This window comes from Streptomyces sp. NPDC058864, from assembly GCF_042742985.1.
Lineage (GTDB): Bacteria > Actinomycetota > Actinomycetes > Streptomycetales > Streptomycetaceae > Actinacidiphila.
In genome coordinates this window covers 1-46866 of record NZ_JBHYMQ010000068.1, presented here as the reverse complement: position 1 = coordinate 46866, position 46866 = coordinate 1, and the positions used below count along the sequence as shown (strand labels likewise).

The following is a 46866-nucleotide window of genomic DNA, read 5'->3' as shown; positions in this document are numbered from 1 at the left end:
AGGCAATCCAGGGTCACCCCGGATTGCCTCATCACCCCCCACCGGGCGTTGGTCGCTCGCGATGCGGAGGGGGTGGGGTCGTAGGGGTGGGCGTTCTGGACGCTGACGTGTATTTGTTGTGCGGCAGAGCGCCGCCTATTCGGATTGCCCGCCATGCACATAAATATGCGGTACAGAATGCCCACCCTGGAGGCCCCGCCCCCGGCCCACCCATGAAACCGGGCGCAGACCCGCACCAACCGTCCCGGGGCCACGGGCGGGCGGGCGGGAAAAAGACCCAAACCGCAACCACAACGCACCCGCACGCAAACAAACGGCTCGCGCCGCAGGCTCACCCCGGGGAGCGGCGCAGCCGTGAGGCGCGGGCCCTCCCCCCTGGCGGCCCGCGCCGCACGATCCCCCCTCACCCCTCCCTATCCACCCCGCAAGATCGATTCACTCCAACGGGCAGGCGCTCGGAGTGAAGAGAGGGAGCGCTGGGGGGCGCTTTCGACATGGGATCTGTTGTGTCGATCAACGGACGTCTACGGTCGAAACGGGCACTGTGGCGGGGAGGTGCGCAGATGGCGGTGCTGCCCGCCGATGTGGACAGGGCGTTGGTGCGCGTTCGTGACCTGGCCGGACGGCCGCGGGGGACGGGGTTCCTCGTCGAGGCGCGGGACGGGCGGGGGACGCTCGTGACGAGCCATGAGGCCGTGGACGGCCTCGTGCGGCTCGTGCTGCACGCGCACGGGGAACAGACGACGCTCGTCGAGGCGCACGCGATCACGCCGCTGCCGGAGCTGGGGCTCGCGCTCGTGGCGACGGAGGGGCTGGACGTGCCGCCGTTGCCCGTGGCCGGGTTCGCGCGGACCGCGGGGCCCGGGCGGGCGGTGCGGGTGCGTGGTGCGACGTGGGTGGAGGCCGCGATCGCCGGGACGGCGCCGGTGACGTACACCGCGACGGACCGCTTCCATCTGCTCGACGCGGCGTACGAGCTGGCCGGTGCGCGCGGGGACGACGAGCCGTTGCGCGCGGTCGCCTCGGGCGAGCCGGTGATCGACGCGGAGACCGGTGCCGTCCACGGCGTCGTCGTTACGGCGCTGCACGCGGGGCGGCGCGCGGGCGGACTCGCGGTGCCGCTGCGGGCGCCCGCGGAAGGCGGGGTGCTCGGGGACGCGCTGGCGCGCAACGCGGCGACCGTGCCCGCGTACGGGCCGCACCTGAACATCGCCGGTGCGCTGCAGCTGACCGCGACGTCGGTCGGTTCCGCGGCCCGGCCGCGGGCCTGGCGCGAGGCCGTCGTACGCCCGGACACGGAGTCGGAGCTGGCGCGCTTCACGGGGGAGGGGTGCGCCCCGGTGCTCGGGTTGGTCGGCGCCCCCGGCAGCGGCCGTACGACCGAACTGGAGGCGTTGGCCGCCCGGCGTGCCGCGGGTCCGGACCCGGCGCCCACGGTGTGGCTGCGGGGGGCCGAACTGCGCGCGGGGGACGCCGGGTTGAGGGAGGCCGTGGAACGGGCGCTGGCCGCCGCGGGGCGCATCGTGCACGCCGGGACGGCGCCGGAGCGCGCGCCGGACGACGCGTCGCCCGATGCCGTCGCCCGCCTGGCGCGTGCCGTGGGGCGGCCGCTGCTCGTCGTGCTGGACGCTCCCGAGGAGATGGCGCCGCCGCTCGCCCACGCGCTGCCCGAGTGGACGGCGGAGACCGCGCGTTGGCTGCGGTCGGCGGGGGTGCGGCTGATCGTGGCCTGCCGCCCCGAGTACTGGGAGCAGGCCGGTGCGCTCTTCCCGCCGGGCGCGCTCCACGACGCGGGCACCCCGCCGGGTGCCCGTGCGCTGCCCGCGTGCCTCCGCCTCGGCGCGCTGCCGGAGGAGCCGGCGCGGCTCGTCCGCGAGCGCCACGGGCTGCCCGCCGGCGCCCTCGCCGAGCAGGACGCGGCGCATCCGCTGGCGCTGCGGCTGCTGTCGGAGGTACGGGCCGCCGGCGGCGGCCTCACCGGACGGCCCGGCCGGACGGAGGTCTTCTCGGCCCACCTGGATCTGCTGTGCCTGCGGATCGCGGGCCGCATCGCGGCCGCCACGGGTCCCGCGCCGGCCACGCAGGTACGGCGGCTGGCGGCCCGCGTCGCCGGGCAGGCGCACGAGGCGGCCCGGCGCTGCCTGGGCTCCGGGCCGGGCGAGCTGGACCGGGCGTCGTTCGAGGAGTTGTTCCCGTGGCGCTCCGGGTGGGCGGCGGCGGTGCTCACGGAGGGGCTCGTGGTACCGGCCGGCGCCGGGTACCGCTTCGCGCACGAGGAGTTGGGCGACTGGCTGCAGGGCTGCCGACTCGACCTGGACGAGGCGCTGTACGCGCTCGTCCACCGCTGGTCGTCCGGGGACCGGGACGGCTGTGCCGAGGCCCCCGTGCGGCTGCCGGCCCGGGCCGGGGCGCAGCCGCGGCACAGCGCCGTGCCGCCGGTGCCGCCCGCGCCGTCGCTCGCCCCGCCCTCCGCGCCGCGCTGCCTGCCTGTGCCGCGGCACCGCATCGGCCCCGTCGTGCAGGCGCTGCTGCTCACCGCGCGCCGCTCGGGGCCGGAGCCGCTCGCGCGGCGGCTGCGGCAACTGGTCCTCGTGCTCGACCGCGACGCCGCCGCGACCGTCCTGCTGGACGGGGTGCCACGGCCGCGCGGCGAGGGCGAGGACGCCGGGCGGGCGGCGGCCCGGCGCGCGGACGCGGTGTGGTGGGCCGCGCACCTGCTGGGGGAGACCCTGCTCGCGGTGCCGGACGCCACGCCGTACCGGGAGGTGCTGCGGCTGCTGGCGGAACGCCTCACCGCCCGCTCGATCGAGACCGGGGGCTTCCACGAGGGCCCGGGGCTGGGGGAGTTCGGGCCGTGGTTCTGGCGGCGGCTGCGGCTCTCCCCGGAGGAGCGCCTGGCGCTGCTGCGGCTGCTGCTGCCCGCCGACGGCCCGCCGCGCGCCGTGGACGGCACCCGGGAGCGGTTCCTGACGGCGGCCGGCGAGGTGCTGACCGGGGCGCCGCGGCCCTCGCTGCCCGCGGTGTGCGACTGGTTCAGCGACGAACGGCTGCTGCAGTCCGCGCCCTCCGGCCTCCGGCCGACGGTCGCCACCGCGGCGCAGGCGCTGCTCCACACGCACCGGCGGCAGGCCGTGGACGACCTCACCGAGGCACTGGCCGCCACGGACCACCCCCGCGCCCGGGAACTGCTGGCGGCCCTCGCCGAGGACGAACCCTCCGCCGTGTGCCGCGCCGTCGACCGATGGGCGCACGAGGACCGGCCGGAGCGGCACACCGCCGCGGCCACGTACGGTCTGCTGGCCGCCCCGCACGCCGTGCTCGCCGCCGACCGCGAGCTGCTGCGCTACGCGGCCCTGGCGATCCTGGCCAGACCCGCCGACCGTGCCCTGCACGGTGCCGCGCTCGGCCTCCTGGTACGGGACCCGGCGACCCGTTCCCTCCATCTGCGCGCCGCCCTGGACGGCTTCGCCGCGGGTGATCCGCTGCTGCCGGCCGCGGCGCTCGCCGCCGCCCTCCCCACCCACCCCGAGCAGGTGCTCGCCGCCTTCCACGCCCGGTTGCGCGAACCCGGCCCCGGTGCCGCCGAGGTGCTGCGGGAACTGGCCGAGGTCTCCACGCCGGCGCTGGCCCGCCGGGCCGCCGCCCTGGTCTGGGACCACCTCGGCCACCGTCCCGAGGACGCCCGCCACGCGGCGGCCTACCTCGACCGCCGCCTGGAGCACGGCCCGGCCGTCCGTGCCGTGCTCCTCCCGCTCGTCACCGGACTGCTGCGGGAGCACCCGCCGCAGGTGCGCAGCGTGCTGGCGCCCGTGCTGGCCGCGCCGGGCAGCCGCGCCTCCCGCCCGCTGCGCCGGGAGCTGCTGGACGTCCTCCTGGAGCAGGAACGCGACCCGGCCGTGCTGGACGCCCTCCTCACCGCGGCCGCCGACGGGTGCGCCCGGCGGCCGGCTCCGGCGACGCGTGACCTGGTGCACCGGGTCGGCCTCCTGCTCTGCCGTACGCCCGAGGGGGCGGCCCTCTTCGACCGGCGGCTGGTGCAGCTCGTCAGCGGCTCGCCCGGATTCGGCCGGCAGGTGCGCGGATGGCTGGCGGCCGACTGCCCCGAGGGCGCCGGCCCCGGGGCGTGGGACGCGGTCATCGGCCCCAGCGCCCGGCGCATGTGCGACCAGCTCGCCCCCGCGCAGGCGGTGGGCCTGTGAGGGGAAGGGCTCCGGGGGTGGGGGGGGCGGCCGCCGAGGGGTGCTTCCGCCGGTCGGTGGCCGCTTCTCCGGTGCGGGCGGTCCGCCGGGAAGGACCTCGGGCCGGATCCGGAACGGCCACGTCACCGGGGGCGCCGCGCCGGTGGGCCCACCGGCATGGCAGGCTTGGACCTGCACATCGGAGAACCATCGGCGGTCGAGGAGCGGTCACTGTGCAGCGCTGGCGAGGCTTGGAGGACGTCCCCGAGGACTGGGGACGCAGCGTCGTCACCATCGGCTCGTACGACGGGGTCCACCGTGGGCACCAGCTGATCATCGGCAGGGCCGTGGAACGGGCCCGCGAGCTGGGCGTCGCCTCCGTCGTCGTCACCTTCGACCCGCACCCCAGCGAGGTCGTCCGCCCCGGCAGCCACCCGCCGCTGCTCGCGGCCCATCACCGGCGCGCCGAGCTGATGGCGGAGCTGGGCGTCGACGCCCTGCTGATCCTGCCGTTCACGACCGAGTTCTCCCAGCTCTCGCCGGGCGACTTCATCCGCACCGTGCTGGTCGACGCGCTCCACGCGCGGGCCGTCGTCGAGGGCCCGAACTTCCGCTTCGGGCACAAGGCCGCCGGCGACGTGGAGTTCCTGTCCGCGATGGGGCTGAAGTACGACTACGAGGTGGACGTCGTCGACCTCTACCTGACGGGCGAGGCGGGCGGTGGCCAGCCGTTCTCCTCCACCATGACCCGCCGCCTGATCGCCGAGGGCGACGTGGCGGGCGCCGCCGAGATCCTCGGCCGGCCGCACCGCGTCGAGGGCGTCGTCGTCCGCGGCGCCCAGCGCGGCCGCGACCTCGGCTACCCGACGGCGAACGTCGAGACCCTGCCGCACACCGCGATCCCCGCCGACGGGGTCTACGCGGGCTGGCTGCACGTGGCGGGCGAGGCCATGCCCGCCGCGATCTCCGTCGGCACCAACCCCACCTTCGACGGGACCGCGCGCACCGTCGAGGCGTACGCCATCGACCGCGTCGGGCTGGACCTGTACGGGCTGCACGTCGCCGTCGACTTCCTCGCCTACCTGCGGGGCATGGAGAAGTTCGACACGATCGACGCGCTGCTGGAGCGGATGGCCGACGACGTCAAGCGCGCCCGGGAGCTGGTCGACGCCCACGGCGCCGAGTGACACGGCGGCCGGAGCGCCGCCGACCGACAGACGGGAAGGGCCCGTCCCGCCACGACGGCGGGGCGGGCCCTTCCGGTCACTCCTGCTGGGTCCAGCCGGGCGGGACCTGACCCGGAGCCGGGGGCTGCTGCCCGGGCCGGGCCTCCTGCGGCGGCGGGGGCGGCTGCTGGGTCCAGCCCTGGGGCATCCCGCCCTGCCCCGGCGGGGGCGGCGGCGCGGGCTGACCGTACGGCGGCTGCTGCGGGTAGCCGTACGCCTGCTGCTGCGGCGGGTAGGGCTGCTGCCCCTGCTGGGGCGGGTAGCCGCCCTGCTGCTGCGGCATCTGCTGGTGGGGCGGGTAGACGCCCTGCGCCTGCTGGGCGCGGACGAAGTCCTCGGCGACCAGTGACGCCAGGTGGAAGTACGCCTCCCGGGTCTTCGGCCGCATCATGTCGAGGTCGACCTCGGCGCCCGCGGCGAGGTGTTCGTCGAAGGGCACCACGACGACGCCGCGGCAGCGGGTCTCGAAGTGCGCGACGATGTCGTCCACCTTGATCATCTTGCCGGTCTCGCGGACCCCCGAGATCACCGTGAGGCTGCGCTGCACGAGGTCGGCGTAGCCGTGCGCACCGAGCCAGTCGAGGGTCGTGCTGGCGCTGCTGGCACCGTCCACCGACGGGGTGGAGATGATGATCAGCTGGTCGGCCAGGTCGAGCACGCCGCGCATGGCGCTGTAGAGCAGGCCGGTTCCGGAGTCGGTCAGGATGATCGGGTACTGCTGGCCGAGCAGGGCCAGCGCGCGGCGGTAGTCCTGGTCGTTGAAGGTCGTGGAGACGGCCGGGTCCACGTCGTTGGCGATGATCTCCAGACCGGAGGGCGCCTGCGAGGTGAAGCGGCGGATGTCCATGTAGCTGTTGAGCTGCGGCAGCGCCTGGACCAGGTCGCGGATCGTCGCGCCGGTCTCCCGGCGCACCCGGCGGCCGAGCGTGCCGGCGTCGGGGTTGGCGTCGATGGCGAGGATCTTGTCCTGGCGCTCGGACGCGAGCGTGGACCCCAGGGCGGTGGTCGTCGTCGTCTTGCCGACACCGCCCTTGAGGCTGATCACCGCGATCCGGTAGCAGGACAGCACCGGGGTGCGGATCAGGTCCAGCTTGCGCTGGCGCTCCTGCTCCTCCTTCTTGGCGCCGATCTTGAAGCGTGACGGCTGGTTGTTGTTCTTGCGCGCCTTCGGCTGCTGGCGCAGCAGCCGGTCCGAGGACAGCTCGACGGCCGCGTTGTAGCCGAGCGGGGCGCCGTGCATCACGCGCTGCTGCTGCTCCTGGCCGGGACCGGGGCCGCCCCACCCGGCTGCCGTGCGCGGGTCCACGGGCGGGGTGGGCTGCTGCTGTTGCTGGGGCGGGACCGGCGGCTGCGCGTGGGGCTGGGGCTGCGGCTGCACCGGCGGCTGCGGCTGCACCGGCGGCTGGGGCTGGGGCTGGGGCCCGGGCTGCGGATAGCCGTAACCGTGCGGCGGCGCCGGGGGGTTGGCGCCGTCGGCGTACGGCGGCATCGGCTGCTGCCCCTGCTGCGGGAACGGAGCGGGACCGGGTGCGGGAGCCGGGGGCTGCTGCGGGCCCGGCTGCCCGTACGGCGGCATGGGCTGCTGCTGCGGCGGGACCGGCGGCTGGGGCTGGGCGTACGGGCCGGGTGCGGGCAGCGGATAGCCGTACCCCTGCTGCGGGTACGGCGGTTGGGGCTGCGGCTGGGGAGGCTGCTGCGCGTTCGGGTCGGCCCAGGGCGCGCCCTGGTTCGGCGGCTGCGGGTAGCCGTAGCCGTGCGGCGGCCGGGCCTGCTGGGGGTAGCCGTAGCCGTACGGCTGCTGTGGCGCGGGGGTGTTGGGGTCGCCCCATGGCGCGCCCTGGTGCGGCGGCTGCGGGGGGCCGTACCCCTCCTGCGGCGCCTCCCGCGGGGTCGCCGGCTGGTACTCCGGCGGCAGCGGCGGCACCTGGGACTGCGGGGCCGGGGCGGGCGGCGGGGTGAGGGGCGGCTGGGCCTGCGGCTCGGGCTGCGTCTCAGGGGCGGCCGGGGCCTCCTCCTCGGGCGCCTCGGCGGCGATCGTCGCGGGGTCCGGCTGCGCGGGAGCGGGCGTCACCTCGGCGGCGACCGGCGCGGGCTCCTGCACCGGCTGCGGTTCCGCCTGCCGTGGTTCCTCCGGCAGGGCGGGCTCCGGGTCGGCGAAGACCGCCGCCGCGGCGGCCTCGCGGGCGCCGTCGGGGACCTCGGGCTGCTGAGGCCGCGGTTCAGCGGGTGCCGGCGCAGGGGCCGACGGCTGCACGGCCTGCGGTTGCGGCGGCTGCTGCGGCTGCTGGGGGTGCTGCGGCTCCCGCGGGGACGCCGCCTCGGGCGCGGCCACCACCGGCGGACCCACCGGGGGCCCGACGGGCGGGTTCTGCGGGGCGGCGACCGGGGGCCCGACGGGCGGCGGCGGACTCACCGGGGGGCCCGGGGGCGGGGGAGGAGGCGTGGCCGCGCCTCCCCCCGCCTGCTGCGTGTACCAGGACGGCGGCGCGTAGTCGATCTGGAACTCGCCCGTGAGGTCCGCGTCGGACTGATCCCCGTCCGGGACGGCTCCGCCCGTGCGGATGTCGTCCTGATCGCTGCTCACTGTGCCTCCTGGTCAACTGATGTACGCGCCCGGACCGTCGGAGCGGACGCGTTTCCCCCGTCTCGGAGTTCCCGCGGCACAGCCGCCGCGGCTCACCGGAAGAGCCTAATCACCCGGCCCGCGGGTAGGGCAAGCGCCGTGGGCGTCACGACCGGCACGCCGCCGTGATGCCCCGATTGCCCCGCACGGGGCCCGAGCCGTCGCCGAGTTGACGCGACCGCTGCGGATTCCGGGACCCCTGTGCCCCATGCCCCGTGCCGCGGCCCGGAAACCGCCGCGGCACGAGAGCGTCCGGAACGTCCGAGGGGGCAACCCAGGGTCAGTCCACGCGCCGGGCGGGGCCGAGGAGGCCGGACTCCGCGTCGGTGGGCTGCGTCATCACGAACTGCCGGTGCCTGCGCGTGCACCACATCGTCACGTTGTCGCCGAGCGTCGGCAGCGCCGTTACGTCGGCCTCCGACAGGCCCATCAACCGGCCGATGACCTCGGCCTCCTGGGGCGAGACCCGTTGCAGTCCCACCACGTCGGCAGCGGCGAGCAGCCGCGGGGCCGTCGGCCCGAGGTACGGCAGCAGGGTCACCACAGACTGCCAGGACTGCGCCGCCACCCGGCTGCGCGGCGGACGGGCGCCGCAGTCACGGACGATGACGACGGGGCTGTGCACCGAGGGACCCTGCGGAGCGATCCGCCCCACCTCGTGCACGGTCACGCACTGCTGGCCGCCGCCCGCCGCCTGCGCCATCGGCGCCCACGACTGGGGGCGGGCGGTCTCCACCGCGACCCGCGCACCGGTCGCCGCGGCACGCAGCGAGAGCACCTGTGCCAGCCACATGCTGCCGACCAGCACCACGTCCAGCCGGGCCGGGCGGCTCAGCGCCAGCACTGCGGGCTGGTTGGCGGCGTCGATGCCGATGACGACACCGTCGTCACCGATCGGCAGGGACAGCCCGGAGAGCTGCGCGGGACCCAGGGTGTGCCGCTCCCGGCGCGGCCCGAGCAGCCCGAACGCGGCGCGCAGCGTGCGCCGTCCGGCGTCGGCGAGCGAGGAGCCGCGCGGGTCGGAGCCCTGCGGCAGGTGTGAGGGGCGGGGCTCGGCGCCACCGGGGAAGCCGGAGCCCCCGCCGGGACGCTGTCCGCCGAAGGCGGGAACGGTCGGAGCCGGCATCAGCGGGTACCTCCCAGGGGCAGCGTGGCGAGGATGCCGGGCACCTGCTCGCGGTCCAGCCGCATCAGGCCCAGCCGGGACGCGGTGGCCCGCTGCTCCAACTGGCGTCGTGCCTCGACGAGTTCGTTCTCGCTGCGGCCGGTCAGCCGAACGTAGCCGGACAGCAGTGCCGCCCGGCTGCCGCCCGGCGCCAGGACCAGGGAGAAGGTGCTGGCCAGCGCGGGCGAGGAGGTCAGCAGACCGACCAGGTCGGGCAGCGCGGTGGCGCCGGGGCCCAACTGCGGCCAGCGGCCCACCCAGTACGTGGTGTGCCAGCGGTCGTCACAGCGCCACGCGCGTACGCTCTCCGAGGTACGGCGCGCCTGGCGGCTGCCGTCGAGGGCGGCGCCGCCCGTCGTGGCGAGCGGGTTCACGCAACTCGACGTCGCCACGGCGGCGATGATCTCCGGCTCGGTCAGCACCCGGGCCTCCAGGCCGGTGCCCACCAGCCGGCTCACCAGATGGTCCGCGGCCCGCAGCAGGGCGCGCCTCGCCCCGGCCATGCCGCCGCCGCGCGCCTGCACCGCCTCGGGGCACAGTTCGGGGTCGAGCTTGATCGCGATCCAGGTCAGCCGCAGCCCCGGTGTCCCGCTCTGCGCCTGCAGCGGCGCGTAGGAGCGCGCGGCCACCGCCTGCGGGGGCAGATGCGGGGCGGGGGCGGGCTGGGTGTGCTGGACGACCTGCACCGACGCGAGCCGGATGTCGTCCACCGTCAGCAGGTCGTTCAGCAGGTCGAGGGGGAGGGAGCGGACGCCGCGGGCCGGGCGCAGCGGCTCGTCGACCGCCTGCACCTGGACGACGGCCGTCAGGAAGGTCCCGTCGCCGACCATGCCGATCTCGCGCTGCCCGCGCTCGTCGGTGTACCCGTAGGTGCGCAACGCCGGGTCGCACTCCACGACCGGTGCGAAACCGGGGTCGGTGCCCTGCGGGACGGCGACGGCGTTGCGCCGCTGACGGGCCTTCAGCGTGCGGGCGGTGGCCATCCACTCCGCCATGGGGCGGCCGCGCCGCCTCAGCAGTCCGAACAGCACGAGCGGCACGCCGACGACCGCGGCCACGACGGGCCCCGCCACCTTGTGGATCAGCCAGCCGCCCAGCAGCAGTGCGAGCGCCAGCTCGATCAGCACGAGCTGCTGCACCCGCACGGGGCCTATGCTCCCGGCTCTGCGGGTCATCGCCGGCGCCGCGGCCCGTGCCGCGGGGGCGCCGTCCGGGCCGCCCCCGGGTGGTCCGGCGTACTGCTGCGATGGCTCGTCGCCCGGACTGCGCCGGGCCCTGGTCGCGGTGCTCATCCCCCGTACAACCCTTCTGCTTCTGCCGGTACCTGTGCCGCGCGGGCGGCGTGCGGCGTCGTCCAGCGCTCGCTCGCGTCCGCTTCGCCGTGCCGGCGTGGGACGCTCCGGGTGCCGCTGGCGGGCCGATCGCGCCACCCCGTACCGTACGGTGCGATCGTCACACGGCATAGTAGGGGTCCCCCTCACCACAGCCGTCACCGCGCGGACCGACGGGACCGGGGAACGCCACAACGAAGCAGCGACATACGGGGAGTTGACGCAGGGATGGCGACACGCAGGGATGAGCTGAACGCCTACTCGTTCGCACGCAGGCGCACGGTGGCCGCGTTCCTCCAGCCCTCCCCGCACGGTTCCGAGGAGGCCGCGCCGCGTCCGCTGAAGACCGTCGCCCCGAGTCTCGTCGTGGGTCTGCTGGTCGTCGTCGGCTTCGGATTCTGGGGCATATTGAAGCCCGCCGCGCCCAAGGGCTGGGACACCCCCGCCCAGAAGGTCATCGTCGGCGACGAGTCCACCACCCGTTACGTCGTACTGAAGACCAACGGCGAGGCCCAGCTCCACCCCGTGCTCAACCTCGCCTCCGCCCGACTGCTGCTCGACCCCGAGAAGTTCGAGGTCATCAAGGTCAAGGAGTCGGTGCTCGACAACAGCGGCATGACGCTGGGCACCACCATCGGCATCCCCTACGCCCCCGACCGGCTGCCGAGCCAGGACGACGCGGGCAAGCCCAAGACGTGGGCGCTGTGCGAGACCCCGGGCGGCGGCACGGACCGGTCGGCGCAGCGGGCGGTCCTCGTCATCAACCAGCAGAAGCCCAAGGAGGCGGCCCTCGTCGGGGGCGGGAACCGGCTCCGCGACGACGAGGCCATGTACATCGAGGTGCCGGGTGGCGCCCAGTACCTGGTGACCGACCGGGGCTTCCCCTATCTGCTCGGCGGGCCCGACTGGAAGGAGCACCCGGAGCTGGTCAACACCCTGCGCCAGGTCATCTTCGGCGCCTCCGCCCAGCCCCAGAAGGTCGACACCGACTTCCTGGCCACCCTCAACACCGTGCCGGGCGCCGGGATCTCCTTCCCCCAGGTCGACGGCATGGGCGAGCCGTCCACCGCCCCGGGCCTGAGCCCCGAGCACGCCAAGGTCGGCCTGGTGCTGAAGGCCAACGACGACCAGTACGTGGTGCAGCGCGACCGTGTCGTGCGCGTCACCGACTTCATGGCGAAGCTGCTGCTGAACAGCGGTCAGGCGAGGTCGCTGTACGAGGGGTCGCCGGAGGCGGTCTCCGTCAACGTCGGTGAGGTCACCTCGGCGCGGGCGAGCGAGACGTTCATGGACGAGCTCGGCTGGCCCGAGAAGGCGGTCACGCAGGCCAACACCCAGGACGAGAAGGACGGCCGCAAGGTCGCCTGCAGCGTGTACGGCGGTGTCGACGACAAGCTGACCGAGAGGCCGGCGATGACCATGTGGGCCGGGAAGAAGTTCCCCCGGGACGTGGCGCAGAGCGGTACGAACACCTACGTCTCGCCCGGTAGCGGCCTCTTCTACCGGGCGTACGACGGCACCGACAAGCGCATCGGGTCCATCTTCCTGGTCACCGACACCGGACTGCGCTACTCGGTGCCGACGACCGGCGACAGCGACAGCGGCGGCGCCGCGAAGCAGGACGACGAGGTCGGCGTCGTGCAGACCAAACTCGGCTACGCGAAGAACTTCCCGGTGTCCGTACCGCGCATCTGGTCCGACCTCCTCGCGAGCGGACCGACGCTCGAAGTGAACGCGGCAAAGCAGGCCCAGGGCTCCTGAACTGGCATTTCCACCAGCTTTCACGGGTATTGATTGAGTATTTGACAAACCATTGGCCAAGCCATCAACACCCGTGCCACCGTGAGGGTTTGGTGAGGAAGGTCAGGATCCCGATACGGATCCGGGTACCTGTTCGCCTTGTCACTGCTATTGGCTAGAGTTGAAGACCGACGCCATCTTCCGATGAGCGTCGAATCCGATCTTCTACGTCTCATGGGGGACGCGACACATGGCTGGACAGCAGTTCACCATGACCGAGGAGGAGATGGTTGCGTTCAGCAACCGCATCTCCACGGTCAACTCCTCGATCCAGGGCGAGATCCGCCGCCTCCAGACCGTGATCGACACGATCACCTCCGGGTGGAAGGGCTCCGCCGCCACGGCGTACAACAACCTGCAGTCGCAGGTGAACGAGGACGCCAACAAGATCAACCAGATCCTGGGCGACATCAAGGAAGCCGTGGACGCGAGCACCAAGAACTACTCCGCCTCCGAGGAGGAGCAGCGCGCGTCCATCCAGAGCATCTCGGCGCAGGGTGGCAACCCGTTCGGATGACCGTCCCCGCGCGGTGAACCGATGCCGCGCCGGCCGGATCACGCGTCCGAATCCAACATCTGAGGAGACATCACATGTCCGGGCAGATCCTGGTCAATTTCCAGACCATCTCCCAGGCCGCGACCGACGTGCGTACGACGGCCAACAACATCAAGCGCCAGCTGGACGACCTCGAGGCCGGCGTGAAGAAGATCGCGACCACGTGGGAGGGCTCCGCGCAGGAGGCCTACCGCGCCAAGCAGACCGAGTGGGACCAGCGCGCCGCGTCCATGCACCAGACGCTGGAGGCCATCGCCCGTGCCCTCGACACGGCCGCGCAGAACTACCAGGCCACCGAGAACAAGAACCGGCAGATCTGGGGCTGATCGCGCGGCCGGCCGCGTGATGCGTGATGAGGGCGGGCGTGTACGGAGACGTACGTGCTCGCCCTCGTCGGCGGTTTGACCACGAACCGCACACAACGGGAGGAATGAACAGCAGTGGGATCGCACGCCGTGAGGCGCACCGCCGTAACCGCCGCAGCAGCGGCGCTCGCCGCCCTCGGCCTGCCCGCCTCCGGCGTCGCCCCGGCGCCGTCCGTCGGTGACGTACGCACCGTCCTCGCCGACGACGGCGGCAGCGAGCGCTTCCAGATCGACGACACCCAGTGCTCGTTCCCGTCCGACGTGATCAAGGGCACGCCCTGGTCGCTGCAGCGCATCGTCCTGGACCAGCTGTGGAAGGACACCCAGGGCCTCGGGGTGCTCGTCGCCGTCATCGACACCGGCGTCGACAAGGGCAACAGGCAGCTCGCCACCGCCATCAAGTTCGGGGCCGGCGAGGACCTGATCGAGCCGGGCAAGAAGAAGGACGGCACCAGGAACGACGGCACCAACGACCAGGTCGGCCACGGCACCAAGGTCGCCGGCATCATCGCCGCCCGGCCCTCCAGGGAGACGGGTTTCGTCGGCATCGCCCCGCGGGCGTCGATCCTCGCCATCCGGCAGAACGACAACCAGGGCGGCGGCACGGTCCGGACCATGGTCCAGGCGATCAGGCACGCCGTGGACAAGGGCGCCAAGGTCATCAACATCTCGCAGGACACCGCCACGGCGATGCCGCCCGACTCCGCGTTGGAACAGGCCGTCGAGTACGCCCAGAGCCACGACGTGCTGATCGTCGCCTCGGCCGGCAACGACGGCGCGAGCGGCCAGGTCAAGCGGACCTACCCCGCCTCCTACGACGGCGTCCTCGCGGTCGGCGCCTCCGACCGGGACAACGCCCGCGCCAACTTCTCGCAGCCCGGCCCCTTCGTGGGCATCGCCGCTCCCGGCGTCGACATGGTCTCCACCGTCCCCTTCGGCGGCCACTGCATCGACCAGGGCACCAGCTTCTCCGCGCCGTACGTCTCCGGCGTGGCCGCCCTCATCCGGGCCAAGCACCCCGACTGGACCTACCGCCAGGTCATCACCCAGATCGAGCAGACCGCGGACCGCGGCAAGCCGGGGCGCGACTACTTCGTCGGCTGGGGCGTCATCGACCCCGTGGCGGCCGTCAACGACGACGCCACCACCCCGCGCGAGGCCCCGACGCCGGACCCCGTCGTCGACGCCGGGGCCCACGAGAAGATCGAGGCGGCGACCGTCATCCTCGGCGAGAGCCCCCAGGAACGCACCGAGCGCTACGCCGTCTACACGGTCGGCGGCGCCGTCGGCGGTGTCGCGCTGCTGGTCGGCGGCGGCGTGGTGCTGGGCGACTGGCGTCGCAAGCGAGGGATCAACACATGAGTAGGAACGGGGAAGCGACACGATGAGTGACCAGTACAAGGTCGATCTGAGTGAGCTCGAGGACACGATCACCAAGCTCAACGGCGTGCTCAGCAGCATGGGAAGCGCGAAGTCGACCGCCGTGAACCAGACGTACCTGCCCCCTGGCGCACTGGGCACCGGCTTCGTGGAGGCCACGGACCTGACCCAGGCCCACGACTCCATGAAGACCTACCTCGAGGACATCATCCATGTCGTGCACGAGGTCATGGATCAATTCGGCAAGAACACCAAGAAGGCGCACGGCCATTACTCGAACGCCGAATACGACACCCAGACCGGCATGTCCGGCGGCTGAGCGGCGGGTGTCCCGATGAACGAAATGCGGATCCGCGAGGGGGTTGTGAACCATGGGTGACGAGCTGTCCTACGAGTACCGCGAGGCGGAGAAGATGTGCTTCGCCGGCGAGGTGAAGACGCCCTTCGCCACCGGCAAGAACATGGACGAGATGAAGGCCATGCTCGCCAACGCCAGCCCGGACACGGTGGAGAGCGTGGCCCACGCCTGGGGACGCGTCCACGACATGCTCGTGAAGGGCGACGGCAGCGTCAAGGCGGTCTTCGACAAGGCCGTCGACCACATCCTCCAGCACTGGGAGGGAGCCGCCGCCGAGGGCTTCGCGACCAGGGCGAAGAAGATCAGCACGCAGATCGACAACACGGCGACCTACGCCCACTACACCTCCACCGCGATGCAGAGCGCCGCGAACGTGCTGCGCCCTGTGAAGTCGGAGGTCGACAGCATGGAGAAGCCGAGCAGGCTGTCGAGCATGGGCGACGCGCTCACGGACGGGTTCGACCGCAGCGAGGACTGGCAGAAGGACATCCAGAACAACCGGGGCGCGCAGAGCGCCCTGGACAACAACGAGGGCAGCCTCTCGGCTGGCAAGGAAGCCCAGTTGCAGATGGCGGCCAAGATGGAGACGCTGGCCCTCGCCTACACCTCGCAGTCCAAGACCATGGGTTCGTGGACCAGGCGGACCGACGACCCGGAGGACTACCCCCCGGCGCCCATCGGCAACCCCCCGGTCCCCGTCGTCGTTCCCACCACTCCGTCCCGGTCGGTCGACCGTCCGAAGACGACCTCCCGCACCAGCGTGACCGGGAGCACCGGCGGGACGACCAAACCCACGACGAACGTGAAGTCCCCGCGTGACACGGGCATCACCGGCGGGGTCCCGAAGCCCGCCGGCAGCACGAAGCCTCAGGTCGGTACGGCGATCGACGGGATCGCGGCTCCTCCCGGCACGACGCCGGGCGCCGGCGGCGGGACGGCCGGAGCCGGTGGCGGTGTGGGAGCCGGAGGCACGGTCGGTGGCGGCGCGGGCGGCGCGACCGGCGGTCTTCCCGGCGGTGGCATCGGCGGCGCCGGTCTCGGCGCCAGGGGTGGTGCGGGAGCCCGTGGTGGAGCCGCCGCTGCCGGCGGGCGCGCCGGTGCGGCGGGGCGCGGCGGCATGCCGGGTGCGGGTGGCGCGGGCGCGGGTGCCGGCGGCAGGGGCGCGGCCGGCGCCGGTCGCGGGGGCAGCCTGGCCCGCCGGGGCGGCGGCGTCGTCGGTGCCGCCAAGGGCACCGGGTCGGGCACCCGTGGTACGCCGGGGGGCTCGGGCCTGCACAGGAGCCGTGGCGCGGCGGGTGCCGGCAGCGGCAGCAACGTCGGCAAGGGCGCGAACCGCATGATGGGCCGCGGCCAGACCGACCGGACGGAGGAGGAAGAGCGGCGCGAGGGCGAGCGTCCGGACTACCTGGTCGAGGACGAGGAGACCTGGACGCCCGAGCGCAACAACGCTCCGCGAGTCATCGAATAGCGATTCGATCAGCCGCTGGATGTAGAAAGTGGGGGACGTGGCCGAGCCGCGTCCCCTGCTGCCCGAGGAAGGACACGGATGAGCCTCACACGAACGCTGCGCCTGGTCGGCGGAGCCGTACTCGCCGGCGCCCTGGTGCTGACCGCGGCGCCGGTGGCCGCAGCGGACCAGGTGAGAGACGACCAGTGGCCGCTCAAGGCGTTCGATGCCGAAGCCATCTGGAAGATCTCCAAGGGCAAGGGGGTCACCGTCGCGGTCATCGACGAGGGCGTCGACTCCGATCACGCCGACCTCAAGGGGAACGTGATCCAGGGCAGGGACTTCATCGATGACGACGACTCCTCCCTGCCGGAGAACGGTGACGCCCACGGAACGGCGATGGCTTCCATCATCGCCGGTCACGGACACGGCCCGGGGAGCGGCGATGGAGTGATGGGTCTCGCCCCGGAAGTGAAGATCCTCTCCATCCGCGACACGGGCGACAACCAGAAGGGCTTCGGACCGTCGATTCGGTACGCCGTCGATCACGGGGCCTCGGTCATCAACATCTCCCAGGCGACCTCCAGTTCGTCGACCGATGAAGAGGAAGCGGTCGCCTATGCCCTGAAGAAGGACGTCCTTGTGGTGTCGGGCACCGGCAACGACGGCAAGGGGCACGAGGCCTGGAACTATCCCGTGAGCAACTCCGGTGTACTGCCAGTCGGTGCCGTCGACAACTCCGGTGAGGTCTGGGACAAGTCCAACTTCGGGCAGGGCATCCTGCTGACCGCACCGGGGACGCACATCGTGTCCGCCGGCGGCGGCAGCGCGTCCTTCCCGTACCGATCCGCCAACGGAACGTCGGACGCGACCGCCTTCACATCGGCCGCGGTGGCGCTGCTGCGAGCGAAGTTCCCCGACCTGACCGTCGGGCAGCTCGTCGACCGCCTCACGAAGACCGCCGGGCTTCCCGCGTCCGCGAAGGGCACCGCCCTCCCCGACGACCACTACGGTTACGGCTTCATCCAGCCGCTGGCGGCCCTCCAGCGGGACATCCCCGCGGGCGCGAAGTACGGCCCGCTCTCCGTCCCCGAGTCGCTGAAGGAAGGTGCTCCGGGAACGACGGAGTCCAAGGGGAGCCCAGCCGCGAGCGATGACGCCGCGACCTCGTCCTCCTCGGCCAACGGGCTGGTCCTCGCGGTCGTCGGCCTGGTCGGGCTGGTCGTGGTGGTCCTCGTCATCCTGCTGATCGTCAAGATCGCACGGCGTGGCAGGCGCAACGACGGCGGCCCGGGTGGACCCGGCGGCCCCGGAGCGCCCGCCGGCTGGGGCGGCGGCGGACAGCCTCAGTACGGGCAGCCGCCGCACCAGCCGCAGTACCAGCAGCGCGGCAACCCGTACCAGCAGCCGCAGCAGCAGAGCCCCGGACCGTGGTCGAACCACTAGCACCCGGCAGCCGTCACCTCGCCGTGCGCGCTCGCGGCGCGGCCCGGGTCGTCCCGGGCCGCGCGCAGCGCGCCTGCGACGGTCAGATCACCTCTCGGGCGCCACCCGGAGGCGTCGGTCCTCACGACCCGCCGCCCTGCCTGCCCGCTCCCGCGCAGCCGAGTACGTCCTGGGCGGCGTGACGCGCCGCGGCGATCGTGAGGTCGCGGAAGGCGTCCCGCTGCGATCCCGCCACGTCGTCGTCGGCCTGCACGTACCCCGCTGTCACCCACGCGACGGCGTCACGGTCGCCGTCGTGCGGGCACGGCACGAACAGTGCTCCGCTGCGGTCCCCGACGTACCCTTCGGCCCCGTCCGCCGTCAGGGGGGACCGGCCCTTGGCCGCGGCCTGCTTCTCGATGGTCGCCCGGGTGAACGTGCCGCCCGCGCTCAGGTCGTACTTGACCTCGACGGAGACACCGCCGGCCCGCAGGAAGCAGTAACCGGACTCCGCGCCGCGCTTGCCGAAGTCCTGGGTGTCCTCCGTGTAGGCGGCGCCCTCGGAAGGGAGCACCGCCGCAGCCAGGGACCCGGGGAGCGAACCGTCGCACACCGTGGACGGAATCGCCACGGCGTCCTCTCCGGTGCCGCGGACCGCCCACCAGCCGATCCCGGCGGCCAGGAGTGCGACGGCTGCGGCCGCTGCCCACCACCGTCCGCGACGACCGGAAGCGCGGTCCACGGCCGCGGTGCCGTCCAGCGTGTCAGTCATCGTGTGAACCTCTGCATCTCTCGACCCGGGGCCGCGGTCGCGTCCCGGGAAGTGGCGGAAGACAGGATCTACAGGCCCCTCGCGCGGTTCCGGCCGTCGCCGTAGTCCAGGTTGGCCTGGTGGTACACCGCGTCGCCGAGATCGGTGATCTGCCGTTCCGTGAGGCCGGCCTCACGGCCGGCGGTCGCGGTCGCGTCCTTGATCGCCTGGGCCCCGGTCTCGCGCTTGGACTCCAGTTCGTGGCGCGCCTCGTCGCCCGCCTCGTCGCTGGAGTCGCGCGTGTAGTGGTCGACGACCGCCTCCTGGATGTCCTCCACCACCCAGCCGACCGCGTCCCCCGCGACGGGGATCTTGCTCGTGCCCATCCCCACGACCCGGCCGACCCACTTGTCCCCGGTCTCCAGGCCCTTGTTGAAGTCCTCGTCGGAGGCGATCCTGTCGTCGTAGACCGCCTGGGACCGGGATTCCTCCATGATCCCGCTGATCAAGGCGCCGGGGGCCACCAGGTCCTTGATCTTGTCGGTCGGGACCTCTTCCCCGGAGCGGCCGTCGAGTGCCCCGCTCACCACCTGCGTGGTGACCGCCTGCTGGGCGTTGCCCATGGCGCCGTAAGCGTCGGGGTCCTTCGACACCGCGCCGATGAAGGAGGACAGCGGACCGTCGTTGAGGTCCTGCAGAGAGGCGTCCTTGCCGTACGTGGGGAAGTTGTCGCTGTCCCCGGCCATCGCCTTCTGTACGTCCCACATGTACTCGGCCGTCATGTTCCCGAGGCTGTCGGTCATCGGGGACAGCGGGCCGCCGTCCTTGACGCTGATCAGGTCCGGGTCGTTGCCGAACTTGTCCACCACGTCGTGCATCAGGGCCGCCTGGCCCGCGGAGTGCCTCACCGGCGGGCCGTCGACGTCGTCGTAGGCACGTCCGGAGACCGCCGCCTCCAGGGCGTGGCCGAGGGCGTCGGGGCCGTGCCGGGTGGCCTTGGCGCTCTCCTCCAGGTCGCGGTCGGCCGTGTCGGGCACCCAGTCGCGGTCGGGGTCGGTGAAGTAGTCGAGGTAGGAGTCGACGGCCTTCTTCCCGTCCCCGTGGTCCACCCTGACGTCGCCGCCCGGGTCGACGGTGCCGTCGCGGTGGTAGGCCACCACATCGCCGGTGAAGAAGTCCTCGGCGGCCCCGGGGCTGTGGCCGAGGCCCTCCAGGATGCCGGTCATGGGGTCGAAGCCGTCGCCGCCCTTGCCGGAGGGGTTGGACGTGATGTCCTCGTTCAGCGAGCCGCGCGGGGAGTTCTCGATCCAGATGTCGGGGTTCTCGGCCTCCAGGGAGACCGCGTGCTGCGCGATGGGCGTCAGGAAGTGCGAGTCGTACTCGCCGTACCGCAGGATGCCGCCCAGCACCTGGTACCCGTACGGCTGGTACGGGTACCCGGGGTTGTCGCTGACCGTGAACTTCTGGGCGCCCTGGGCGCGCAGTTCCGCGTTCCAGGCGTCGGACAGATGGGGCTGCTTGTCCGGGTCGGTGGCGGTGGCCAGGGAGTGGCCGAGGTTCTTCTGGAGTTCCTGGACCTCCTTGAAGCGCCTGGAGTCCGGCTCCTCGTCGGACTGGGCGGTGAGGTTCGCGTAGAAGTCCAGCGTCTTGTGGGGTCCGAGCTTGTCGTAGAAGCCGGTGGTGAAGTCGGAATCCTTGCTGTTGGCGTGGAGGATCCGGTTCAGCTCGTCGAGTTCGGCGTCCGTCGCCTGGTCGCCCTTGTCGGCGATGGCGGTGGCCCGGTCGATCTCGACGGCGTCGAGGCTGGTGTAGACGCTGGTGTTGAACGACCGGCTGTCGCCGTTGGCGTCGCGCTCGAGGGCGGCGCTCGCGGCCTCGTCGGCGGCGGTGGCCTGTTCGAGTACGCCGTTCAGGCGCGACGACAGGGAGTCCAGCTTCTCCTTGCGCTCGGTGGCGAAGCCCGGCGAGGCGGAGGCGGTCGGGCTGTCCCAGCGGGAGTCGACGTCCTTGATCGCGCCGTCCTCGGAGACGTGGAAGCTGTCGGTCCGTGCCTCGTCGAGCAGGGCGTGCAGCTGCCTCTGGTACCCCGCGAACTCGGTGTGCGCGTCCTGGAGCAGCTTGGCGATGCGGCCGGCCTCGGTGGCGGCGTTCTCGTACTCCGTGCGGGCCCGGTTCATCGTGGCGAAGGCCGCGGTCGCGGCGTCGCCCTCCCAGTGGCCCCTTAGGTGGTTGATCACGCGCTGCTCGAACTCGCGCTGGAGGGCGTCGTACTTGGCGGGCAGCGCGCCCCACGAGGCGGCGGCGTCGGCCAGCGGGCCGAGGTCGGCCTTGTCGAGGTAGGGGATGGACACCATGTCTGCGTCAGCTCCTGTCCGTCCCTGCGGACGGGTGTCGGTTTCCGTTGCGGCCGTGCCACGTGGCCCCGGCCTCCCGGGGCGCGAGACGGCGCCTAGCCGAAGGGGGTGTGGATCGAGGCCTGGCGGGCCTGTTCCTCCTGCTCGGCGCGGGTGTAGTGGCCGGTGCTGGTGTGGAGCCTGTCGCTGATGTCCTGGAGCATGAGCTTGAGGTTGGCGACCTGGTCGCCCCAGCGGACGTCCATGCTCACCAGGGAGCCCGCGGTGGCCCAGGAACCGCCCTCGGGCGGGCCGGGAGCGGTGTGCCTGTTGAGGCCGGTGACGGCGCCGAGGGTGTCCTCGTCGGCCTTGTTGTCGACGTTCTCGGTGTCACCGCGCAGTTCGACCAGGGCGTTGGCCGCCCCGTCCAACCGCTGGGTGTCGACCTTCGTCGTCCCGGCGGACGTCCCGCCGCCGCCCGGGTCCGCCGGTACGGAGTTCAGTCGCATCCGCGCGGCCGCGCCGTCCTGTGAACCGTCGAAGGGAGTGCTCATCCCTTTGTCCCATCCCCGTTGACTGCGATCCCGGCACGTCCGCCGTGCGCGTGGCCCCGACTTCCGAACCGCGCCACCGCCTAAGCGAGGACATGCCAATGGCACCTGAACATACCGGATCACGTCCCGGCCGCACCGGGCCCCCTTCCTCCCTTGCGGCGTCCGCGCACACCGCGACCGCATCGTGGGTGCGTAGAGATCCTGCGGGGAGCCTCCGGACGGGGGTGAAGCGGCACATGGGGAGCGGTAGCCTCGGTGGGTCGGCTGAAACCACCGCCCCTGGCGCTGAGGCACGGCGGGCGGTCCACGCGGGGGACAGGCATTGGGTGACCACTTCAAGGTCGAGGTCCAGGACCTCGACCGGCTGCTGAAGCAGTTGCACGACAGTCAGGACGACATGCGCAAGGCGCTGGGCGCGCTGAAGGACGTGGGTCCGAAGAGCACCGGCAGCGAGGCCCTGGACAACGCCTGCGACGAGTTCCACGACAGCTGGGACAACGCCATCGGGAAGATCGCCGACGGCACCGCGCAGATCGAGGACAAGCTCCGGGCCACCAAGAACAACTACGAGGCCACGGAGCAGGCGATCCGCGACGCCATGACGCAGGGCGCCGCGCCGAAGCCCTCGCCGTCCCCGTCACCGCAGGAGCGGCCCACGGCGGGTGCGCGATGACGGCGGCGGACTACCCCTCCATAGGCTTCGACCCGGCACCGGGGAAGCTCGAGAGCGTCGAGGACCTCAACTCCAAGCTGTCGCGGGCCGCGACGGGTCTGGACAACGCGTACACCACGCTGACCGGGATCACCAAGGGCGGCAAGACCTGGGAGGGCGAGGCGGCGAGCGCCTTCGCCGAGAAGGTCGGCGACCTGCCGCGCTACGTGGGCGACAGCAGGGACGCGCTGCGCGAGGCCTCGCTCCAGTTGTCGTCGTGGCGCTCCAAACTGGCGGAGTACCAGCAGAAGGCGCGGGAGTACGAGGCGCAGGCAAAGGCGGCCAAGGAGCGCGAGAAGTCCGGGCAGGGCGTCTACGACCGCGCGACCTCCGCCTACAACCGGGCGGCCGCGGACCCGGCGCTGCGCCTGGCCGGCCAGTATTACGCCACGCAGAGCGAACTGGCCGACGCCCAGGCGAAGATCGACGCCGCCTCGAACCGGCTGAACCAGGCGGGCAAGGACCTGGACCTCGCCGGGAAGCAGCTGGAGAAGGCGCAGCAGGAGCTCGAGGACATCATCAAGCGGGCCGAGGAGCTGCTGGAGCACCACCAGTCCGACGCCCGGGGCATCGCGGACCGGCTGCGCAAGGCCAACGACAAGGCGCCCGACGCCGGTTTCTTCGAGGGACTCGCCGACTTCTTCACCAAGGTCGGCCACGACATCCAGAACTGGTGCGTCAAGCACGCCGACCTGCTCAAGCAGATCGGTGACTGGCTCAGCATCGCCTCGACGGTGATGGGCGTCCTCTCCCTGCTCACGCTCTGGTGCCCGCCCCTTTCCGGCGCCTTCGCGCTCGCGGGCGGGGCGCTGTCGCTGGGCGCCCTGGCCACCCACGGGGCGGCGAAACTGGGTGGCGCCGACGTCAGCGCGATGGACCTGATCGGCGACGGTCTGGGCGTCATCCCCATCGGCAAGCTGGGGAAGGTCGCGATGAAGGGCGTCAAGATCCCGATGAAGCTCTACAAGGTGAACGGCCGGACCATCGCCTCCATCGAGCACGTGACCAAGATCAGGGCGCTGAAGAACGCCGGCTACACCGTCGAGAAGCTGGAGGGCAAGGTCGGTCTGCTGCGGCGGGAGGCACTGCCGGGCAGCAAGATGGTCAGCGCCGAGGGCTTCGGCAACCGCATGAAGATGGCCTGGGACAACCACGTCCTGGACACGGTGGGATCGTCCGCCAAGGAGAAGGCGCTGAGCTGGGCGGTCGAGAAGTTCGCCCCGCAGAGCGTGAAGAACTCCCTCGGCGCGGCCATCCGGGCCGACGGCACGCTCGACCCCATGTCGTGGTGGGCCAAGGGACCGCAGGTGGCGCAGCAGGCTCCCGGTATCGTGACCGGCGTCTACAACATGTTCGACAACTCGGACACGCCCGCGGCCGGGAGGCTTTGATGAGCACGTCGCTGTACGAGGCGCCGGGCGTGCTCGTGGAGTTCGAGTCCCCGGACGTCTTCCACGAGATCCCCCTGCACCTCCCGCCCGACGCCCTCGACGCGCAGGTGTCCGAACTGGCCGCGCGCATCTGGCCGGGCGGCACCGACTTCCAGCGGGAGGCCACCGCCGCGGTGTACCGCGAGGTCGCCGGGTCGCTGGACGCCGACGGGGTGCTGCACGCGGCCCTCGGCCTGTTCGCCACCGAGGACGACCGGATCAGCACGGCCAACCTCCTGGTGCGCATCGAGGAGATCGAGCCGGGCGACCCGCGGATCGCGGCGGCGGCGCTGCACGAGATGCTCTCGCTGGAGCCGCACCGGGACGTCCACGAGGTGGACCTGGAGTGCGGTCCCGCCGTGGTGTCGTTCCACGCGACGGAGGTCGACGGCGAACAGGTCGCCGCCCCCTTCGCGTTCCTGCACATCGAGCTCTACGTGCCGTCGCCCTTCGGCGGCTACCTCGTCGTCTTCTCGCTCAGCACCCCGAGCCTGGCGGACCTGCCGGTGTACGTCTCGCTCATGTCCGAGATCGGGGGGAGCGTGCACTTCGCACGCGACCGCGGCTCCTCCGGCGGTGCCCCCGGCGGGGCTCCGGAGCAGCCCGGCGCGGGCGGCGATGTCCGCTCCGTCTTCGGGTGACACAGGACAGGACGTGATCGGATGAGTGTCGTTTCGTTCCAGGTGCGGCCGCCCTCCGAACAGGAGCGCAGGCAGGCCGGCTTCAAGCTGCAGAAGGTCATCCGCCCCCGGCGGGGCGGCGAGACCGTCTACGTCGGGCACGGTGCGCCCGGCGGCGGCTCCGGGGCCGACGCGAAGCCGCGGTTCGCGATGTACCGGGACCTGGCCGGACGGGAGACGGTCGGCTTCGTCGTACGTCCGGCGGGCGGGCAGTCGTCCGGCGGGCGGCTGTCGGTGCTCGGGCCCGGCGGCGAGGAACTGGGGGAGCTGGGGACCCCGGCGAAGCGGGCGCGGTGGCGGCCGCGGTGGGAGATCAGGCTGCCGGGCGGCCGGGTGCTCGCCGGGCACGGCGGGACGCTGACCTCGTGGGTGGTCTTCGTGCTGCTGTCACCGCTGTGGCTCGTCCTGAACCTGTTCTGGGCGGTCGGCGGCACCGGGGACTCCGCCTGGTCGCTGCCCGTCCGTACGGCCTGGCGGCAGGGGGTGGGTTCCCCGGCGGCGCTGAAGTACTACGGGATGTCCGAGCGCTACAAGGTGCGCACGGACCGGCTGGACGTACGGCTGGCCTACGCGCAGGCCGTGGTGCACCGCTCGCACGGCACCGCGTGACCGCTCCGCCGCGTCTCGCCGCCCCACCGAGGAGCAGGCCGGGGCTGCTCGCGCAGTTCGTCCTGCAGTGGTTCTGGCTGCCGGTGTGGGGGGCCGTGGCGCTCGCCCTCGGGCTGGTCGTCGCGCTCGCGTCCGCGGGATTCGACCCGCCGCTCGGGTGGCTCAACCCGTGGCGGGGCGCCCTCACCTGGCCCCGGTTCCGGCTCGAGTGGGCCGCCGACCCCGCCCGGTGGGACGCGTACGCGACCGAGCGGATCCGCACCCGGACCGCCTCCGCCGAGCGCCGGCCGGCGGCCCACCGGGCGCGGGCCGCCGACGGCGCGGACGTGCTCGCCGTCACCGTCCCCGCCCGGCTCTTCCGCGGTGTGGGCCCGGACCGTGCCGCCGCCGTCGCCGCGGCGGAGGGCTGGACGGCGGAGGTGCGCGGGACCGGGCGGGAGCAGTGGAGCCCCGGTGCCCTGCACCTCCGCCGGCCGCTTCCTCAGCCCGGCAGGTAGCCCACCAGCAGGTCCGCCAGCCCGTCCGGGTCGGCGAGTGCCACCAGGTGCCCGCCCGGCAGGACGTCGGCCTCGACGCCGAGCCGTTCCCGGGCCACGCGCCGCTGGAAGTCGGCGGGGAACAGCCGGTCGTCGCGGTCCACGACGACACGGGTGGGTACGTCCGGCCAGGCGGACAGCGGGAAGGGCACGCCGAACGGGGTGTCCGACTGCGGGTTCCCCTGGGCCAGGGCCTCGTCCGCCAACGGCCCCGGGAGGTCGTGGAAGAAGGTGACGAGGGGGTCGAACTCCCCGTCCACCGGCCGTCCCTCGGCGAGGTCGAGGGCGCGCCGGGCCTCCGGCTGGCCCGTGGCGGCCCACCACTCCCCGGCGGTCTCGCCGGGGGCCGGGACCATCGCGTTGACCAGGACGAGCAGTACGAGCCGGTCCTGGAGCCGTTCGCAGGCGAGCGGCGCGCTGAAGCCGGCCATCGACTGCGCGACCAGCACCAGCGGTGCGCGGTCGCCCGCGGTGGCGACGACCGCGTCCGCGTACTCCCGCAGCCCCGCGGAGTCGTCCCCGGTGGGGAGGTCCACCGCGACCGCCGCGTGGCCGCGGCGCCGCAGCTCCGGCGCCAGCAGGTGCCAGTACCAGGTGCCGCCGCCCGCCCCGGGGACCAGGACGAAGGTCGTCTCCGTCACGTTCCGTCCGCCCCCCCCGTCAGGACTTCGCCAGGACGGAGGTGAAACTGTCCAGGATGTGGTTGGCGCCGGCCTCGGCCGTGGCGCAGTGCTCCTCGGGGACGCCGGGCTGGTGGTAGACGACCTCGGTCCGGTCGCCGCGGTCGGTGAAGGTGGCGTCCATGACGACCTCGGGGGCGCCCGGGACGTCCATCGTCCACACCAGCCGCTTGTGCACCTCCACCTCGCGGTAGACCCCGCTCAGCGGCATCTCGCCCTGCGGCGTGGTGATGGTGGCGCGCCACGCGCCGCCGGGGCGGACGTCGCTGGCGACGGTGGGCAGAGGGGCGCCGAACCACTGGGCGAAGTACTCCGGCTCGGTCCACACCTTCCACACCTTGGCGAGCGGGGCGTCGAAGACCCGGGTAATGGTGATGTCGTTCATGGTGCTGCCTTCCTGGTCGGGCCGGGCCACTGCGGAACGGCTCCGGGGATAGGACCGGGCGGCCCGGCGGAACTCATCGGTGGCGGTGTCCGACCCGTGTGGTGTGATCGGCAGGAGCGGCGAGGGGAGTCGAGGATGGGCGCGCAGGTACGGATCGAGCCGTGGGCGGAGGGCGACCTCGATCTGCTCCGCCGGGCGAACGCGCCGGGGATGATGCGCCACCTCGGCGGCCCCGAGACCGAGGAGCAACTGCTCGTCCGGCACGAGCGGTACCTGGCGAGCGGGAGCGAGGGCGGCGGCGGGATGTTCAGCATCGTCCTGATGCCCGAGGGGGTTCCGGCGGGGAGCATCGGCTACTGGGAGAAGTCCTGGCGGGGCGGGACGGTGTACGAGACCGGCTGGGGCGTCCTGCCCGAGTTCCAGGGCCGCGGTGTCGCCGCGGCCGCCGGGGAGGCGGTGATCGCCCGGGCGGCGGCCGAGAAGGGCCCGCGCTTCCTGCACGCCTTCCCCAAGGTGGACAACCACCCCTCGAACGCGATCTGCCGCAAGCTCGGCTTCACGCTGGTGGCCGAGTGCGACTTCGAGTACCCGCCGGGGCATCCCATCCGCTGCAACGACTGGCGCCTGGAGCTGTACGTCCCGTGACGCCGGCCGCGGTCACCCCAGGTCGCCGTCGCGCCGGTCGCGGGTGAGCGGGCGAAGTCGATCGAAGCGGCCCGGGGCAACGCGCGCACGCGGTCGTCGTCCTCCGGGGTGCGGACGACGCCGTCGGGGGTCGGCGCCCACGTCGGGCCCCGCCGGGGCAGCCACCCGCGCACGGGTGCGGAAGCCGGCGGCCTCCACGCAACCGGTGCGCGGTGCCCGCCCGCCGTGCGGCAGGGTGCGCCGGACGAGCTCGCCGTCCTCCCACGTCAGCGCGTGCGTGCCGCCGGGCGCGTGATCCCGGTCGGCGTCGGACAGTTCGCCCTCGAAGCCGGCGTCCGGGCCGGCGGTGCGGGCGACGGTCACCCGGGCCGGCCGGCCGGCCCGGGTCCGTCACAGCGGCTCCGGCCCGACCTGCGGCGGCTCCACGAAGAAGCTGTCGTGCCGGAGCAGGAACTCCCGGAACGCCGCACCTCCGCGCTGCGCCATCTCGGCGGCCCGCTCGAAGTACTCCTCCCGGGGCGCGCCGGGCGCGAAGAGCAGCAGCATCGACGCCGGCTCGTCGGAGTCGTTCTGGAAGGCGTGCAGCCCTCCGGCCGGCACGTGGAGGAAGTCCCCGGGACGGGCGGTGATCCAGCGCTCGCCGTCGAAGAGCTGCACCGCCCCGGACAGCACGAAGAAGGACTCCGTGATCGACCGGTGGAAGTGGGTGCTGGGACCGGGGGAGCCCGGGCCCATGTCGATCCGGTACAGGCCGAAGCCGCCGTCCGTCGACGCGTGCGTGGCGAGGTAGTGGGTGCGGTTGCCCGAGGGCGCGATCACGTCCGGGGCGGTGTCGGCGGAGCGGAACAGCGCGCTGACCTCGCCCCGTTCTCCGAGGTAACGGGGCTCGGGGTAGGACATGGTCGCTCCTGGCCTCCTTCGGCGGCATCGTTCAGACAGACCGTGCCACATCTGATCGGGGAACTCCGGCCAGCGCTCCGGGAAGGTCGGCCGAAAGGTTGACGAAGCGTGTCCGCGGGGCCCGGCCGCGCCGCCCGGCCGCGCCCCGGCGCCCGCCCGTGCCCGTGGTCGCGGCGTCCCCCGGATGGCACGATGGCATCGACGCATTCGCCACGACACTCTCGACCGGGGGAACGGAGCCGATGAGCAAGGAGATCAGCGACGCGGACCTGATGGACGTCGCCGACGACCCCGCACAGGCCCGCCGACTGCACAAGGCGCTCAGGACGCTCGCCGACAACCCCAACGTCGACGGCGCGCTCAAGGAGATGGCGCGGGAGGTGCTCTCCGGCCGTCTCGGCATGCGCGAGGCACTGGGCTCCGGCGCCTACCTCGGCGCGATCGGCGACCGCATGGCGGAGCTGAAGCGCGCCGACGAGCGGCTGACGCCAGAGGAGCGGTCGGCGCAGGAGGAGCGCGCCCGGCGCTGGTTCGAGCAGCAGGCCGGTGAGGAGGCGCGGGAGGAGCGGGGCGAGGCCCGGGAGGACGGGACGGCCCGCGGCGACCGCCCGGCGGCCGTACGGCGCGATCCCCGGGACGTGCCGCCCGCCTACCGGCCGCCGTCCCCGCGCGACTGAGGCCGCGAGCGCCGCGGGGGCGGGCCGTCCGCCCCGCCCCCGCCCGCGTGTCCCGGCGCCGTGTGCGCCGGAACGGGGTCAGCTCTCCGGCAGGAAGCCGGTCTGGATGAGCTGGTTGCCGCGGCGCCGCGTGATGAACTGCGCGCGGCCCGCCGGCAGCCTGGACGCCTTGACGTTGCCGAAGACCGGGCCCTCGGCCGGGTCGCCGGACAGCAGCACACCGGTCGCGCCCAGCTCCTTGACGCGGGTCAGGAACGGCTCGAAGGACGACCGCGACGCACCCGAGGTGCTGCGCGACAGCACGATGCGCAGGCCCAGGTCACGGGCGAACGGCAGGTACTCCATCAGCACCTGCATCGGGTTGCCCATCGAGGTGGCGACCAGGTCGTAGTCGTCCACAAAGACCCATGCGTCCGGCTCGCTGTACCAACTGCGGTTGCGCAGCTGCTCGGGCGTGACGTCCGGGCCGGGCATCCGGCGGCTCATGGAACCGGCGAGCGACTCCATGACCTCCTGCAGCTGCGGGCCGGAGGCGCAGTACTTGTACATGTGGCTCTCCGGGAGCTGTCCGAGCAGCGCCCGGCGGAAGTCGGAGACCACGAACAGCGCCTTGCCGGGCTCGTAGCGCTCGCTGACCTGCTTGGCGAGGAGCCGCAGCAGCGAGGACTTGCCGGACTCGCTCTCTCCGTAGATGACGAACAGCGGGTCGGTCTCGAAGTCCACGAACACCGGCGACAGGGTGAGCTCGTCCACACCGATCGCGATGCCGCGGTCGGAGAAGTCGCCGCCCGCGGGCAGCTCGGTCGACGGCAGCATCGTCGGCAGCATCCGCACCTTCGGCGCGGTGGGGCCGGACCAGTTGGCGTTGACCGCGGTCACGAACTGCGCCATGCCCTCCGACAGGTCCTCCACGCCGGAGGAGGCGTCGACGCGGGGCAGTGCCGCCAGGTAGTCCAGCTTCTCCGGGGAGAGCCCCCGGCCCGGCTTGCCGACCGGCACGTTCTCGGCGCGCCTGCGGTCGAACTCGGACTCCATCGGGTCGCCGAGCCGCAGCTCCAGCCGGCTGAGGACCTGGTCGCGCAGCGCGGGCCGGATCTCGGTGTAGCGGGTGGCGGTGATCACCAGGTGGATGCCGAAGCCCAGACCGCGGGTGGCGATGTCGTTGATGACCGGGTCGAGCATCTCGTAGTCGGTCTTGAAGGTGCTCCATCCGTCGATGACCAGGAACACGTCGCCCCACGGCTGGTCGGGGAAGTGCCCCGAGGCCCGGCGGGAGCGGAAGGTGCCCATCGAGTCGATGACGTTGGTGCGGAAGAACTCCTCGCGGGCGTTCAGGATGCCGTGCACCTCGGCCACCGTACGGCGGACCTTCTCCGCGTCCAGGCGCGAGGCCACCCCGCCGACGTGCGCCAGCCCGTCCAGGGCGAGCATGCCGCCGCCGCCGAAGTCGAGCGCGTAGAACTGCACTTCCTTCGGGGTGTGGGTGAGCGCGAAGGACGCGATCAGGGTACGGACCAGCGTCGACTTGCCGGACTGCGGGCCGCCCACGACCAGCGCGTGGCCGCCGGAGCCCGACAGGTCCGCGTACATGACGTCGCGGCGCTGCTCGAAGGGCTTGTCGACCAGGCCGACCGGCACCTGCAGCTTGCCGGCGGCGGTGTAGCCGTCGGCGTGCAGACCCCGCTCGGCGCTCACCGTCAGCGGCGGCAGCACCTGGTCGACGCTGAACGGCTCGTCCAGCGGCGGCAGCCACACCTGGTGGGCGGGCGGCCCCTGGCCCTCCAGCCGGCCGACGATGACGTCGAGCACGGTGTCGGCCAGCGCGTCGTCGACCTGCCCGGCGCGCTGCTGCGGCTCCGGCTCGGTGACGATGCGCACCGGCACGGGCGAGGCGGTGAACAGCACGGGGGAGCGGTCGACGCGCGCCCCGCTCGCCGTGCGGGTGCCCGGCGCCCGGTAGGTGCCGGACACGTACGCGGCCTTGAACTGCACCATCGTGTCGGTGCCGTACTTCAGGATGCCCGCGCCGGGGACGTTGGGCAGGTGGTACGCGTCGGGCACGCCGATCGCGGTGCGCGACTCGGCCGCGGAGAAGGTCCGCAGACCGATGCGGTACGACAGGAAGGTGTCCAGGCCGCGCAGCTTGCCCTCCTCCAGGCGCTGCGAGGCCAGCAGCATGTGCACGCCCAGCGAACGGCCGATGCGGCCGATCTGGATGAACATCTCGATGAAGTCGGGCTTCGCGGCCAGCAGTTCGGAGAACTCGTCGATGATCAGGACCAGCGAGGGCAGCGGGTCGAGCGCCGCGCCCGCCGCGCGGGCCTTCTCGTAGTCGGTGATGTTGGCGTAGTTGCCGGCCTGCCGCAGCAGCTCCTGGCGGCGGGTCAGCTCGCCGGTGATGGAGTCGCGCATGCGGTCCACCAGGGTCAGCTCGTCGGCCAGGTTGGTGATGACCGCCGACACGTGCGGCATCGTGCCCATGCCGGTGAAGGTCGCGCCGCCCTTGAAGTCGGCGAGCACGAAGTTGAGGGTCTCCGAGGAGTGCGTGACGGCCAGGCCCAGCACCAGGGTGCGCAGCAGCTCCGACTTGCCGGAACCGGTGGCGCCGACGCACAGCCCGTGCGGGCCCATGCCCTCCTGCGAGGCCTCCTTGACGTCCAGCATGACCGGCTCGCCGGTCTCGCCCAGGCCGATCGGCACCCGCAGCCGCTCGTGGAGCGTCCGCGGGCGCCAGGTCCGCGCGACGTCCACCGAGGACGCGTCGCCGATCCCCATCAGGTCGGTGAAGTCCAGGTTCGCCAGCAGCGGTTCGTCGGCGTCCGCGGCGCCGAGCCGCAGCGGCGCGAGCTGCCGCGCCAGCGACTCGGCCTGCACGGGGGACAGCACGTCGGGGATGCCGGTGAAGGTGCCGGCCCCGGCCTCCAGGTACAGCTGGTCGCGCCACACCTGGATCGACAGCGAGCCGCGCGCGTCGTCCAGCTCGCCGGGGACGACCTCGAGGATCGTGACGCCCTGCAGGCCCTCCGCGGAGGCGATCACCGAGTCCGCCGGCACGCCGCCGCCGTCCAGCACGATCACCACGTGCGGCTGGTCCAGCACCGGCTGGCCCTCGCGGTTGAAACGCGGCCGGCCGTCCAGCTCGTCCGCCAGCAGCTCCTCGACCTCACCCAGGTCGCCGCATATCAGACGGCGCGAGCCCGCGCCGTCGTGCTCCTTGTGCTGCGCGTGGGGCAGCCACTTGACCCACTCCCACTCCGGCTGGGCGCCGGGCGCGGCCACGACGGCGACGAGCAGGTCCTCCGGCGAGTGCAGGGAGCACAACTGGCCCACGATCGAGCGGGTCTGCCCGTAGACGGTGTCGGGATCACCGGAGACCGTCACGTGGTAGAAGGAGCGCAGCCCCACCGCCAGCGGAAGGTTGTCCAGCGAACCGTGCGCGGCGATGAACTGCTGCATCGAGTGCGCGGTCAGCGGCTCCAGTTCGTCCACCGGGGCGGTCTCCGGCGCCACCAGCGGCGTCGACAGCTGCTGCGGGCCGAGGCCCACCCGCACCTGCGCGAAGTCCGGGTCCGAGGTGCGGCGTTCCCACACCCGTGAGCCCTCGGCGACCAGCGCCCACAACTGTTCGGGAGCGGGATGCAGGTAATACTGCGCGTCACGCTGCTTGCGGGCGGTCTTGCGCACCCCCCGGCGCACCTGCGCCAGGTACTTCAGGTAGTCCCGGCGGGCCTCCGCCATCTGCCCCGACGGCCCCTTGCGGGCGCGCACGATCTGGGCCACCACCATCGCCACGGTGGAGCCCATCATGAGCACGCCCATGACCTTCATGAACCCGCCGGACGTCCCCGACCCCGTGGGCAGGAAGAAGAACGCCGCCGACGAACCCATGCCGAGCATCGGCAGCAGGTTCATCAACAGGCCCTGGTCCTCGCCGCGCGGCAGCTCGGGCGGGGCTTCGAGCCGTACCTCCTCACTCGGCACCTCCGGCGGGTAAACCCGCGGCGGGCGCTTGATGACGACCACGCTCACCGATGCACCAGTCCTTCACGCGAATCGCAGTTTCGGGCCGCCCCCGTGGCGACGGTCCCCCGTATGACACGTCCCGGTCGCGCTCCACCCCCGCACGGGGCGGGCATTGGACCACAGGCAGGTGGCGATCCTACTGGGCATGACAGTTCCAGGGCACTGGGACGGGTGGGGGACAAGGGACTTGGGGTACCCGGTAGGGTGACGGATCGCGAAGCGCGGAACGGGGGTTCCGGCCCTGGACGGCCGCGCGGACCCGACCCCAACCCACCCATCACCGGACGAGGGGGACACTCCAGGTGAGCACGGTCTCAGCGACGGGATTCTGCAGAGTCACGGTGGCGGCGCCGAACAGCCGGATCGATGTGGCGCTCCCGGAGGACGTGCCGCTCTCCGACATCCATCCGGAGATACTGCGCCTGTCGGGCCAGACGCCCGACGAAGCCGCCCCCACCGGCTACAACTTGGTCCGCCGTGACGGACGTGTCCTCGACGGCACCCTGTCCCTGGCCGAACAGCGCGTGCACGACGGTGAGTTGCTGCTGCTGCGCCCGTTCGCGGACTCGCTGCCGCCCGCCGTGTTCGACGACGTCGTCGATGCCGTCGCCGCCGCGGTCGAGACCGACCGCCGCAGCTGGAACGACGGCCTCATGCGCGGCGTGGGCCTGACCGCGGGCGTCATCCTGCTCGCCCTCATGGCCTTCGTGCTCTGGTTCTCCGAGCCGGTCAAGCACGACATGCACGGCCTGCCCGGCATCCTCGCCGGCGCCGCGGGCCTGGTGCTGGTGGCCCTCGCCTCGGTGCGCGCCCGTGTGTACGACGACCGCCACTCCGCCGTCGCCCTCGGCCTCGCCTCCCTGCCGCTGCTGCTCGTCGCCGGCTCCGGGATCATGGGTCTCGGCGGGAACGAGGGGCCGGGCCGGCTGCACTTCCTCATCGGCTGCGTCGTCGTGCTCATCGCGGCCGTACTGCTCGTACTGATGCTGCCCCAGGGCGACGCGCCGTTCGTCGCGGCCTCGTTCACCGCCGGCGTCGGCACCGTGGCCACCTTCGTGGCGATCCTCACCGACGCCGCGCCGCGCGAGGCCGCCGCCGTCACCGCCGTCGTCATGATCGCCGTCATCGGCTTCCTGCCCGGCTGGTCCGCCCGCTTCGCCCGGCTGCCCATCGGCTTCCGCTCGCCCGACCAGGTCCAGGCCCGGCACCGCGGCGACGGCGACCGGCAGGGCGAGGAGGAGCCGGTCGACTTCGACCGGATCACCAACCAGGCCCGCCGCGGCCACGAGCTGCTGCTCGGCCTGGTCGGCGGCTGCGCCGCCGCGATCGTGGGGTGCGCCGGCGTCGTGCTCGGCTTCTCCGACAGCTCCTGGGCGCAGCTGCTCGCCCTCGCCGTCGGCCTGGCGACGCTGATGCGCGCCCGGCTGTTCCGCTACACCTCGCAGGTCGTGACGCTGATGGTCGCCGGTGTGATCACCGTCGGGCTGCTGATCATCGGCCTCTCCCTCAACCTGCCGGCCGACGTCCTCACCGACCTGCTGCGCGGCAACCACTCCTCGCTCGACATCCGCACCGTGTGGCTGTCCGCCGCGGTCGCGCTGGGTGCCGCCCTCCTCCTCGCGATCGCGCTCGTCGTCCCGAGCAAGGGCGTCACCCCCTTCTGGGGCCGGATGCTCGACCTCGCCGAGGCGACCGTGCTGCTCTCCCTCATCCCGCTCGCCCTCGCGGTCCTCGACCTGTACGCCGAGGCCCGCGGCATGACCAGCGGCTGAGCCCGCCGGCCCGCGGCACCCGCCACCCCGGCCCCGGACATCGCACCGGGCCCGGGGTGGTACTCTGTGTAACCGATGCGTCCGCCCTTGCGCGGCGCGTTATGCCTTCCGGGTCATCGAAGCTTCTCCTGTGACGCAGACCAGGGGCGCTCGGAGGCACCGACACCACAAGGAGACCGTATGTCGCTCGACGTCGCGACGAAGAAGCAGATCATCGCCGAGTTCGGCACCAAGGAGGGCGACACCGGCTCCCCCGAGGTCCAGGTCGCGCTGCTCTCGCGCCGCATCTCGGACCTGACCGAGCACCTCAAGACCCACAAGCACGACCACCACTCCCGTCGTGGTCTGCTGATCCTGGTCGGCCAGCGCCGCCGCCTGCTGCAGTACCTGGCCAAGAAGGACATCCAGCGCTTCCGTGCGCTGGTCGACCGCCTCGGCATCCGCCGCGGTGCGGCCGGCGCCCGCTGAGACGCCGTGGAGGGAGCGGTTCCCAGCCGGGGGCCGCTCCCTTTGCGTACGTACGGGGCCGCGCTGGGCGCGAGACCGGGGCCGGGACTTTGTAGTCTGGTCCCATACACAACGCCATAGAGCATGCGGAGGGAGCGTCCTCCTAGCGCCACCAGAGCCGGTCCTCGGTAGTGGCCCCCGGGCAGCACGTACGTCCCGGTGGCTTCGATCGAAGACCGGCCCGGCGGGACGCCCCTCCACCGACGGTCCCCGGGAAGACGCCCGGGGGCACGAAAGAGGAGAATCCCCATAGTGGAGAACGAGACCCACTACGCCGAGGCCGTGATCGACAACGGCAGCTTCGGCACCCGCACGATCCGCTTCGAGACGGGCCGCCTGGCCCGTCAGGCCGCCGGCTCCGCCGTGGCCTACCTGGACGACGACACCATGGTGCTGTCGGCCACCACCGCTTCGAAGCACCCGAAGGACCAGCTCGACTTCTTCCCGCTGACGGTGGACGTCGAGGAGCGCATGTACGCGGCCGGGCGGATCCCCGGTTCCTTCTTCCGCCGCGAGGGCCGCCCCTCCGAGGACGCGATCCTCACCTGCCGCCTCATCGACCGTCCGCTGCGCCCGTCCTTCAAGAAGGGCCTGCGCAACGAGATCCAGGTCGTGGCGACGGTCATGGCGCTCAACCCCGACCACCTCTACGACGTGGTCGCCATCAACGCCGCCTCCTGCTCCACGCAGCTCGCCGGCCTGCCCTTCTCCGGCCCGGTCGGCGGCGTGCGCGTCGCGCTGATCCGTGGCCAGTGGGTCGCCTTCCCGACCCACAGCGAGCTGGAGGAGGCCGTCTTCGACATGGTCGTGGCCGGCCGCACCCTCGAGGACGGCGACGTCGCGATCATGATGGTCGAGGCCGAGGCCACCGACAAGACGATCAAGCTCGTCGAGGGCGGCGCCGAGGCGCCGACCGAGGAGATCGTCGCGGCGGGCCTGGAGGCCTCCAAGCCCTTCATCAAGGTGCTGTGCAAGGCGCAGGCCGACCTCGCCGCGAAGGCCGCCAAGGAGACCGCCGAGTTCCCGATCTTCCTGGACTACCAGGACGACGTGTTCGAGGCGCTGGAGTCCTCGGTCGCCGACGAGCTCAAGCAGGCGCTGACCATCGCCGGCAAGCAGGCCCGCGAGGCCGAGCTGGACCGCGTGAAGGCGCTCGCCGCCGAGAAGCTGCTGCCGCAGTTCGAGGGCCGCGAGAAGGAGATCTCCGCGGCGTACCGCTCGCTGACCAAGAAGCTGGTCCGCGAGCGCGTCATCAAGGACAAGGTCCGCATCGACGGCCGCGGCGTCACCGACATCCGCACCCTGGCCGCCGAGGTCGAGGCGATCCCGCGGGTGCACGGCTCGGCGCTGTTCGAGCGCGGCGAGACCCAGATCCTGGGTGTCACCACGCTGAACATGCTCCGCATGGAGCAGCAGCTCGACACGCTCGCGCCCGAGACGCGCAAGCGCTACATGCACAACTACAACTTCCCGCCGTACTCCGTCGGCGAGACCGGCCGCGTGGGCTCCCCCAAGCGCCGTGAGATCGGCCACGGCGCGCTGGCCGAGCGGGCGATCCTCCCGGTCCTGCCGGCCCGCGAGGACTTCCCGTACGCCATCCGCCAGGTCTCCGAGGCGCTGGGCTCCAACGGCTCCACCTCCATGGGCTCGGTCTGCGCCTCCACCATGTCGCTGCTGAACGCCGGTGTGCCGCTGAAGGCCCCCGTCGCCGGCATCGCCATGGGCCTGATCTCCCAGGAGATCGACGGCGAGACCCACTACGTCACCCTCACCGACATCCTCGGTGCGGAGGACGCCTTCGGCGACATGGACTTCAAGGTCGCCGGCACCAAGCAGTTCGTCACCGCGCTGCAGCTGGACACCAAGCTCGACGGCATCCCGGCGTCGGTCCTGGCCGCGGCCCTCAAGCAGGCCCGCGACGCCCGTCTGCACATCCTCGACGTGATGATGGAGGCGATCGACACTCCGGACGAGATGTCGCCGAACGCCCCGCGCATCATCACCGTCAAGATCCCGGTGGACAAGATCGGTGAGGTCATCGGCCCCAAGGGCAAGATGATCAACCAGATCCAGGAGGACACCGGCGCCGAGATCACCATCGAGGACGACGGCACCATCTACATCGGTGCCGCCGACGGCCCGTCCGCCGAGGCCGCCCGCGCCACCATCAACGGCATCGCCAACCCGACGATGCCCGAGGTCGGCGAGCGCTACCTGGGCACGGTCGTGAAGACCACCACCTTCGGTGCCTTCGTCTCCCTGCTCCCGGGCAAGGACGGCCTGCTGCACATCTCGCAGATCCGCAAGCTGGCCGGCGGCAAGCGCGTCGAGAACGTCGAGGACGTCCTCGCCGTGGGCTCCAAGGTCCAGGTCGAGATCGCCGAGATCGACCAGCGCGGCAAGCTGTCGCTGATCCCGGTCATCGAGGGCGAAGAGGCCGCGGCCGACGACAAGGCCGAGGACGCGTCCGAGAAGTGACCACCCGCACCACTCGTGTGACGGCCCGCCCCTCCACCAAGGGGCGGGCCGTCCGCACGCAGACCCTCCTGCCCGGCACCGACGGCATCGGCACGGTCCGGCGCAGCGTCCTCCCCGGAGGACTGCGCGTCGTCACCGAGACCCTGCCCACCGTGCGCTCCGCGACCTTCGGCATCTGGGTCGGCGTCGGCTCACGCGACGAGACACCGGTCCTCAACGGCGCCACGCACTACCTGGAGCACCTGCTCTTCAAGGGCACCGCGCGGCGCAGCGCGCTGGAGATCTCCGCGGCGATCGATGCCGTCGGCGGCGAGATGAACGCCTTCACCGCCAAGGAGTTCACGTGCTACTACGCGCGTGTCCTCGACACCGACCTGCCGCTCGCCATCGACGTGGTCAGCGACATGCTGACGGGCTCCCTGATCCGCCAGGAGGACATCGACGCCGAGCGCGGTGTCGTCCTGGAGGAGATCGCCATGACCGAGGACGACCCCGGTGACCAGGTCCACGACCTGTTCGCCACCGCCATGCTGGGCGACTCCCCGCTGGGCCGCCCCGTCCTCGGCACCGTCGACACCATCAACGCCCTCACCCGCGACCAGGTCGCCCGCTTCTACCGGAAGCACTACGACCCGACGCGGCTGGTCGTCGCCGCCGCGGGCAACGTCGACCATGCCACCGTCGTCCGCCAGCTCCGCAAGGCGTTCGAGGACGCGGGCGCCCTCCGCGACGCGGACGCCGTGCCCCGCCCGCCGCGCGGCGGCGCCCGCACGATACGCGGCCACGGGCGGGTGGAGCTGCTGGAGCGCCGCACTGAGCAGGCCCACGTCGTGCTCGGCATGCCCGGGCTGTCCCGGCACGACGACCGGCGCTGGGCGCTCGGTGTGCTCAACACCGCACTCGGCGGCGGGATGAGCTCCCGGCTGTTCCAGGAGGTCCGCGAGAAGCGCGGCCTCGCCTACAGCGTCTACTCGTACACCTCGTCCTTCGCGGACTGCGGCCTGTTCGGCGTGTACGCCGGCTGCCAGCCGCGCCGCGTCCACGAGGTGCTGAAGATCTGCCGCGAGGAGCTGGACCAGGTCGCCGAGCACGGGCTGAGCGACGAGGAACTGCACCGGGCCATCGGCCAGTTCTCCGGCTCGACCGTGCTCAGCCTGGAGGACACCGGCGCGCTCATGAACCGGATCGGCAAGAGCGAGCTCTGCTGGGGTGAGCAGATGTCGGTGGACGCCACACTGGAGAGGATCGCCGCGGTCACGCCCGACGAGGTGCGCGCGGTCGCCCGCGACGTCCTGGGGCAGCGGCCCTCGCTGGCCGTCATAGGCCCGCTGAAGGACCGGCAGGCCGCCCGCCTGCACGAGTCCGTCGCCTGAGCCCGAGCCTGAGCCGTACCGACCGTCTCGAACGTCTGGACCGGAGGACTGGAACGATGAGCAAGATCCGCGTGGGTGTGATCGGGGCCCGGGGCCGCATGGGCGCCGAGGCGGTCAAGGCCGTCGAGGCCGCGGACGACCTGGAGCTGGTCGCGGCGATCGGCCGCGAGGACAAGCTGGAGACCCTCGCCGAGAACGAGGCCCAGGTCGCGGTCGAACTGACCACCCCGGGCTCGGTCATGGGGAACCTCGACTTCTGCCTGCGGCACGGCATCCACGCCGTCGTCGGTACCACCGGCTGGACCGACGAGCGCCTGGACACCCTGCGCGGCTGGCTCGGCCAGGCCCAGGGGACCGGCGTGCTCATCGCGCCGAACTTCGGCATCGGGGCGGTCCTGGCGATGCGCTTCGCCCGCCAGGCGGCCCGCTTCTTCGAGTCCGCGGAGATCGTCGAACTCCACCACCCGGACAAGGTCGACGCCCCCAGCGGCACCGCCGTCCGCACCGCCCAGCTCATCGCCGACGCCCGCCGCGAGGCCGGGCTCGGCGAGCAGCCGGACGCCACCGCGACCGCCCTGGACGGGGCGCGCGGTGCCGACGTCGAGGGGGTGCCCGTGCACGCGGTGCGGCTGCGCGGTCTCGTCGCCCACCAGGAGGTGCTCTTCGGCGACGCCGGCGAGGTCCTCACCATCCGTCACGACTCCATGAACCGCGGCTCCTTCATGCCGGGCGTGCTGCTCGGCGTGCGCAGGGTCGTCTCCACGCCGGGGCTCACCTTCGGCCTGGAGCACTTCATGGACCTCGACTGACCGACCGAGAGACACAGACTGAGAGCCGGGTCCGCCCACCATGCGCGCAAAGATCACCTACTTCGTCCTCGCGGCCGTCCTGGTCGTCTACTTCGTGCTGGCCGGCGCCCGCGGCGTCTGGCTGATCCAGGACGGCCGCCCGGTCACGGTGGTGTTCGGCGTGGCCGTGCTCGTGCTGCCGCTCGTCGGCGTCTGGTTCCTGGTCCGTACGACGCAGTTCGCGCACAACGCGGACCGGCTGGCCCGGGAACTGGAGGCCGAGGGCGGGCTCCCGGAGGACGAACTGGTGCGCACCCCGAGCGGGCGGGTCGACCGGGCCTCCGCCGACGCGGTCTTCGTCAGGCGCAAGGCCGAGACGGAGGCCGCACCGGACGACTGGCGGGCATGGTTCCGGCTCGCGGTCGCGTACCACGACGCCCGTGACACCCCGCGGGCCCGCAAGGCCATGCAGCGGGCGATCGCGCTGCGCGGGAAGGCCCCGCGGACCCCCTGAGAGGGGTCCGCTCCGGCCTCAGCCCGGCAGGACGGTCGTCCCGGACTCCCCGGGGGCGCCGGTGAGCGCCCGCAGCAGGGCGTGCGGGACACGGCCGTCCAGCACCCGTGCGCTGAGGACACCGGCGCGGACCGCGCGCAGGCAGCTCTCCATCTTCGGCACCATGCCGCCCCCCAGGGACGGCAGCACCAGCTCCAGCTCCGTGGCGGTGAGCCGGTCCAGCACCCGCTCCCGGCGCGGCCAGTCCGCGTACAGCCCGGGCACGTCGGTCAGCACCACCAGCGCCTCCGCGCCCAGGGCGGCGGCGAGCGCACCGGCGGCCGCATCAGCGTTGACGTTGTAGACCTCGCCGTCCGTGCCGCGGCCGAGCGGCGAGACCACCGGGACGTGGCCGTGGTCCAGCAGCACGTCCAGGGCCGCCGTGTTGACCTCCGTGACATCCCCGACCAGGCCGATGTCCAACAGCTCGCCGCCGACCTCGGCGTACCGGCGCACAGCGGTGAGGGTGTGCGCGTCCTCACCGGTGAGCCCGACGGCGTACGGCCCGTGCTCGTTGAGCAGCCGCACCAGTTCCCGCTGCACTTTGCCGGCGAGCACCATCCGCACCACGTCCAGTGTCTCCGGCGTGGTCACGCGCTGCCCGCCCAGGAAGTGCGCCGGCACGCCCAGCCGGTCGAGCTGAGCGCTGATCTGCGGACCGCCGCCGTGCACCACCACGGTCCGCACCCCGGCCCGCCGCAGCCGCACCACGTCCTCGGCGAAGGAAGACAGCAACGGCCCGTCGGTCATGGCGTGCCCGCCGAACTTCACGACGACGGTCCGGCCCCGCAGCCGTTCCAGCGCGGGCAGCGGCCCGGGACGGCTGAGGAGCGGCTTCGGGTGGGGCGGTGCGAACACAGTCGCTCCAGGTCCTCGACGGGCCAAGTCGGCCGGACGCTAACAGCCGGAGGCGAACACCCGATGACGCCCGTCTGTCGGCCACCCGGCGTGCACGGCGCGGCCGGGAAGCGGGCCGCCGGCACCGTCCGGGGCGAGTTCGCCGGGGCGCGGGGCGGCGTACACGGACGGGACCCGGAAGCTCGCCCCGAGTGTCGTGATCACCACCGGCCGAGTCCCTCGGCGCCGACCACAAGGCCGCCGAGGTCAGCGGGCACGCCTGCGGTCAGGACGGCCCTGGCGGGCCCTACTGGCCCAGCTCGGCGGCCCAGCCCTCTATGGCGTCGGCCGCCTGGTCGAAGGCCTCCGTACGGCCCAGGAAGTCCGCGTTGTGGTCGGTGAGCAGTGGCCGCAGCCGCTCGCCGTTGGCCCGCGTGACGACCAGGGCCTGGCCCTGCACGGTCCGGGGCAGCCCCAGCCACTTCACCGGCTGCTGGGCCGTACGGACGGAGCCGACCCGGTTCCACGGCAGCGTCGTGGTGTACAGGAGCCCCACCTGCCGCAGCCCGCGCGCGCTCACCCAGATCCCCACGCGCAGCAGACGCAGCGCGCAGCCGATCGCCAGCACGGCGGCGGCGATCGTCGTGGCCACGCCGGGCCCGTTGCCCGAGAGCCCCATGATCACCGCCGCGAAGAGCAGGTACGAGGCGAGCATCAGCAGCATCGCCGCCGCGGCGACCCGCCAGGGCCCCGGGCGGTAGGGACGGATCCACCCGTCCTGGACCCGGTGCGGAAGGGCGGCGTCCGCGGCGTACTCGTCGTGGCCGCTGTCGGCGGCGAGGAAGGGCAGAGACACATCGGTGAGGCTAGCGGGCCCCGCCGGGACCGGCCAGCAGTGGTCCGCCGGTCGTCTGCCTTGCTCCGCTTTGCGGGGGGTGGGGCAGGTGTCGGCGGGTGTCGGGCGATGTCGGAGCGGGCGCATAGGCTGGGCGCCGCCCCAAGCTCCGTGAGGAAGGAAGCCCGGTGACCGACACCTCCGCCGACGATTCCGTGCAGTTCCGCGACGACGTGACCGTCGAGCTCGTCAAGCACAGCGCCGCCGACTCCGACGTGCTGTGGGCCGCCCGGGTGTCCACGGCCGGGGAGCAGTCCCTGGCGGAGCTGACCAAGGACCCGGAGCGTTCCAAGGGCCTGATCAACTACCTCATGCGGGACCGCCACGGCAGTCCCTTCGAGCACAACTCGATGACCTTCTTCATCAGCGCCCCGATCTTCGTCTTCCGCGAGTTCATGCGCCACCGCGTCGGATGGTGCCTCGCGGGTGACACGGAGATCACGCTGGAAAGCGAGGCGGGCAATCTGCGGCGGCGGTCGATCAAGGAATTGCACCGCCTCTGGCACGCCGGCGTGGAGGACCGGCTGCCCGCATCCGCCGGAGGGGTGTCGTGGCACGCCAAGGCGGGCAAGTGGATGGCCCAGGTCCGGCGCGGCGACAAGAACCACTACCTGGGGCTCTATGAGAGCCGTGACGCTGCCGACAGCGCCGTTGCCGAGTTCCGTGAACAGCACCCGAGCACGCGTCTGCGCAAGCTCGAGTCCGTCCGTCGCAACCACGTGCGCTGCTACGACGAGGAGACGCTCCTCGCCCAGCGGGCTCGCATCGTCGACGTCATCGAGTCCGGGGTCAAGCAGCTCATCAAGATCACGACGGCGTCCGGCCGGGTCCTGCGGTGTTCCGTGGACCACGCGATCCTCACCCCGGAGGGCTGGGCGAAGGCCGGGGAACTCGCGGCAGGAGATGCCGTCATGGTCGCCGGGACGGCCCCCCGGCCGTCCCAGGCCCTGGTGCCGCCGAGCCTCCGCCGCGGTATCGGTGTGTGGACGTCCATGCAACGGGAGCGGCTGATCAAGGAGACGGACACCTGCTACATGTGCTCGCGGTCCTTCCCGCGGGAATCGCTCGCTCTGGACCACCGTGTTCCCGTCGCCGCCGACCTGGGGCTCGCTCTGGACACCGGTAACCTCGCTCCGGCCTGCGAAGACTGCCACACCCGCAAGAGCGGGGAGGAGCAGGCACTCGCGAAGCGCGGCGGCAAGATCGCGACCGCCGTGCCCGAGCGGATCCTGGAGATCGTCCAGGACGGTGAGGAGATGACCTACGACCTGTCCGTCGAGGGTCCGTGGCACAACTTCGTGGCCAATGGCATCGTCGTGCACAACTCGTACAACGAGGAGTCCGGTCGCTACCGGGAGCTCCAGCCCGTCTTCTACGTCCCCGGTGAGGACCGCAAGCTGGTGCAGCAGGGCCGCCCCGGGAAGTACGAGTTCGTCCACGGGTCCCCGGAGCAGCACCGGTCGGTCGTGGACGCCATGGAGGCCTCCTACCGGCAGTCCTACGACGCGTACCAGAAGATGCTGGCGGCCGGCGTCGCCCGCGAGGTCGCCCGGGCCACGCTGCCCGTCGGCCTGTTCTCGACGATGTACGCCACCTGCAACGCCCGCTCCCTGATGCACTTCCTCGGCCTGCGCACCCAGCACGAGCTCGCCAAGGTGCCGTCCTTCCCGCAGCGGGAGATCGAGATGGTCGGGGAGCGGATGGAAGCCGAATGGGCGAAGCTCATGCCGCTCACCCACGCCGCCTTCAACGCCAACGGCCGGATCGCTCCGTAGCAGGTCACCACTCATCCGGAATCTTCCGATTGCCGGGTTTCATGCAATTCGTCTAGTCTTCAGAAACGGATTCCGGTGCTGCTTGAACCCCCGAGCAGGCAGCGCCGGAGTCCTCATCGCAGGTCCCGAGGGGGTGTCCCGCCACCGGCACCGAGTAGCGTTGGACCCATGGCTCCGACCTCCACCCCGCAGACCCCCTTCGGGCGGGTCCTGACCGCAATGGTCACGCCGTTCACCGCGGACGGCGCCCTCGACCTCGATGGCGCGCAGCGGCTCGCCGTCCACCTCGTCGAGGCAGGCAACGACGGCCTGGTCGTCAACGGCACCACCGGTGAGTCGCCGACCACCAGCGACGTGGAGAAAGAGCAGCTCGTCCGGGCCGTACTGGAGGCGGTCGGCGACCGGGCCTTCGTGGTCGCCGGCATCGGCACCAACGACACCCACCACACCGTCGAGCTGGCCCGCCAGGCGGAGCGCGCCGGAGCCCACGGCCTCCTCGCGGTGACGCCGTACTACAACAAGCCCCCTCAGGAGGGCCTGTACCGGCACTTCACCGCCGTCGCGGACGCCACCGGCCTGCCGGTCATGCTCTACGACATCCCCGGCCGCAGCGGTGTCCCCATCGAGACCGAGACCCTCGTCCGGCTCGCCGAGCACCCCCGGATCGTCGCCAACAAGGACGCCAAGGGCGACCTCGGCGCCGCGAGCTGGGCCCTGAGCCGCAGCGGCCTCGCCTGGTACTCCGGCGACGACATGCTCAACCTGCCGCTGCTGTCCGTCGGCGCCGTCGGCTTCGTCTCCGTCGTGGGACATCTGGTCAGCCCTGAGCTCCGGGCCCTCCTCGAGGCGTATCTCTCCGGTGACGTCCACAAGGCGGCCGAGATCCACCAGAAGCTGCTCCCGGTCTTCACCGGCGTCTTCCGTACCCAGGGCGTCATCACCACCAAGGCCGCCCTGGCCCTGCAGGGGCTGCCCGCCGGCCCGCTCCGGCTCCCGCTCGTGGAGCTCGACGAGGCGGCGACGGCACAGCTGAAGCAGGATCTCGCCGCCGGCGGGGTACAGCTCTAACCAAAGACTTAAGAACTGAATATCGCTCCATGAGGACAACGCAGAAGAAAGCACGCTGTCACGCGCGCACGGTGTCCCGGGCTTCCGCCCGGGGTCCGTGGTGTGCGTGGTGAGGAGAGACTTTGAGCCATCCGCACCCTGAGCTCGGCCCACCCCCCGCGCTCCCCGAAAGGGGCCTGCGCATCACCCCGCTCGGCGGTCTCGGAGAGATCGGCCGCAACATGACGGTCTTCGAGTACGGAGGCCGGCTCCTGATCGTCGACTGCGGGGTGCTCTTCCCGGAGGAGGAGCAGCCCGGAGTTGACCTGATCCTGCCGGACTTCACCTCGATCCGTGACCGCCTGGACGACGTCGTCGGCATCGTCCTCACGCACGGCCACGAGGACCACATCGGCGCCGTCCCCTTCCTCCTGCGGGAGAAGGACGACATCCCGCTGATCGGCTCGAAGCTGACCCTCGCCCTCATCGAGGCGAAGCTCGCCGAGCACCGCATCCGCCCCTACACCCTCGAGGTGGCCGAGGGGCAGCGCGAGCGCATCGGGCCGTTCGACTGCGAGTTCGTCGCGGTCAACCACTCCATCCCCGACGCCCTCGCGGTCGCCATCCGCACCCCGGCCGGCATGGTCGTGCACACCGGCGACTTCAAGATGGACCAGCTGCCGCTCGACGGCCGGCTCACCGACCTGCACGCCTTCGCGCGCCTGTCGGAGGAGGGCATCGACCTGCTGCTCTCCGACTCCACCAATGCGGAGGTGCCCGGCTTCATCCCGCACGAGCGGGACATCTCGCCGGTGCTGCGCCAGGTCTTCGCCAAGGCGGAGAAGCGGATCATCGTGGCGAGCTTCGCCAGCCACGTGCACCGCATCCAGCAGGTCCTGGACGCCGCCCACGAGCGCGGCCGCAAGGTCGCCTTCATCGGCCGCTCCATGGTCCGGAACATGGGCATCGCCCGTGACCTGGGCTACCTGCGGGTCCCCCCGGGGCTCATCGTGGACGTCAAGACGCTCGACGACCTCCCCGACGAGAAGATCGTCCTGGTGTGCACCGGCTCCCAGGGCGAACCCATGGCGGCCCTGTCGCGGATGGCCAACCGGGACCACCAGATCCGCATCGTCGAGGGCGACACGGTGGTCCTGGCCTCCTCGCTCATCCCCGGCAACGAGAACGCGGTCTACCGGGTGATCAACGGCCTCACCCGCTGGGGTGCCAACGTCGTGCACAAGGGCAACGCCAAGGTGCACGTCTCCGGCCACGCGTCCGCCGGCGAACTGCTGTACTTCTACAACATCTGCAAGCCCCGCAACCTCATGCCGGTCCACGGCGAGTGGCGGCACCTGCGCGCCAACGCAGAACTCGGGCAGGCCACCGGCATCCCGAAGGAGCGCTGCGTCCTCGCCGAGGACGGCGTGGTCGTCGACCTCGTCGACGGCATCGCCAAGATCACCGGCAAGGTGCAGGCGGGATACGTCTACGTGGACGGCCTCTCCGTCGGGGACGTCACCGAGACCTCCCTCAAGGACCGCCGCATCCTCGGCGAGGAGGGCATCGTCTCGGTGTTCGTCGTCGTCGACAGCACCACCGGCAAGGTCGTCGGCGGCCCGTACGTCCAGGCGCGTGGCTCCGGTATCGACGACGAGGCCTTCAACGCGGTCCTCCCCAAGATCGAGGAGTCCCTCGCCCGCGCCGCCTCCGACGGTGTCGCCGAGGTCAGGCAGTTGCAGCAGCTCATCCGCCGCGCGATCGGCAAGTGGGTCTCCGACAACTACCGCCGCCGTCCGATGATCCTCCCCGTGGTCGTGGAGGTCTGACGCACCACCAGGAGCGGGGCACCCTCGATTTGCATCGGGGTGCCCCGCTCCAGTACGTTGTCACAACCCCCGCGACGAGAATGCCACGGAGACGTGCGTCCTCACAGCGGTCCGGTAAATCCGACGGAAAGCATCTGCTAAAGTCGGGGAGCGCGAAAGCCGAAAGGCGGAAACGCAAAAGCGGTAAAAGCAGGGAATCCCCGCCGGCGGGAATCGGGCCCGAAAGAGTCTGATAAGCTGGTG

At 72.3% G+C, this 46866-nt stretch carries 37 protein-coding genes and 3 pseudogenes; 27 read left to right on the top strand and 13 right to left on the bottom strand.

Going from position 1 to position 46866, the window contains the following annotated elements; translation table 11 throughout:
* Positions 1-563: 563 nt before the first annotated feature.
* Together ACFW3D_RS34285 and ACFW3D_RS34280 are read left to right on the top strand one after the other, a co-directional pair.
* Complete coding sequence (locus tag ACFW3D_RS34285) at positions 564-4199, top strand: serine protease (RefSeq protein WP_500511100.1); 3636 nt, start codon at positions 564-566, stop codon at positions 4197-4199.
* 212 nt (positions 4200-4411) lie between these two features.
* Positions 4412-5365, top strand: coding sequence for a bifunctional riboflavin kinase/FAD synthetase (locus ACFW3D_RS34280; protein WP_500511097.1), 954 nt, complete (start codon positions 4412-4414; stop codon positions 5363-5365).
* Between the two features lie 76 nt (positions 5366-5441).
* Here the strand turns inward: ACFW3D_RS34280 and ACFW3D_RS34275 are convergent, their stop codons facing one another.
* The 3 genes from ACFW3D_RS34275 to eccE form a co-directional block, all read right to left on the bottom strand.
* On the bottom strand, positions 5442-7988 hold the full coding sequence (locus tag ACFW3D_RS34275) for an SCO5717 family growth-regulating ATPase (protein ID WP_500511095.1): 2547 nt from the start codon (positions 7986-7988) through the stop codon (positions 5442-5444).
* Positions 7989-8307: 319 nt separating this feature from the next.
* A complete protein-coding gene (locus ACFW3D_RS34270; RefSeq protein WP_500511092.1) occupies positions 8308-9153 on the bottom strand; it encodes a hypothetical protein in 846 nt (281 codons plus the stop codon).
* Positions 9153-10484 (bottom strand): type VII secretion protein EccE, encoded by a 1332-nt coding sequence (eccE, locus tag ACFW3D_RS34265; protein ID WP_500511090.1) that lies wholly within the window; start codon positions 10482-10484, stop codon positions 9153-9155. Before eccE ends, ACFW3D_RS34270 begins: the two co-directional genes overlap by 1 nt.
* Before the next feature lie 267 nt (positions 10485-10751).
* Between eccE and eccB the strand changes: the two genes are divergently transcribed.
* From eccB to ACFW3D_RS34230, 7 genes are all read left to right on the top strand, one after another.
* The gene (eccB, locus tag ACFW3D_RS34260; RefSeq protein WP_500511088.1) at positions 10752-12284 is read left to right on the top strand and encodes a type VII secretion protein EccB; all 1533 of its coding nucleotides are present in this window, start codon (positions 10752-10754) and stop codon (positions 12282-12284) included.
* A gap of 229 nt (positions 12285-12513) precedes the next feature.
* Positions 12514-12840 (top strand): WXG100 family type VII secretion target, encoded by a 327-nt coding sequence (locus tag ACFW3D_RS34255; protein WP_499602075.1) that lies wholly within the window; start codon positions 12514-12516, stop codon positions 12838-12840.
* A 74-nt stretch (positions 12841-12914) separates the two neighbouring features.
* Positions 12915-13205, top strand: a complete 291-nt coding sequence (locus ACFW3D_RS34250; RefSeq protein WP_018562629.1) for a WXG100 family type VII secretion target — start codon at positions 12915-12917, stop codon at positions 13203-13205.
* A 129-nt stretch (positions 13206-13334) separates the two neighbouring features.
* Complete coding sequence (gene mycP / locus ACFW3D_RS34245; RefSeq protein WP_500511086.1) at positions 13335-14606, top strand: type VII secretion-associated serine protease mycosin; 1272 nt, start codon at positions 13335-13337, stop codon at positions 14604-14606.
* A gap of 22 nt (positions 14607-14628) precedes the next feature.
* The gene (locus ACFW3D_RS34240; protein WP_500511083.1) at positions 14629-14943 is read left to right on the top strand and encodes a hypothetical protein; all 315 of its coding nucleotides are present in this window, start codon (positions 14629-14631) and stop codon (positions 14941-14943) included.
* A gap of 52 nt (positions 14944-14995) precedes the next feature.
* Complete coding sequence (locus tag ACFW3D_RS34235) at positions 14996-16450, top strand: hypothetical protein (RefSeq protein ID WP_500511080.1); 1455 nt, start codon at positions 14996-14998, stop codon at positions 16448-16450.
* A gap of 78 nt (positions 16451-16528) precedes the next feature.
* A complete protein-coding gene (locus ACFW3D_RS34230) occupies positions 16529-17875 on the top strand; it encodes a S8 family serine peptidase (protein WP_500511078.1) in 1347 nt (448 codons plus the stop codon).
* Positions 17876-17996: 121 nt separating this feature from the next.
* Here ACFW3D_RS34230 and ACFW3D_RS34225 read toward each other — a convergent pair whose 3' ends face one another.
* The 3 genes from ACFW3D_RS34225 to ACFW3D_RS34215 form a co-directional block, all read right to left on the bottom strand.
* Positions 17997-18626 (bottom strand): hypothetical protein, encoded by a 630-nt coding sequence (locus tag ACFW3D_RS34225; protein ID WP_500511076.1) that lies wholly within the window; start codon positions 18624-18626, stop codon positions 17997-17999.
* Between the two features lie 68 nt (positions 18627-18694).
* A complete protein-coding gene (locus ACFW3D_RS34220; protein WP_500511073.1) occupies positions 18695-20959 on the bottom strand; it encodes a hypothetical protein in 2265 nt (754 codons plus the stop codon).
* A 95-nt stretch (positions 20960-21054) separates the two neighbouring features.
* On the bottom strand, positions 21055-21492 hold the full coding sequence (locus ACFW3D_RS34215; protein WP_500511071.1) for a hypothetical protein: 438 nt from the start codon (positions 21490-21492) through the stop codon (positions 21055-21057).
* A 322-nt stretch (positions 21493-21814) separates the two neighbouring features.
* Between ACFW3D_RS34215 and ACFW3D_RS34210 the strand changes: the two genes are divergently transcribed.
* From ACFW3D_RS34210 to ACFW3D_RS34190, 5 genes are read left to right on the top strand one after another with little or no spacing between them, the layout of a single operon-like run.
* Positions 21815-22165 (top strand): DUF6317 family protein, encoded by a 351-nt coding sequence (locus ACFW3D_RS34210; RefSeq protein WP_500511069.1) that lies wholly within the window; start codon positions 21815-21817, stop codon positions 22163-22165.
* Positions 22162-23595, top strand: a complete 1434-nt coding sequence (locus ACFW3D_RS34205; protein ID WP_500511067.1) for a putative T7SS-secreted protein — start codon at positions 22162-22164, stop codon at positions 23593-23595. Before ACFW3D_RS34210 ends, ACFW3D_RS34205 begins: the two co-directional genes overlap by 4 nt.
* A complete protein-coding gene (locus ACFW3D_RS34200; RefSeq protein WP_500511064.1) occupies positions 23595-24275 on the top strand; it encodes a hypothetical protein in 681 nt (226 codons plus the stop codon). Before ACFW3D_RS34205 ends, ACFW3D_RS34200 begins: the two co-directional genes overlap by 1 nt.
* Before the next feature lie 21 nt (positions 24276-24296).
* Positions 24297-24923, top strand: coding sequence for a hypothetical protein (locus ACFW3D_RS34195; RefSeq protein WP_500511062.1), 627 nt, complete (start codon positions 24297-24299; stop codon positions 24921-24923).
* The gene (locus ACFW3D_RS34190; RefSeq protein ID WP_500511060.1) at positions 24920-25420 is read left to right on the top strand and encodes a hypothetical protein; all 501 of its coding nucleotides are present in this window, start codon (positions 24920-24922) and stop codon (positions 25418-25420) included. Before ACFW3D_RS34195 ends, ACFW3D_RS34190 begins: the two co-directional genes overlap by 4 nt.
* Here ACFW3D_RS34190 and ACFW3D_RS34185 read toward each other — a convergent pair.
* Positions 25405-26100, bottom strand: coding sequence for an alpha/beta fold hydrolase (locus ACFW3D_RS34185; RefSeq protein WP_500511057.1), 696 nt, complete (start codon positions 26098-26100; stop codon positions 25405-25407). The genes ACFW3D_RS34190 and ACFW3D_RS34185 overlap by 16 nt on opposite strands.
* A 19-nt stretch (positions 26101-26119) precedes the next feature.
* Positions 26120-26524, bottom strand: coding sequence for an SRPBCC family protein (locus ACFW3D_RS34180; protein WP_500511055.1), 405 nt, complete (start codon positions 26522-26524; stop codon positions 26120-26122).
* A 135-nt stretch (positions 26525-26659) separates the two neighbouring features.
* Here ACFW3D_RS34180 and ACFW3D_RS34175 point away from each other — a divergent pair, with 135 nt between their 5' ends.
* Complete coding sequence (locus ACFW3D_RS34175; protein ID WP_500511053.1) at positions 26660-27169, top strand: GNAT family N-acetyltransferase; 510 nt, start codon at positions 26660-26662, stop codon at positions 27167-27169.
* Between the two features lie 12 nt (positions 27170-27181).
* Here ACFW3D_RS34175 and ACFW3D_RS34170 read toward each other — a convergent pair whose 3' ends face one another.
* The gene (locus ACFW3D_RS34170) at positions 27182-27532 is read right to left on the bottom strand and encodes a hypothetical protein (RefSeq protein ID WP_500511050.1); all 351 of its coding nucleotides are present in this window, start codon (positions 27530-27532) and stop codon (positions 27182-27184) included.
* Between the two features lie 27 nt (positions 27533-27559).
* Entirely contained in the window at positions 27560-28069 is a 510-nt protein-coding gene (locus tag ACFW3D_RS34165) for a cupin domain-containing protein (RefSeq protein WP_500511048.1), read from the bottom strand.
* A gap of 242 nt (positions 28070-28311) precedes the next feature.
* Here ACFW3D_RS34165 and ACFW3D_RS34160 point away from each other — a divergent pair, with 242 nt between their 5' ends.
* Positions 28312-28746 (top strand): hypothetical protein, encoded by a 435-nt coding sequence (locus ACFW3D_RS34160; protein WP_500511045.1) that lies wholly within the window; start codon positions 28312-28314, stop codon positions 28744-28746.
* A gap of 78 nt (positions 28747-28824) precedes the next feature.
* On the opposite strand, the gene eccCa is transcribed toward ACFW3D_RS34160, so the two are convergent.
* Entirely contained in the window at positions 28825-32775 is a 3951-nt protein-coding gene (eccCa, locus tag ACFW3D_RS34155; RefSeq protein ID WP_500511042.1) for a type VII secretion protein EccCa, read from the bottom strand.
* Positions 32776-33071: 296 nt separating this feature from the next.
* On the opposite strand from eccCa, the gene eccD reads away from it, so the two are divergent.
* The 6 genes from eccD (at position 33072) to ACFW3D_RS34125 (ending at position 40201) form a co-directional block, all read left to right on the top strand.
* Positions 33072-34541, top strand: a complete 1470-nt coding sequence (eccD, locus tag ACFW3D_RS34150; protein ID WP_500511039.1) for a type VII secretion integral membrane protein EccD — start codon at positions 33072-33074, stop codon at positions 34539-34541.
* A gap of 180 nt (positions 34542-34721) precedes the next feature.
* A complete protein-coding gene (gene rpsO, locus ACFW3D_RS34145; protein ID WP_018562610.1) occupies positions 34722-35009 on the top strand; it encodes a 30S ribosomal protein S15 in 288 nt (95 codons plus the stop codon).
* Between the two features lie 291 nt (positions 35010-35300).
* On the top strand, positions 35301-37526 hold the full coding sequence (locus ACFW3D_RS34140; protein ID WP_018562609.1) for a polyribonucleotide nucleotidyltransferase: 2226 nt from the start codon (positions 35301-35303) through the stop codon (positions 37524-37526).
* On the top strand, positions 37523-38899 hold the full coding sequence (locus ACFW3D_RS34135; RefSeq protein ID WP_500511037.1) for a M16 family metallopeptidase: 1377 nt from the start codon (positions 37523-37525) through the stop codon (positions 38897-38899). The genes ACFW3D_RS34140 and ACFW3D_RS34135 overlap by 4 nt, the downstream gene beginning before the upstream one ends.
* A gap of 56 nt (positions 38900-38955) precedes the next feature.
* Positions 38956-39708 (top strand): 4-hydroxy-tetrahydrodipicolinate reductase, encoded by a 753-nt coding sequence (gene dapB, locus ACFW3D_RS34130; RefSeq protein ID WP_500511035.1) that lies wholly within the window; start codon positions 38956-38958, stop codon positions 39706-39708.
* Positions 39709-39748: 40 nt separating this feature from the next.
* Positions 39749-40201, top strand: coding sequence for a hypothetical protein (locus tag ACFW3D_RS34125; protein WP_500511032.1), 453 nt, complete (start codon positions 39749-39751; stop codon positions 40199-40201).
* Between the two features lie 18 nt (positions 40202-40219).
* Here ACFW3D_RS34125 and argB read toward each other — a convergent pair whose 3' ends face one another.
* Positions 40220-41098: an acetylglutamate kinase gene (gene argB / locus ACFW3D_RS34120; RefSeq protein WP_500511030.1), complete on the bottom strand. Its 879-nt coding sequence runs from the start codon at positions 41096-41098 to the stop codon at positions 40220-40222.
* Between the two features lie 286 nt (positions 41099-41384).
* Positions 41385-41933 carry an SCO5741 family PH domain-containing membrane protein gene (locus ACFW3D_RS34115; RefSeq protein ID WP_500511027.1) on the bottom strand — a complete coding sequence of 183 codons (549 nt, stop codon included), beginning with the start codon at positions 41931-41933 and terminating at the stop codon, positions 41385-41387.
* Between the two features lie 167 nt (positions 41934-42100).
* Here ACFW3D_RS34115 and ACFW3D_RS34110 point away from each other — a divergent pair.
* The 5 genes and pseudogenes from ACFW3D_RS34110 to ACFW3D_RS34090 all read left to right on the top strand — a co-directional run.
* A pseudogene (locus ACFW3D_RS34110) lies at positions 42101-42388 on the top strand (FAD-dependent thymidylate synthase); the annotation flags it as partial.
* A pseudogene (locus ACFW3D_RS34105) lies at positions 42368-43294 on the top strand (HNH endonuclease); the annotation flags it as partial. The pseudogenes ACFW3D_RS34110 and ACFW3D_RS34105, both read left to right, overlap by 21 nt.
* Before the next feature lie 3 nt (positions 43295-43297).
* Positions 43298-43747: pseudogene (gene thyX, locus ACFW3D_RS34100) on the top strand (FAD-dependent thymidylate synthase); the annotation flags it as partial.
* A 168-nt stretch (positions 43748-43915) separates the two neighbouring features.
* Complete coding sequence (dapA, locus tag ACFW3D_RS34095; RefSeq protein ID WP_500511024.1) at positions 43916-44815, top strand: 4-hydroxy-tetrahydrodipicolinate synthase; 900 nt, start codon at positions 43916-43918, stop codon at positions 44813-44815.
* A gap of 122 nt (positions 44816-44937) precedes the next feature.
* A complete protein-coding gene (locus ACFW3D_RS34090; RefSeq protein WP_500511022.1) occupies positions 44938-46623 on the top strand; it encodes a ribonuclease J in 1686 nt (561 codons plus the stop codon).
* The last annotated feature ends 243 nt before the right edge of the window (positions 46624-46866 follow it).

Excerpts from the sequence above, each read along its gene's own strand:
- ACFW3D_RS34285 (WP_500511100.1), top strand. The coding sequence starts at position 564 with ATGGCGGTGCTGCCCGCCGATGTGGACAGGGCGTTGGTGCGCGTTCGT.
- ACFW3D_RS34270 (WP_500511092.1), bottom strand. The coding sequence starts at position 9,153 with ATGCCGGCTCCGACCGTTCCCGCCTTCGGCGGACAGCGTCCCGGCGGG.
- eccE (WP_500511090.1), bottom strand. The coding sequence starts at position 10,484 with ATGAGCACCGCGACCAGGGCCCGGCGCAGTCCGGGCGACGAGCCATCG.
- eccB (WP_500511088.1), top strand. The coding sequence starts at position 10,752 with ATGGCGACACGCAGGGATGAGCTGAACGCCTACTCGTTCGCACGCAGG.
- ACFW3D_RS34255 (WP_499602075.1), top strand. The coding sequence starts at position 12,514 with ATGGCTGGACAGCAGTTCACCATGACCGAGGAGGAGATGGTTGCGTTC.
- ACFW3D_RS34250 (WP_018562629.1), top strand. The coding sequence starts at position 12,915 with ATGTCCGGGCAGATCCTGGTCAATTTCCAGACCATCTCCCAGGCCGCG.
- ACFW3D_RS34240 (WP_500511083.1), top strand. The coding sequence starts at position 14,629 with ATGAGTGACCAGTACAAGGTCGATCTGAGTGAGCTCGAGGACACGATC.
- ACFW3D_RS34235 (WP_500511080.1), top strand. The coding sequence starts at position 14,996 with ATGGGTGACGAGCTGTCCTACGAGTACCGCGAGGCGGAGAAGATGTGC.
- ACFW3D_RS34230 (WP_500511078.1), top strand. The coding sequence starts at position 16,529 with ATGAGCCTCACACGAACGCTGCGCCTGGTCGGCGGAGCCGTACTCGCC.
- ACFW3D_RS34225 (WP_500511076.1), bottom strand. The coding sequence starts at position 18,626 with ATGACTGACACGCTGGACGGCACCGCGGCCGTGGACCGCGCTTCCGGT.
- ACFW3D_RS34220 (WP_500511073.1), bottom strand. The coding sequence starts at position 20,959 with ATGGTGTCCATCCCCTACCTCGACAAGGCCGACCTCGGCCCGCTGGCC.
- ACFW3D_RS34215 (WP_500511071.1), bottom strand. The coding sequence starts at position 21,492 with ATGAGCACTCCCTTCGACGGTTCACAGGACGGCGCGGCCGCGCGGATG.
- ACFW3D_RS34205 (WP_500511067.1), top strand. The coding sequence starts at position 22,162 with ATGACGGCGGCGGACTACCCCTCCATAGGCTTCGACCCGGCACCGGGG.
- ACFW3D_RS34200 (WP_500511064.1), top strand. The coding sequence starts at position 23,595 with ATGAGCACGTCGCTGTACGAGGCGCCGGGCGTGCTCGTGGAGTTCGAG.
- ACFW3D_RS34195 (WP_500511062.1), top strand. The coding sequence starts at position 24,297 with ATGAGTGTCGTTTCGTTCCAGGTGCGGCCGCCCTCCGAACAGGAGCGC.
- ACFW3D_RS34180 (WP_500511055.1), bottom strand. The coding sequence starts at position 26,524 with ATGAACGACATCACCATTACCCGGGTCTTCGACGCCCCGCTCGCCAAG.
- ACFW3D_RS34175 (WP_500511053.1), top strand. The coding sequence starts at position 26,660 with ATGGGCGCGCAGGTACGGATCGAGCCGTGGGCGGAGGGCGACCTCGAT.
- ACFW3D_RS34165 (WP_500511048.1), bottom strand. The coding sequence starts at position 28,069 with ATGTCCTACCCCGAGCCCCGTTACCTCGGAGAACGGGGCGAGGTCAGC.
- ACFW3D_RS34160 (WP_500511045.1), top strand. The coding sequence starts at position 28,312 with ATGAGCAAGGAGATCAGCGACGCGGACCTGATGGACGTCGCCGACGAC.
- rpsO (WP_018562610.1), top strand. The coding sequence starts at position 34,722 with ATGTCGCTCGACGTCGCGACGAAGAAGCAGATCATCGCCGAGTTCGGC.
- dapB (WP_500511035.1), top strand. The coding sequence starts at position 38,956 with ATGAGCAAGATCCGCGTGGGTGTGATCGGGGCCCGGGGCCGCATGGGC.
- ACFW3D_RS34125 (WP_500511032.1), top strand. The coding sequence starts at position 39,749 with ATGCGCGCAAAGATCACCTACTTCGTCCTCGCGGCCGTCCTGGTCGTC.
- dapA (WP_500511024.1), top strand. The coding sequence starts at position 43,916 with ATGGCTCCGACCTCCACCCCGCAGACCCCCTTCGGGCGGGTCCTGACC.